Raw genomic sequence first — 57671 nt, forward strand, 5'->3', positions numbered from 1 at the left:
ACAGAAAAAAGTGCAGTGGTCTGGAATAGTTAGTGGGTTGAATTAGGGTTTGCTTATGGAAAGTCTTTTGGTAGGGGTAGGAGACAGAAGACAACCCACCCCCAACCCCTCCCAGGAGGGGAAGACAGGAGAAATGGAAATTATAGAGGAGGTAGTCGGGTATATTTGTCCCAAAATTTTTCTGCCATAATCATCCTAAAATACTATCTTTTTGACCTTTTTAGACCAAAAAAGGCAGCAAACCAATATCTGTCAGTGCTTTGATATTTAATTAGCAAGCCCGAATTAAGTCAAAAGTCTAAATTTACAAGCTAAAAGGCAGTCAAAATATATTAATCAAGTGGTAATTTCAATATTTGGTAGAAAATACTCTGGAGCTAAAATTACTTTTTTCTCTAAGCAATGTTAAATGCTTCCCTAATTGACATACTCCCCGGCGTAAACGCACGGTGATTCTCCTGGAACCAGGATTCTTGGTTTGCTGACGCAAGGCTACGCCAACAATGAGTCCACTTAAACTAAACACCTTACGGCATCTAGTCCAGAGATGGTTCTCACGCCTGCGCGTTCGCTCTATTGCCTCTTTCAGAGGAGCTGCGCTATCAAGAGCCTGTTGACCTATGCCCTACGGTACAGTTTAAACCTTAAAAAAAACTTTGGTTCTCTGGTACTTGTTGCTTAAAGCTTTTCCATACACAAGCATTCCTGTGCAAAACCCCCTAACTTTAGTTTTCAAGGTGCTAGTTTGCTACGATTAGTAGCTAGGTTTTTAGAGCGGTTAAATACCTTTGCCGCTTTTATAAGTATAACATAAAGTTGCCCTAAAAGGGCAAGGCTTTAAACCCAATTTTTCGGTAAAGTCGTATTTTTTGCCTCTCGACATCTTTTTTTGATTTTCCTTCTATTAATCTCAGGGTGTTAAAAGCTATTTTTGATAGTCAGTACTTATGTTAATTTATGAGATTATTCGGTAATTTGTGTAGAAATGTTTGTATATTTAACTGAGCATATTTCTGGAAAACTAGATAAGATTAAAATACTAGAAACTTTGTCATAGTTTAAAAAATTATTAATAAATTCCAATGAGCGATTTAAGTCATTATCAACAACTTGGTCTCACTGAAGATGCTTCTTTTGATGAAATTCAAGCAGCAAAGGAACGTTTGAAGCAGCAGCATAGTGGCGATCAAAAGGTTATAGAAAATATTGAAGCTGCTTATGATTCGATTTTGATGGACCGTTTACGGTTGCGTCAGGAAGGAAAGATTAAGGTTCCTGAGCGTATTCGGTTTCCTGAGAAGCAAACAAAGAAGGTCTCTGATAGTTTTACTCCTGGGTTGACTGAAAAAGGGCCAGTTTGGCTACAAAGGTTAATTGATACTCCTAGTCAGGCTGATATTTTGTGGCCTACTGGTATATATGTGGTTTTAGGTGCTATTAGTATTTATTCTGGGGTTAGTCAACCGTCTATTTTGCAACTTACTTTGGCTTTAGGAGTTGGTGGTTGTCTTTATTTTCTTAATCGTAAAGAGAATAAGTTTGGTCGTGCTGTGTTGTTGACTGTTGGGGGTTTAATTCTTGGGTTGATTTTAGGTGGAATATTGAGTGCTTTAGCAACTGGTTTAACAACAGAAATATTTATTACTTTGGTAACGTTTTTGGTGTTATGGATGGTTAGTTGTTTTTTACGTTGATTAAGGTAAGGAAGAGGGAAGAAGGAAGAGGGAAGAAGGAAGAAATTTGAGGGGTTGCACGTTATGGAATGATAAGGAAGAAGGAAGAAGGAAAAAAAATTTGAGGGGTTGCACATTATGAAATGATATTGCCAAAAATTAGTTTAGATTATGACTAAAAAAAACTATTAATTAATCATTCTAGTACTAGCAATTCTCAAATCCAAAATTTAATTCAATCAAAAATCTAAAATCATTCGTCACTGTGCAATGCCCGGAATAGAGTTTAATTACAGTTTGATAGTAGAGTAATACTATCAGGACTTACGCAAATTAACCTTGAAAAAACTAGATGTAGGGGCGAATGGCATTGGCTAACGCCCTCACTCTATTTATTGTCCGTGGGTAAGTCCTGACTATGAAAAATAGAAGTCAAATTTTATGTCTAGAAGAGACTTTTGCCATTATAGAAGCTATCTATCTCATACCATTTTTATATGAGGTTGCATAGAATGATGAAATTCATTAGACCAATCTATCTCTATCTACGCCTATATCTAGTAAATTATGCTTGAAATATTATTCTATGCAGCTTCATTTCAATTTGGTATCAAGCAGTTATTTCTCTTGATTTCAATTACTCTCTTACCTGCTTCTCTTATTAATAATTGAGAGCTGATAGGTGAATAGTTACGCTATGATTATTTATGAATTGTCAAGAAAGGAAATTGCTAAGTCGGTTCTAAATTTACTCCATTAATATTTTTCTGAACAAATACATAATCTTTATCTAACCAGAGCGGAATAAAAGGAAATTGCTAAGTCGGTTCTAAATTTACTCCATTAATATTTTTCTGAACAAATACATAATCTTTATCTAACCAGAGCGGAATAAAAGGAGTCAGAAGTCAGGAGTTAGAACTAATTACTAAGAGCAGAGGTTTTAAATCTACTTAATTTATGAATTACTCAATGATTTATTCTGAATTTTAGCTCCTGTACCTTGCCAATATGTCTTCTGAACTCCCTTGAAAGTTATAACTCTAACTATCTACAAGATATCCCTTATATAATGTCTCTTTAAATAACCCCAATAAAAAATTTAGGGAGTAAGGAGTAAGTAGTAGGGAGTAGGAAACAAGAGGAAATTTGTTTCCTCCCCATGACAAACGGAAAAAATATTCTCTCTCAAGAGAATAAAATTTTTATTATGGCTAATTATTGCCCTGCTGATTAAATCTAAAAGCATTGACATATAAAGACTTTAGCATTTTGGGGCCTTTAAAAAGTGCCTGGTTTTAAGCTATTCATGCTCAAAAAGTTAGTATTTTAGGCACATAGTTGAGCCGAAAAATCATTCTTACAATTGTTACTCCTAACTCCTTGCTCCCAAGCCATTTCTCCCCTCCTGGGAGGGGGAGGGGCGAGGGGTGGGTTGTCTCCTGTTTCCTGTCTCCTACCCCTACTAAAAGACTTTCCATACGCAAACCCTAATTAATGAGACTTGATATTACTCAAATTCTTTTTCGAGCAAAAATCTAATTCACTAAATCATAGTATCTAATTCTCAATCTTTACTTCCTTGTCAATTCCAGTCAGAATTTCTATGATTTATTAATTGTCCAGAAAGGAAACTGCTGAGTAGGTTCTAAATTTACTCCATTAATATTTTTCTGAGCAAATACATAATCTTTATCTAACCACAATGGAATAAAAGGAACGTCTTCTCCTAATAAGTCTTGAATTTCTCTGAAAATATCTTGGCGCTTTTCTGGGTTTTGTTCTTGACGTTGTTGTTCTATTAATTGATTGATACGATCGCTATAATAAAATGAACCTTGAAATTGGCTAGCTCCTGCTTCGCAACCTGTTTCTTCTGAGCCTTTTGTACATTCTAAAAATGGTTGGATATAGTTATCAGCGTCAACAAAATCTCCGTACCAATCTAACATAAAGGTTTGATATAGTCCTTTATCTAAATTTTTAAAGGCGGTCGCTGCTTCTACACTATTTAATTCTAATTCCATTAAACCGTCTATTTTTTCTTCTACAGATGCTTTAAGTGTACTAGCGACTAATTGTCTTTTTGTCGAATTAGAAGCATACCAAATTTCTATTTTTGCTGGATTATCTTGAGAATGTCCTGCCTGTTTTAATAACTCTTTAGCTTTGTCAAAGTTTCCATCTCCATAATTTTCTTGAAATACTGGTTTATAACCTTCAAATTTATTGGGAATTAGACTATAAATAGGTTCAGCTTGCTCTCGTAAAACTCGTTTATTTAACAAATTCCTGTCAACAATAGCTGCTAATGCTTGTCTCACTGCTTTGTTATCTAATGGTGCTGAATTAATATTTAAAACTATATAATTAACTGTCTTGCCATCTGTAGAAATTACTTGCCAACCTTGACGTTCTGATTCTTGTTCTAAATTAGAAATTTGGTCAGTATCAAGAGATAAATAAGCTACATCAATAGCACCTGTTTTAAAGGCATTAAATAAATTAGCTGAACTAGAAAATATTTGAATGTCAACTCCTTGATTTTGTGGTTTTTCTCCCCAATAATTTTCAAATATATCTAATCGTAAAACATCAGTTCCGTACTCAGCTAATTTGTATGGTCCGGTACCAATAAATGTATCGGGTTTAAATTTATTTTCATCTGTTGTATATGCTTGAGGTGAAACAGCACAAAGACCAGAAAATGCTAGTAGAGGGGTAAAAGCAGCAAAGGGTTTTTTTAACTTTATTGTTAACTGATATTCTCCCGTAGTTTCTACTGACTCTACTGTATTTGCTAATAAAGAAGAAGGTGGACCTTCATTTTCAATAAAACGTTTTAAAGAAAAGGCCATTGCTTCGCTATTGAAGGGAGTACCGTCATGAAATGTTACCCCCTGACGAATAGGAATTGTATATGTTGTGCCATCTTCACTAATTTTTGGCATTTCTGTAGCTAGTTGAGGGACAAGTTCCGTTGTTCCTAACTTGTAACCATAGAGGCGATCGCCTAAGTTATAGAGTAAGTTACCAGATATTACTTCGTAAGCATCTGCCGGGTCTACAGTACGAGGTTTAAGAGTTGTACCAATTGTAATACGATTTGTTTTGATTTCTGTAGTAGAGGTGTTATTAGGATTATTCTGTGGTTGACTACAACTAATAACTAGGAAACAGCAAAGACAAAACAAACTAATAAATTGAATAATTAGCTGTCGGGAACGGTTGACAGAACTAAATAATTGATGTTTAAACAATTTAACTATTTACCTCACTAATAATAGAGCTTCTTATTTTTTCTGAGATAAATTCTACCAAGATTTTAGTTCCTCAGAAAGTTATTTAAAATATTAGACATCTCCGGAAAAGAGGGAGTAGGTAGGGACGTTGCATGCAACGTCCCTACAGAGTAGGGGAAAATAATTGATAATTTCTGTACAATAATTGATTGAATTTTTGATTATTGGAGATGTCTATTGCTTCTAAATTATGACTTGTTTAGTGCAAGCTCAAAATATTAAAAAGCTTTTCCTAACGGAATGCTCCGCAAACAGTAATTCAGCAGCCATAATTTAGCTGAAACTGAGATAAATGCAATTTCAAAGGGTATTTCAACCCTTCTTAAATTGTCTTGCTTGTAGAATTAGAATATTTCAACCCAAGCTGATAGCTAGTTCAACAATTAATAATTAATAATTAATAATATAGGGTTTGCTGAAAAAGTTTTTTAGTAGGGGTAGGAGGCAGGAGACAGAAATTTGTGATAATTTGATTATTTGCTTATATTTATATACCCTAAAATTCTAAAATATTTCACAACTGAATTAAGATAGCTCTATTTATCAATGAACAGCATATAGCAATCTTAAATGATTTGTGAGAATTTTGATAATAGTTAAGATTGACGAAAAACCTTAAAAATTATGACTCCTGAGGACTGAATCCTAACTACCACATAAATATTACAATTGAAACAGGATTGCTATAGTTTTGCTGATGTTAATTCTTATCTAATGTAGAAAAAAATTAAGAATTATCACAGACTATGGATAAGTTTAGAGGTTCATGTTTAAAATTACGATACCATATATAGCATTTTCATTTGAGATGTCAAACAATAGTTGATTATTTACTAACAGTGAAAAGTCTGGCAGACATTCTTAATTTTTGCCTCTTAACCTTTTACCTTTTGCCTAAAAGCGACCATGTTTTTTGGCGCAACTCAAATGAAATTACTATAGTTTTTACTGGTAAATTCTATGTGTGATTCTCAAAATATCAATAAAGATTTGAGTGTAGAAGAAGTTTATACTTGTCCTGTCTGTTATCATGGCCAGATATCAGCAATGATTTTAATGGATGCTTTTGCTTGTAACTTCTGTAACCATATTTTTACTGCCGATCTGGTAAAGCAATCATTGAAAATAGCAGATAGTTCTTCTAATTTAAGTTGGCGGTGGAATGGTAGAAATTGGAAAGTCGATCATCCTAACGTAGAATTGAACTGGATAATTAAGTTATTAGCAGTTGCATTTGTAATATTACCAACAACATTAATAGGATTAACGGCTTACTTTTACCCCCCAATATCTGGTACTCCTTTGTGTTGGTTACCGAGAGTTTGGACTGTTTTAACTTTTCTATTTCATTTGCTAATTATCGTTAATATTTTCATTGATTATTATCAGTTTCCAGTCAGGTTATATTTAAAAGCAGTAGGACGGTATTTATGGTTTAGAATTTCGCCACAAAATTCTTCTACATAAATTTCAAGATGCTCAATTACCAAATCAGACACAATTAATGAGTAAGATATGAAGATCTGGAATTTCCAGATGAGTTATGAAACTGGATTATCATTTTTTACCATAGTAAAAAATCTGTAAAATTTTGCACTTTTCCCTGTTCCCTAAAGTCTTAAATTATCTTTTTATACCATTTTGAAAAAAGAATGTGTTGGAATAATAAGTGTGATTAAAAGAAATGTGCAGAATATGTCTTATTTGACAAAAAAGAGAATTTCCGACCTAAAAACTGGTATTGAAGCCATTCCCGTGTGACTCGGTCCTCCTGAGTTCCCCTCCTGGGATTGGGTTAGGGGTGGGTTGACTCCTAATAAAGAGACTAATCATTTGTAGCAAATATTTATCAAATTGCTATTATACCACTTTGAAAAAAGAATTATACAAAAAGGTAGACTTTGATCGGAATATGGTTAAGAATATCTGCTCCAGTTCATTTTAGATATTTATATCTATTGTTTTTCCCTTTTTTTCAATATTTATCCCCTCTTACTTTTTACTTCTTCCTTCTTTCTTGCTTCTACAATTTGTAGCAAAAATTTATCAAATTGCTATTACATCTTACGAGATGTAAATAAATAGTATATCAGGCTTCATACTAGATTTAAAGACATGATATTAACCAGCTTTTAAATCTTTAGAGGGGAAAATCCAAAAAGGCGATCGTTAAATTTGAATTGCTATAGTAAAGAATGGGTTGGTTATACCAATTCTCCATGAAGTTGCGCTAAATAAAAGATAACAGCTATTAGTAAAATTCAGGTTTTGGTAAGAATTATTAAGCGCATTGTTACAGAGAAATGGTATTAGGATATAGACTGATAATAAACCTTAGACAGGGAAATATTTTTCCCACTGTTCCCTGTTCCCTGCTATACAAATTATCTTATATTATGTCCGGATAAGAGTGTGATAAAAAAAACTTTCTCCTTTTATTCCGATTTTTTTCTTGCTTCTTGCTTCTTGCTTCTTGCTTCTTGATTCTTTCTTCCCTCCTGAGGACTGAGGACTGACTCCTCGGTCGTTTATTTATAACTATTCAACCTGACATTATATTAGCCAAAGATAGCATTAATAAAAACATCAGTTAAATTCATTTTTTCCAAGTCTTCAATAGTCACAGTATTGCAAATATCAAACCTGGCACCTATTGTTTGTAATTCATTATCTAATAATTGAAAAAACTGTGTTACTTCAGGCTTATTTCCTACCTGAATAAGTGAAATACCCAATTCTTCATCTTGTTGCAAATTATTAGCAGCAAAAATTATAATATCCTTGACTCTATCGGGATCTTCTATCTCACCTGCTGTAACAACTAAGATAGTTTCCCCATTTGGCTTTGCTGTCTTCAATGCACGTCGTTCAAAATAATTATCAATAGCATCCTTAAGAGCATCTGCTAAATTAGTTTTACCCGAAGGTTGATTTTCCAGAAAGATATGAACTAAGTCAGTGGATGTCACCTGGTCATATCGTTTAAAATAGTCTGAGAATAGGTAAACTGTTAGTCCATCTAAATCTAGCTTCTCACATTCAGTTGCTAATTTTATTACCGAGTCTTGCATTAACTCCCAAGGACTTTTGCCTATGACAGACTCAGATAGATACATACCTTTGCTTTGATCAATGATTAAGGTGTAATCACGCTGTTGTATAGCAGCACCACCTTCAAGTAACGGGTCCATAATATTGGTCTCCATTATCTTCTCTTACTAAATTGTTAATAGCACCAAAATTTGTTTGTGCTTACTTAATTTTCTACTGCTAAGGAAAATGTTTTTATCCATCCGTAGAAACTTTTAAGTTATGATGAGATTATAGTTAGAATTTTGATTTGTCAGTAAAAATTTAGAATTTCACTAACTCAACATTGTATCATCTTGTTGGTAGTTGCAGATATTTTCAATTAAGCAGAAAATTGAGATAAAAGCAAACTTTCATTAATATAAGCTCTTGAAAAATGTCTCTTCTCCGGAAAAACACCAAATTAAATTGAAATAAAGTAATAGTGGTTTTTAGGGCTTTTATGACGAATTATTACGGAACTAACTGACTTTTTTGTAAGTCTATTTTAGTAAAATACTGTCAATTTGTATGATCTGTTACTAATCAGATAAAATGGTACAAACTAAGTTCATTTTAGTTATGAGAGATTAATTACAGATAGACAAATTAAGTTTAGTATTAGCTAAACTTTAAAATCATGCTGTTATCTATAACCAAGTAGTAGAATCAAATTAAAACTTACACTTTTATTTAATCCTATAGTTCTAGTCATAGTTCTAAAGTGACTGATTTCCCAACTAATAATCACAAGTAAATCTAGCCATAAGAAATGCGTATTAACCATGAAATCAAACTCTAAAAATTATAAACCAAATCCAAATGAGCGAGTTGATAAGAAATCACCCCATCCTTTTTTACTAGCATTAATTTTGACTGGAATATTAGCTGCTGAAGCATATCCCAATCTTACTGAAACAGCAATTGCTGCTGTAAAAGTGCTTCAATCTCAACAATTAGAAACAAACAGCAAAATTAATTCTACAGCTAATAAATTTGCTAACCTGATTGAGTCTGCAACAGATATTAAAATTGACGACCACACAGAAATATCTCAACCCTTTTTTCTAAAAAATAAATCTATCAATCAGATACTTGCTGTGAGCGAACCTTCCATTAATCAAAATTTTGATGACCTAAAAAAAATCAGTAAACCCACTCTAGATAAAGTGGAAAAAATTGCCGATTATGATGAAATAATACCTAATAATATAGTTGATGCTGTTCGCGAAGATTTAAGTAATCAAACAGGTATTTTGCCTGAAAATATCAATGTCACTCAAGTCAGTCAAGAAACTTGGCCTAATACTTGTTTGGGACTTGCAAATAGTAATGAACTTTGTGGGCAAAGATTAGTAGAAGGTTGGTATATTATCTTATCTGATGGTAATTATACCTGGGCTTATCGTACAGATAATCAGGGTAAATTGATCAGAGTAGAAGCAAAAAATCAAATATAGTTCTCATAAGTCACCTATTAATTACCAAGTACTTTCAAAAGGAGAAATGAAGATGCCATTAATAGATTGTGTTATCTCAAGTATCATTAATTGAGACGTAATAAAAATGATATTCCCAATTATCTTGTATCTTGAGAATCTATCAAATTGCCCCCTATTCTCTACTCCCTACTCCCTACTCCCGAATCAATGTTATTTGTGGGTATTTAAGCTGAATAAAGTCTTTTTGCCGAGACAGGAGACAGGATAAATGAGACAGGAGACAGGATAAATGGCTCGGGAGCGAGGAGGTAGGAGTAACAATTGTAAGAATGATTTTTCTGCCCAACTATGAGCCTAAAATACTAGCTTTTTGAGCAAAATCAACTGAAACAGGGGCACTGCAATTCGACCATAAAAATGCTCAAACCTTTATATATAAATACTTTTATAATTAATCAGCAAGCCCTATGTAGAAAAACCAAAGGATCTAACAACTATCACAAAGCCAGGCTGAAAGTAGCCAGGATACACGCAAAAATTAAAGATTCAAGGCTTGACTATACTCACAAACTGACAACCCAACTAATAGACATCTCCAAAAATTCTCAAGCACTTACTGTAACTATCTTTTAGGGAGCGATCGCCAGAACCTCCAGATCATCATTTTTTACGGGCTTTATAGTATTACAAATAGTTATTGTTAATTATTCACCATTTTTATCTAATTTTTCATTGCTTTTTGTTAGCTCTAAATTGATGATTTATGTTAAGATTAACGCTCCTATTCTTAATCTTACTAAACCACATATTGTTAAAATTACTTTTTCATAATTAAATTCTTTTAATCTGAATCTTTCTCGTGCCACTCTCAAGATTTTTATCAGTCTTATTACGTGTTCTACAAATATTCTTTTTTGAGCTTTTTGTTGATTCTCTTTCTTGACTTCTTCTGGCATTTCAAGATTAGAGAGTGGGATTGTCCAGAGTGTGCAGCTCACCATGACCGTGATGTTAACGCTTCAATAAATATTTTGGCTGCTGGGCTAGCAGTGTCAGCGCCAGTCGCTCATGGGGGAAACCCCCAAGACCGCGCTGGCTTGTCTGTGGAGCGCGCTTTTAGATCAGAAGGGAGTAAATCCCGGAAGGCAGGTGCTACGTTAGCGCAGCTCCTCTGTCAAGAGGCAGCAGAAAACCCCTACCAGTGATGGAGCGGGAATCCTGCGCTTTCACGCAAGTGCAGCGTCGGGAGGATGTCAATGGTATTCGTTTGGTATACTGTGAACTACCCCAACTTACTCGGCTATCGCTTCGTTGAAGTTGGGGCTTCTGAACTCACAGGGGAATGCCTCAAGACAGACTTACGCCCACCTTTTGGTCTTACTCCCCCTCCTTCCCTACGGGACGCTGCGCGAAAAGCAGCAATCCTGGTTCCCAAGACCGATAATTCTCTAATGCCTTCTGCTCTAATATTTTTTGCTGCGTTGGAGTCCCTATCGTGGTGAGTGCTACAACTCGGACAAGTCCACTCTCTCAAATCTAATGGCATTTCTGACATTTGATAGAGGCAATTAGAACAAGTTTTAGAGCTAGGAAACCATCTGTCAATCTCAACTAATAAACCACCTTTTTGTTGTAGTTTATAGTCAAGGAAGTTGACAAACATTCCCCATCCGACATCAGAGATAGCTTTAGCTAAGTTGTGATTACGTTTGCGCAGCATGAGCTAGGAAACCATACCCTTGACATTCAGATTCTCAACGACTACTACTTGATTATTGTCAACAATTTTTCTTGATAATTGATGTAGAAAGTCCTGACGGGCATTACTAATACGTTCGTGAACTCTAGCTACTAGCTTCCGTGCTTTTTCTCTTGAGTTACTTCCTTTTTTCTTACGGGCTAACTTCGCCTGTTTTCTGGCTAAGTTTTTTTCATGTTTTTTAAGATGTTTGGGGTTGGCATACTTAGATGTTTTCTCCCCATCATGTGTAATACAAAAGTCTTTTAAGCCAAGATCAATCCCTGTCACCTTCCCTTTTGTCACTACTTCAAGAGTCTGTTGGTCAGTGTCAAATAACAATGAAGCATAATATTTCCCTGCTGATGTTTTCGTAATGGTTACAGTTTTTAATTGGCCATCAAACAATCTATGAATAGAGGCTTTAATTACCCCCACTTGAGGTACTTTTACTTCCTTATCTACCACTAGGCAGTTTTGAGAGTATTGACATGATTGCTTACCATGATAGGACTTGAATTTAGGATATTTAGCTCTTCGATCAAAGAAGTTCTTGAAAGCTTTAGTTAAGTTCAGAGTGGTTGATTGCAAGGCTTGAGAATAGCATTCTTTTAGCTATGCGGTTTCTTCTGATTTCTTGAGTTTTGGCAGAACTTTATCTCAACGTTGGTTGAAGACCCGCGCTCTCCCGAAGGGGAGCGTCGGGATGTTTGCGCAGCATTCCGCAGGAAAAACCAATCAATTTTGAGGTTTTGTAAATAGTATGTTAGACTTAAAACTTGGCTGCTGGGCTAGCAGTGTCAGTCTGTGGAGCGACCGTAAGACCAAAAAGAGGCTCGACCTTGGAGGCTGGTGCATTGTTAGCGCAGCTCCTCTGCAAGAGGCAGCAGAAAGACCTAATCAGCGATGGTTAGGAATCCCGCGCTTTCACGCAAGTGCAGCGTCGGGAGGATGTCAATGAGGGCAACTTGACTTAACCATTTACCTGTTTCCTTGTTAAGTTTCATTGCACAGATTTAGAGCATAGTTCCACCACCAACGAACGCACCCCATAACTTGACTGAGTTTGTGGGATTGCTCAGAAGTTGGGTAGATTCTAACTTTGATGGCTCTATACAAGGGTTTCAGGGAAACTAAGGTTGACTATAAAATAATTATAGCACAAGACTAAGACAGATACAGGAGGCTTCGCCGTTTATTTGCTGGTCGGGCATTCATCCCTAACCTGTAGAGGATAAGGGAATTCTGCCCGACATTATGTTAAACAAGAGATGGTTTGATATGCGGGAAAGGATGAGAGCCTTATCTGAACTTGATGGAGTTAAGCGGACTCGAACCGCTGGCCCCCTCAATGCCATTGAGGTGCTCTACCAACTGAGCTATAACCCCTAATCATGAGCATTTTAGCTTCTTTTAAACTAACTGCTCTTTTTGATTAGTATCCTAATTATACTATAACTTCTAGATTTTACAGATATTTTATCAAAAATACTTATTTTATCTTTGAAGTGGCCATTTGTTTTTGGAATATTTTCATTTTTATTCCAGATTGGCAGTATACTGGCAGAAGAAAATTGGTTGCTGTTACGCTATAACTTAGTTGGTCAGAGGACTACCTTTACTGGTAGGGATTACAGAATATGGACGTAACAGGACTCGAACCTGTGACCCCTACCATGTCAAGGTAGACAGTCTGTAATCTTGTATCCCCTGCCTATCAAGAGCTTACTGAGGGTTAAACAGCCCTTCTCTAGTTCCATGTACCAATACTGTACCAAATAGCGCTAAATCAAGGAATTTTTATTACTATTTTTTTCAAATAATGGCCATCGATTTGCTACTTGTAAAGTGGCCAAATTTCAGTAAACAGGTAATGCGAAAAGTAATGATTTATTGAAGGCCAAAAAAAACGCATCATCATGGCCAATAGAGACCAGGCAATATTTCTTTAAGGTTTAAGGGCATTTCAGCCTGTATATAAGTATTTTTTGCAAATATTTGTTATACAAGAAAAATTACGCCCCTCCTTGACTGGCTAAGGCTTTCGATATTTCCAGTTTGTCCCTTAAAGGGGTCTGGCTCTCCACACTTTTTACCCACTCCGTGACGAGCATATTAATTACTTCAGACTGGTTGGCTCCATATAGCGAGGAGTAGTATTTCAACTTTTCTTTAAGCTCAGGTTCTGTATAGACTTTAAAGAAAGGTTTCCTTTGTTTTGTCATTGTTTTCCTCCAAATGATGATGATTTTGACTTACTGAACTTGCCAGATTACAGGGTAGCTTTCCCCTATCTTCCTTCTAATCAATTTAATTTCATTCGTACAAAAAGTTACTATCTTCCCAGGTAAATTAGCTTTAATAACGTCTCCTACTATCTCCAAGAACTGACAATATATCCTGCCGTCTTTTAGGTCTATGTAATCCCATAGTTTAAACTCAGGCAATGGATTTTCTGGCTCTTCTATATCCCTGGTAAATTTACTATACTTACTGTTTAAGACCAAGGTAGGAGGTTTAATCTTGTGTTTACCACTGCTGAGTTTGGTAGGTTCAAATTTCTCTTCATCAGACGATAAAGCTTCATTTTTCTCACCGAAATAATCTGAATTGTACTTACCGATAAGTTTATCCCGCCTAGTATCTAGACACCGCTCTAACAGAGGCCCCATCATTATAGTCCTAGAGACACCCCCTTTCTCATCCTTTTCGTGATAACAAAGCACGTCCTCTAGTCTGTACTCTCGCTTCCTGTCATTGCCTCTTGATTGCCCAATGCTGCTAGCCTTCAATCCTACCAAGTCGAGTATATTGTTGAGATATCTGATATTACTGAGCTTTTTCTGCTTGGGCAACAGCTTGCTTTCATTAGCAATAGCAATGAACTCCATGACGGTTGGAGATTCGCCCGTGAAACTAGGGTTCTCTAATAAGTGGAAAGGAAGTTTAGACAATTCATCAACTTCAGAGTGCAGAATATCGATATCAGGCAAAAAGCAGCCATAAATAGCCCTGTTGACAGTTTTGCTGTCTCTGATAGCATCATTCAGCTCCTTGTTTTTCAATAGATAACGTCTCCACAGTTTCGTCTTTGCATCTGGGTTGTTAAATAGCACCTCTGCTATCAAATCAATTCCCCACTCGTTAGTTCCATCTATGCCTGGGAAAAACTGTTTCAGCCTGTACCTCTCTATCTCTCCTGACTGTTGTTCATTCTTAGCTTCAACTTTGTCTACTAACTCATATTCTGCTTCTGTTAAGTCTTTAGCGTCAAAAATAGATAACGAACGGTTATAGATGACTGAGGCCGACTCTTCATAAGTACTAATAGTCTCGTCGTCTATTTCAACATTCTTAGGAGTAAAAACCTTGTACCCTCTACTCTTCAAGTCGTGTACTATCAGTTCTCTAAAATTATGCTGCTCAAGCAATCTAATTTCATCAAGTTGATCTAGATACTGTGAATAAGGTGAGCTTGTGTCGTAATCCAAGACCTCACAGCAGCTATCAAACAGCGCCTTCCTAACATCCCAGTCTTTGCTCCTAGCCTTGTATTTAGTCTTGTCTTCCATTAGAGAATACATCCGTCCTAATTTGACAAGCTTCAAGTCATCAATATATTTACCCTGGTTCTTAGCTTTGTAAGTAAACAGGTGCACAGGACAATTCGTGTCTCGAAGTCTGTGCATCATCTGTACGCAGGCATCCAATCCTAAGTGAGTCCACCTGACAAATATGTGGTCGAAATAATCTCTGGTGTCAATGCTTAATCCTGATTCGGCGGTAGGACTCACTAAGACGTAATCATACAGATTGAGACAGTCGTCTGGTGATTTCAGAAACTCTCCAACTTCTTTCTGATACAGAGTCCTGGAATTTATCACTAACGTCTTGCTGTCGCTTCGTAAGCTTACTGTTTTTAAATTCCAAGACTCTGTAAACAATTGAGAGTCAGTACATATCAATGCTCTTCCGTTGCTCTCAATGTAATTAACCAGCATCTGCCGAAATAGACTTTCGTCGTCATAAACAGATATTTTCCTTTCTGGCATCTGGTGAGTATTCTTTACCTTTATCTGTTTGTCAAACCCCGTGAGGGACTCTATTAGAGTAACCTCTCTGTCAGTAAGCTGGTCTGACATGATAATCACTCCAGCACAACTTTGGAGTAACTCAGTCAATCTCTTCGTTAACTGCATCCTTTTACCTTTACAAGTACTTGAAGTTAGCAAATGCTCTATCACTAAAGGGCATTCATCAAAAACGAGTATCTTATCTCTAACAGCCTCTGGGTCTATCTTCCAAATACTATCGATACATAAAGAGATAGACTCACCTTGTGCTGCTATCTGAAGACGACTAGCAGTTTCTGTTATGTGATACAGGGACGGTATCCTTTTTCCTGTTTGTTTCAATAAGCTGTTTCTGTACCCAATGAGAATGATGCCAAGTTCATTTACTATCTTTTTCAGGGCTTCGGTCTTGCCAGTCCCCATAGGAGACTTTAGTGCCAACAGCGTTTTAATACTTTTTTTGACATCGCTAATAAATTCGTCTAAAGGGTTTTTGTTGTCACCCCAGAAATAGTCCTTTACAGGCAGATACCTAGATTCAAATCTATAATGTGGAGTGAATACCTTGCTGTCTACTATCTCTTTGAACTCTCTGTTTTTCTTCTCAAAACTGTTAAATGATATCAACTTAAAATCTCTATTCCCTGTTGCTAACTTATCATCAAAATCGCTGTGTATCTTAGTGAATTGACCGTACCAGATGATATGCACTTCCTTGTCATATTCTTTCTTTATGTAATCAACTAATTCTCTATATTTCTGAATAACCAAATCATTTTCTCCACTGCCAGCGTCAGCAGCTATAGCAAAAGTAAATCTCCCAGGATTGCCGTTAGTTACCTTAGAGATGAACTCATCTACGTCATCCCAGTTCCCTTTGAAATTACCACTAATAGCACCTATGGTCGGGTATCCAGACAGTTTATTTATAACCTGTGCTTTCAAGCAGCCTTCAGAAAAAATGATGACGTTTTTTCTACCCTTATCCCCTTTGCCTTTATTGATTGTAAACCTCACTCGCTTACTCATGTTTTGCTGACATAAAGTGTGCGGAGTCTTCTGGTTTATGTGGTGATTAATTCCACCTTTGCTCCCACCAGATAACCAGATATACTTACCATCCTTGATTTTTAATTGCCCTCCAATAACATATCCATCTTCATTGAGAACAGGACAGAAGTAAGCATTTTTAGGTACATTAAATCTAGGTTTGCCCATTCCATCCCAGTAAATACCAGGTAGCTGTTGAAATTCACTGCTCACTATGCCTTTTGGGAACGATTTACCAAGTAAACCTGTAGATTCAATACCACGTCTTTTAAGGTCAGCTAGCGCCCAGTCCTCTACTGGTTCGTTCTCTAGTAGCTTGTAAAATTCATCGTTTAACTCTTTAGGTGCTAGCGTAGTGCTTTTTGCTTGCGGTGCTGGCTTAGGTTGTGGTAACTTCCTGTATTCTGATAGCTGATTCCTGTCGGGAGCGTAGAGATAGCCTATGCCTGCTTTGTCTTGCCCCTTATTCTCCCATCCCGGCACTTGCCAGTCTTCACCACAAATAACTAATTGGCCATTCGTCTTGCATCTTTTGTGAAGACCTCCACAGATGGGACAGTTTTCACCTAGCTTATTGAATCTAACCCAACCTGCATGAGTTGACGTTTCTGTACTAGATAGATTATTATGATGAACATCACTATGATTGTTTTTATCTATTATCATTTTCTTCGCGGTTGTCAACCGTGTTTTTTTTTGCGCAATGAAAAGTTTTCAAAAACTTATTGCATTATTTTAAAAACTTTGAATATGATCTCATTCTAACGACCAATTTTGAAAATGGTTATGTGGCGAGTAAAAAAAAATAAATGCTCTAATATTAGAGCAGGACTTTTATCAGAACGGATGAGAGAGGTTGTTGCAATATTGCAACAACCTCTCTTTGACTTTTAAGTTCATTTGACTAGCGATTAACAACAATCACTATGTGGCCACTTTAGTTGACTATTTCAATCGAATCACACATCACTATCTTTAAAGTCCTCTTGCAATTGAGTTACTAAGGCTTTAATCTCAGCGAGTTTAGTTTTGCCCTCTTGATATTTTCTTCCTTTGCATCGCAACACATTTTCGATAATAAAAGTATCGGACTTACCTTCACTTACTAACCTAGCGACTTCCGTGATTAAGCTAGTTGGAAATTGTTCGTTAGTGGTAGTGGAAGTGTTATCTGGAAGTTGCTCCGGATAAATATCAATCGGCTCATCTGTAACTGGCAATTCAGGAATGCCCTGCTTTTGCTCATAGATGTAGGTAGCTATAGTATGAGTAAAAGTCTCATCATCAGCTTTCCTAAGTATGGTGAAAATAGGTGAGTACCTATTAATAGCTAGGGATAGTCCAATGGTAGATAAGCCAGACAGTAAGCTACCTGAGTAGAGTAGTGACTTAATAGCGGTATCGGATGACGCTGTAGGTGCTACAAAGAGGATAAGGGATGAGAAGGTGGCGACACTTGCTGCGGAGATTAATAAAGTTTTGAATGACTTCAACATTTCCAGTAGGAGAGATGGTCTTAGATCCATATTAGGGAACCTCCGAGTAAACATATAGCGATAACTATCGACCATATTCTCAGCTCAGGCTCTAACCATAAAAAAGCCAAGACGGCGATCGCGAATCCTGATAGCAAGATAGCTGGCAAACGCAGAGTGGGTGAATGTTTCATAGTGAGGTTAAGCAGAGATGATACGCTTAAACCTGACAGTAAACACCCCCATAAGAAGTAAAATTGTGATAAGCTATTCATAATTATTTGAGTGTTACTCCGGCTAAACCTTTAATGTAATTCGTAGGCTCGTCAGAAGGAAGTAACCTTGAGAGCAGTTATCATTTTTATATAAGCAGGTATATAAGTAAGTTATTATATAAAATTGAGAACGCTCTCAATGTTAGGTCAAAACTACTGTTTCAAGTTATTTGCTATTCGCTCAATTTGCTGCTGTGCTGAGTTTTCCGCTCTCTGTAATCCAGTATTGATACCAGCGTAGCCCGGCCTTAATGAATGCAGAGTACGTCCAACGCCAGCGAGCTGACGAGTTTGTTTCAGTCCTTCTCTAGCATTGCTCTTGGCGTACCGTGAGTGATAACTAACTACCTTAGTATCGTACTTGTCAATACGTTGTAGCTCCTGATATCCTACCCTTGATGCTTTCTTAGCTTCCGCCAGTTGTTTTCTGTGAGCTGTTAAAGCCTTGGCCTCAGCCGGAGTCATATAACGAGCTGAGGGTACAACTGGTACTGACTGGATGCCTTGCCAGTCGGGAGTATTATCGGGTGAGAACCTACTCATTACGCCACCGGAGATTATGTCATCTTTATTGATAGCGTGACTGCCAGAGCCTAAAGTTTTACTCGATGTTTTCTTGCTATCATTTCCGAAATACTGCTTTAGTAGTCCCATCGTTAATTCCTTCACTAAATGTACTTACTGATATCAAAGGGAAAGATATCAATAAAATTGCTAATGTAAACCCTGCTAAGAAGTGAGGGTTAATGAGTGTCGTTTGTTTTGTTCGCTTTGATTTTTTCATAGCCTAAGCCGATTTCTACTGATATCGATGAACAGTGTTGACTACCATCAAGAGGCAGTGGTACTGACATCGTATGAATGTAACCATCTACAGTCAAATTCAAGAGGACAGCGGAGTACAGTTTGTCATCATCCAAAGGGGCGAGATAGCTGATGCTATCGACAAGTTCGTTTTTCATCAGGAGCATCTTCTTTTTGTGTTATCAGCCTATGTGGGGAGTACCGGGGAGAGCAGAGAAAAACATAGATTCGTCTAAATCTAATGATTCCAACTGCTCATCTTTCTCTCTGAAGATTTTCTCTTGGATAATCATCCGAGCCTCTTCTTTGTAATCGGTGAGATACTTCTTGTAAGCTTGTCCCCACTCAATGGCATCTTTTCTTGCCTGGATGCGAGCGTCATCAGTATTGTCTGACTGGATAGACTGCCTAACAGACTGTTGTTGCCTCGCATTCAATTGTTGTATAATCGCTCCGTTGTTCGTTGTCATTATCCTCCAGTAAATCAATAATAGTGTTCAAGTGATACACGGCTTGAGCGCGCCCTCTAGAAGTCGCTAGGGAGCGGTAAGCTATCATAGCTTCACAACTTTTCCGGTCATAGCCCTTGTCATACTTAAAGTGGGTGAAACCTTTGATATTACACTGAGAGAGCAATTCTACATCTCTAGTAAACTGAGAACTAGATATTTTTAGTCCTGTACGGTTTAGAGCTTCTAAGAGTTGACTTCTAGTGAAAAAGTCTTTATCGCCCAACGCGATAAAAATACTGGCTCTGATTTTCTCGATCGTCTTTTCGTTGAACATCTCCTTTTAGGTAAAGGTTACTACTTACTAATAGCCTCATTAAGTAACTGTTCGCTATGGGGGATGGTCATTGGTAAAGAACCTGTTTGATATACCAGGGTCAATACTCGTAACGTCCACCGAAAAGGGAGCAGCAACTAGACAAAGCTGCTAGTAATGGGATATGGTGTATATGTCAATGAGATATGGGCTATGGAAACTACCCCGTGATTCTAGGGACGACACCCTTCTATCCAGTCGGTGTTTCCTATTTGCTCATGTTTGTATTTTATTCAATATCCCTTTGAGATGTCAAGGGAATAACAGTATAAATATTGGTTATATCGAAGGAGTTGGAAAAAGTGCCTGAGAGAAAAGCTCTGTCTGTAGCAGTCCCTGACGACTTGATGGAAGTAGTAAGAATGTTGTCAGAACATTCCGGAAAAAGTATGTCGTCATCTCTGATATATATAGCTGAAAGAGGCGCTCCCATTATCATTGATGAGCTAAACAAATTTGAAATATATAAGGAAGCTGTAGCTAAAAGGAAGGCCAAAGAAAGTAGCGATTCTATAAAAACAAACGAAGTTGAGAATGACGGTAAACAAAAAGTAAAGGAGAAAAGTGGTGATTCTAAAAGTAAAAATTAGCATCACCACGAACTAACTGCTTCAAGCATGGCCTGAAAGAATAGTCATGCTTTTTTTATACTTTTACTTCTGGTAAATTATTCAACAGGGAATTGTTGACTTAACTCCTGGACAGTTTGTTGAATCAAACTCAGTTTATCATCTATGGAAGCTAAAACTTCCTTGGGGTCAATGTCAGTAGAATCTTTTTTGACGTACTGCACCGCCTCTTTCACCCAATTACGAATACCCATAGGAGCAAATGCCCTGTAGGTATTCTTCGCTCTTTCGTGGACATCATCGAAAGCATAGTATTCAATGATTTTGGTTATGACAGAATCAGATAACTTTTCTCGACCGTCCACCCAATTAGTTATAAGGGTCTTTGTACTTCTTGGTATGGAATTCCAGACTACTTGTCCGATTTTAGATTCCGACGTAATTACAGCCTCCTTGATTGCTCGCTCCCTAACGCCAGTCAACTTTGTTACCGCCTTTATACTGAGATAACCGATACCCCTATCTTCATTGAAAACAATCTCCTTTTGAATTGCTAACGCATAAATTAATACCCGTGAATCAATACTTTCAGCTTCAGCAACTTCTTTGACTTCAGGTAAAATTTCCTTCAATATCCAACATTTAAACTCTCTTTCTCCTACGGAGTCCAACATTAAGTCATATAGTCCAAACTCAGAAGTGATAGTAACCTCTTGCTCATCTGATATCTTGTAGGTAGTTTTTTCTTCTTCGTTTAGTCTTTCAATAGGTGTTTTCAAGATTTCACAGATATCCTCTACGAAAAAGTAGGGCTTATCATCGTTAAGGATGACGACACGAACTTTATTCGAGTTAAAATTGTAGGTAAGCATAATGTCCTGATGGTTAGTTTCAACTGCTAACCATTTTTTCATATGTAAGTCCTCTTGTCTTGCGACAAGTAAAGGAGAGGATTGCTTATTCTAAAAGTAAAAAATAAGTGTTGACAAATCAAATTTGAATGTGTATATTAACAATGTGACTTAATTTAAAGCCATTTAAAATTGATATCACCACAGACGAGCATATATTTTATCTTATTATATAAATTATACAAGTAATTTATATAAGTACTGAAAATATGCTCTAGCAACATAAAATAGTAATTAATGGACATTAAACCACCGTAAATTGACGCGGTGGTTTTCTGATACTAACAAGAATAAAAGGGGCATTGACGGAGGAAATTAGGATACTACAGGAGCAGATGAAAACACTAGAAGAATTAGAAAAATCAAAGTTAGAATCAGTTCCGGAGGAAAAACAGAGCGGTAAGCAAAGAACAAAATAACCTTGCTAACAAGAAGTATAAAAACACCTAGCGAACGAAAAATGAAGATATCATCTCGCAATCAACGCCTGGAATAACCATTTGTCGTGTCACAGATACATAAGGGGGGAGTTAATATATCCCCCTAAGTTGATGTGTGACACCCAGAAGGTGGTTTAATCTTAAATTTCAGGAATCACGACATTATCATTCGCTCCCCAGTAGTGATTTAATATCATCTTCTCACTCGTTCCAGCGAGTTTAGCTACTGTGGCTAAATCTAAGTCTTTTTTTAACATCAGAGTTATCCAACTGTTCCTCAATGAATATGGGGGCAGTTTTTTTGATATCAAGCCTTCCTTGTATAGTGCCGATATCACTCTCTTGAATGCTCGCTGAGAAAAATTGTGGTGGTTCAAGTAACTTCCACTAGGAGAGGGGAAGATTAGTTTCGTTCTACCCCCACGGCTTCCTTCAATAATGTTTTTCAATTGGTCATTTACAGGAATTGCTCTTTCTCTACCTGTTTTTGTCGATAGCTTTAAATGCCCATGCGTATAAGCTTTTCGGATATTAATCACTCTAGATTCCAAGTCAACGTCATCCCAGGTTAAGGCGATCGCTTCTTCTGGCCTGCATCCTGTTAAGCTTAAGAAGGCTGTATAGGGGTAATAGAAAGAATGTCTCCCTTTCTTGTCCGAATATTTATCATACCTGAAAGCTTCTAGTATCTGGTTGATTTCACTCTCATTCCACACCTCTTTGCATCGGCTCTTTTTGACGTAGTCTTTCTTTGGTTTATCAAACCTAATCAAACGGATATCGCTCCCCTCTAGGCTTGCATTAATATCAGTTTGAATCATTCTCAAGCTTTCTCCAGAGTACATTTCTTTAGCGACTTCTATAAACCTTTCGTGGGTTCCGTTTTTACCTATTTTGCCAAAAACCCTGTTAACCATCCTCCAGGATGTCGCCTGCCTAGAATTGCTTACGCGATCGCAATTCTTTTTTTTATAATCCTCCCAGTAGTCCCATAGTGTAATTCTTTTTTCTACTGGGACATACCCTGGTCTATACTTAGCCAGTTTTGGGTCATAGGCATCTGGAAATCCCATCTTATATTTAGCCATGTCCGAATCTATCTGCTTGGCCACAAGCTCTGCTTTCTTGAGACTGTCCTCTGTGCTTACGGGACAAACAGATATGGCCTTGCGTTTACCTGTGGGGTCAGTGAATCTAAGTCTATATGACCCACCGTGTATTTCTATATTTACCTTGCCAATTTTTGCCTTGATTTTGTTTGTCTTTTGACGTACCATTCTAGTACCACTTTATTGATTGAAAATGGCGCTAGAGAAGGACGTTATAGCTCAGTCGAGCTATAGCTTAGTTGGTCAGAGGACTACCTTTACTGGTAGGGATTACAGAAGATGGACGTAACAGGACTCGAACCTGTGACCCCTACCATGTCAAGGTAGTGCTCTAACCAACTGAGCTATACGTCCAAACTGGGTTTTACTATACCCATAATTCAAGTATACCAATTCGAGACCAAAAGTCTAAATTTTATGAGTAGCGTATAAATAATACCTATATTTTTACTGAAAAATACATAGGAATATCTTATGACTATACATTTTCTTCTAGCAGGGGGAATCTGTAAGTCTGTGCTTACGTCCACTTTTTTCGTTATACGTTATACTACCTTTGTCTAAAATATCAATTTTTTTTGAAATATACAGATACAAAAAATATGAACAAAACTGTAAAAATACTGCTGAGAGATTTCAAGAAGCAAGATAATTATCATTGGAGTGGCAGTAATGCTTAGTGTCTGTGGCATCAGCAGTCTACCCTATTACTAAAAAACTTGCCAAACAATTCAATGCCAACGATCAGCTAGATATCGCAGTCAATGCAATTTTATTCAACCTGAATATGTACAAAGTTCTCACGAAACGAACAGAATATTAATTAAAAAAATTATGAGTACAAATTCATCACAAGTAAATACATCTGCTGTACAAGCAGGGGGTCAACTTAGCTTCTTTGAAAAATATCTCACTGTTTGGGTAGCGTTGTGTATCCTCACAGGTATTGCACTAGGGAAAATATTTCCTGGTGTTGCCAGTGCATTAGATGCTATGAGCATTTATCAAGTATCCATACCCATTGCCATCTGTTTATTTTTTATGATGTATCCCATCATGGTTAAAATAGACTTTACCCAAACCAGAAATGCAGCTCGCACTCCCAAACCTGTAATTTTAACATTAGTCGTCAACTGGGTAATTAAACCTTTTACCATGGTAGCGTTTGCGCAAATTTTCCTCGGTTGGTTATTCCGTCCACTATTAACAGGTACAGAAATATTGCGCGGTACAGAAGTAGCATTGGCAGACTCCTACATTGCTGGAACAATATTACTTGGTATCGCACCCTGTACGGCAATGGTATTAATGTGGGGTTATCTTTCCTACAGTAACCAGGGACATACATTAGTAATGGTGGCGATTAATTCCTTGACAATGTTGTTTTTGTATGCTCCACTAGGACGCTGGTTACTATCAGCTAATAATTTAACTGTGCCTTGGGAAACTATTGTTTTATCGGTGCTAATTTATGTGGGTTTACCTCTAGCTGCTGGAATGTATAGTCGTTACTGGATTTTCAAAAATAAAGGAAAAGCATGGTTTGAGCGTAAGTTTCTCAAGTATTTAAGTCCGGTTTCTACTGCTGCTTTGTTGATAACTTTAGTTTTATTGTTTGCTTTTAAGGGAGAATTAATTGTAGAAAATCCTTTTCATATTTTGTTAATAGCAGTACCACTATTTCTCCAGACTAATTTTATTTTTTTGATTACTTATGTAGCAGCTTTGAAAATGAAATTACATTACGAAGATGCTGCTCCTGCTGCTTTAATTGGAGCTAGTAATCATTTTGAAGTAGCGATCGCTACTTCAGTTACTCTATTTGGTTTAAATTCTGGGGCAGCTTTAGCAACAGTAGTGGGAGTATTAATAGAAGTACCGGTAATGTTGATGTTGGTAGAATTTTGCAAACGTACAGCTTTTTGGTTCCCTCGCCAACCAGAGAAGGCAACATTAATTGACCCCCGTTGTTGTGAGACTCCATTTGTTGGAGAGTAGGGGAGTAGGGGAGAACGTTTCACTGAAGTTAGAAGTCAGAATTCAGAAGTCAGAAGTTAGATTTGATCGACTAAAAACTTTGATAATACTATAGTTTGGGGCAATTATTTGACATTTGACATTTAAAGGAGCGAAACTATTTATGACATTGTGACATCCTTAAAGTGAATTGGTATAAATTTATGATATCAAATCCGTTTAATTGGACATAAAAAAATCTCCAATCGCCATAACTACGCTCATCTTTCTAATTCTTTCTCCTCCTGACTCGGTTCTTCCTCTCCCCTCCTGGGAGGGGTTAGGGGTGGGTTGGGAGGGGTTAGGGGTGGGTTGACTTCTAAACAGTTAACCTATCTATAACTGTTTAACCGGATTTGATATGAGGACTTATGCAGTACAACGTATTTTCGTCCGAAGCGACCGACAGCGTTTGCGGAGCAGTCCGGAACGGAGAGCAATCTCAAATCCTAGTTTGTCGTACCTCATGCGTAATATCATGTTCGGTTGAATACTTACACTTTGAAGGAAGTAAGGCAGAAGGGAAGAAAGGATTAAAAGGGATAAATTTTTTTGATCACTGATTATCCGAACATGATATAAGTCCTGTTTTTGAATATATTGAAACTGCCAACTTAAAATTTGTTCTTGACAACTTCAGGACTTACGCACGAGCACTAAATCAAGTGAGGGCGAATGCCATTTGCTAACGCAAAGCTCCGCTAACGCCCCTACATATGCCGTTTTCAAGGTTAATTTGTGTAAGCCCTGAACTTAAAACCTACGACCTACGACCTACGACCTAACAACCTACAACCTAAAACCTACCACCTTATAGAATTCAGAAATGACAAATTTTGACCATCCTCCAAGAATTTTATTCCTATACGGGTCTCTGCGCGAACGTTCCTACAGTCGTTTGTTGGCAGAAGAAGCTGCTCGAATAATTACAGAAATGGGGGCGGAAGTGAAATTTTTTCATCCCCATGACTTACCTTTACGAGGACGAGTGGAAGATTCTCATCCAAAAGTTCAAGAGTTGCTTGAATTGAGTCAATGGTCTGAAGGTCAGGTCTGGTCTTCTCCAGAGATGCACGGTAACATTACAGGTATTCTCAAAAATCAAATTGACTGGATTCCTTTAAGTATTGGTTCAGTGCGTCCAACTCAAGGAAAAACTTTGGCGGTTATGCAAGTGAGTGGGGGTTCTCAGTCTTTTAATGCAGTTAATTCCCTACGAATTTTGGGCAGATGGATGCGAATGTTTACTATTCCGAATCAGTCTTCTGTAGCGAAAGCTTATCAGGAATTTCATGAAGATGGGACGATGAAGGAATCAGCGTATCGCGATCGCGTTGTTGATGTTATGGAGGAATTATACAGGTTTACATTATTATTGCGAGATAAGGTTGATTATTTGACAGATCGTTATAGTGAGCGTAAAAAAAAGGAAGAAAATTAACTATGGAAGAAAAAACAATTCAACCGATAGCAGAAAATTTATGGTGGGTAATTCCAGATAAACTTGCCGGAGTCCGCAAACCATTGGCAGAAGAATTGCCAGAATTACAAACATTAGGTATTGGGTCAATAGTCTCGGTGATGGATGACCCTTCTAATCTGGAATTGTACGAACAAGCTAATTTACCTCATCTGTGGTTACCGACTAAAGGTGGCACTCCTCCAAGTCGGGAACAGGTTCAGCAATTACAGGATTTTATTGATGCTCAAAATAGTCAGGGAAATGGAGTTGCGATTCATTGCACCAGTGGTAGAAGACGAACAGGTACAGCTATTGCTGCGTATTTAATTGTTTCTGGGTTAACCTACAATGATGCCATGGAGAAAATTTTGAGTGTAAATCCAGAAATTGATTTACGAGAAGCTCAAAGTAAATTTTTGCAAGATTTTTAGCACCAACACTTATACAAAAATTTGGTTCCGGTGAGCCACCACAATCAAAAACTATTCAATTTTGGACGTTTACATTAACTGGTATTCCCGGCGCGATCGCTATTGCGTTACAATTAGGTTTACCTTCTAATTGGGTTGTTGTTAGTGGTTTGATGTTGTTTGGTGTAGTGTTTGCTTTTAATTCTGCGGTTCATTCCTACCTACCTGGTATTGGCATTTACAGATGATGACAAAGTAGCTTTAAATTTTGGCTTCTATTATATGGCTAATTCTGGTGGTCGTCTTGCTGGTACAGTTTTATCTGGATTAGTTGATCAGATATTTGGTTTAGTCTGTTGTCTGTGGGTATCAATGTTGTTTGTGTTGGGAGCAGGTTTAGTTCCCCTGAAGTTACCCGATCCTCAACCGAGTCAAGCTATTGCTTGAAAAGCTGGTGGGGGAAATTAATCAGTTATCAGTTATCAGTTATCAGCAGGACTTATGCAGTCAAGTAGGTTGGGTAGAACGATAGTGAAACCTAACCAAATTCCAATTTGAATGGTGTTGTGTTGGGTTATTATATCAAATCCGGATAACTACTATACCCAAGTAAGTCATTGCGACTGGAACGGAGTGGAAGGAAGCAATCTCGTGACACCCCTGAGATTGCTTCCTATCGTCGCAATGACCGTGGATTTGATATTACTTTTAACTGTTGATTTGATTAGCGATCGCATATTGTCAAAATTCCTTTTTCTGAACCTATTGGAGATATAAACCCATTTCCTTCTAGTGTTGTTTCCACAATAACTTGACCTGTAGCAGTTATTCGTCTGATTACTATAGGAAGAAATCTGCGAGTATTACAATCAATTTGCACTCGCATATAGACTTCTCTCATTCCATCTTCGTCTTCCTGGTCGTATTGCTTTAATATTTCTGCTCCCCACAAGTTATCGCCCAGGTATTCAATTGTGTTCATGTTTATTGAAGTTGTGGCTTTACGGTTAGCTCCTACGGGATACCATTCTACCATCCGTTGTGTTATCAGCATACTTGCAAAAAGTTCAAACATAATTAATTCCTCAATAACTAATTAAACAGAAACCAGATTTATCTACGAAATTTCCTGATTTGAAACACAATAATCAGGGGAATAGACCTGATTTCTTCATCGGTTGCTACTCAAACCCCTCATCCACAGCAATATTGTAGTTGCGTTCTTGAATTAGGGTTATATATAGATGTCAGACCAGTAAAGTTTTGACTTTCTCCGAACTGATTCTAAAGTTGTTTAGTTGTCGGTTTCTGATAAATTTCTCCTTGTTTCATTACAAACAATATTATGACTATAAATCCTGATATATATAGTAACAGTAAATCACTACTTTTGCAAACAATTATTTAGGCTAATGTTAGAGAATAAACTTATTGTCCACTTTTGTCATCTATTTACCGCATACCGCTCCAAAACAAAATCCCACAAATGATGCGCCATCTCTAATTTACTACAAGAGGGAATATCTAACTGCCGACCTTCTGCATCCAGAAAAATTCCCTGATTTGTATTACTGCCAAAACCCGCACCTTCGCGATCGATAGGGTTAGCAACAATAGCATCTAAATTTTTAACTCGTAATTTCTCCAAAGCAGGGGCAACAATATCTCCAGTCTGTGCTGCAAAACCAATTAAGTATTGATGAGACTGCTTTAATTTTCCTAACTCCGCCACAATATCCGGTACTGGTGTCAAAGGTAATGAATTTGGTAGCGATCACTTGGGCAATTTCTCACTACTATATTCAGCTTAAAACTTTTTTACTCATAATATTCCGCTATTTGACAATCTTTTCAGGATTTGAAAATTTGTACCTCTAAGTTTATGCACCCAAAGTGGCACTAAATTTCGGTTTTGCTGAACCAAGGGATGAATTTTTGTACTTCCTTTTTCTCTATAACTCCTCCCACACTCCCCACACTCCCCACACCCCCCACACCCACAAATTCATCCCGCACTCTATGTAACGCCTAAATTTCAGAACCTCTAGCTTCTTCAGCTTGAATGGTGTCAGGTGTTAAATGTCGCCATCTAAACCTTTGAGAAAATTGATGTGATTTCCCTTCCACAATATCTGCTGCTATTTCCCCTAATAAAGGTGCCATTTTAAATCCATGACCACTGCCACCGCTACTAACAGAAAGACCTTTAATTTCTGGATGGTTATCTATCCAGAAGTGTCCGTCAAGGGTATCAGTATATAAACATCTACGAGTATATACCAAAGGTGCATCTACCAGTTCGGGGAAAGTCATTTTCAGAAAAGACCGCATATTTTCCACTTCATCATCCTTAATTCGGCGATCGCTATTTTCGGGATGAAGAGGTACACCACTAGAATGTTTAGCTATCTTGACAACACCATATTTAGGCAAAAAAGGAAAACCATACCAACCAGAATTAGAAATATCGGCTGCAAAAACACTCAAATAGGGCGACGAAAAGTATTTAGGATTTTGAGGTTTTAACCAAAAAACAGGATGACCAGTGGTTTTCATGTAAGGTTGTAGTTCTGGTAAAAGATAGGGAGTATTCGCACCTGCTGCTACCAGCGCATGACCACATTGAAAAGTATTTCCCTCTCTAGTTTTGACTCCTTGTAGCTTCCCGTTTTCTACAATAAAACTTTCTGCGGTTTGCCCTTGGTAAATTTCAACACCTAAAGAACAAGCATACTCAGTTAGTTTTTCTACTACCAGTGAAGATTCTACATAACCTGCTTTCGGATTAAAATTAGCATCTATGTAAACCGAGTTATTCACCATTGGAAAACGTTCTTTAATACTTTCAGCATTCATTCTGTCTGGAGAATAACCACTTTCGATGAGATTTTGGTAACTAAATTTTTCAAAGCTGTGGCGATCGCTTTCTATTTTATCTTTACACAGCATTAAAAAACCTACTTCGTGATATAATTCTTCCCCAAAAAAATCATTCCATTCTTTCCAGCGATCGATACATATTTCTGCCATGCGGAAATATTCTTGATCGGAACCATATTCCATACGGACAACTTTAGTAATATCAGTAGAAGCTGCCAGATGATGAGGAATTGTATCTGGGTTAATAACTGCTACTTTGTGTTTTCTTTTCGCTAATTCTACAGCAGCAGTGATACCAAAGATGCCGCTACCTACAATTAGAAAATCATATTTTGTATTGGGATTTTTCATGAGTTTTTATGAATGTTAAACTGATTATGTTGAAAATATCAATTGTATAATTTTCCTATACTTAGATTAAGTCAAGTTTTGATAATTATTCTACTTCATAGTTAAATTATACTTTCAGCTTCAGAAACAAAATTAAATCTTTATAATCCTAATTTCACATATTCTTCTTCTATTTCTATACTGATAGATTTCCTTCCCAATTTTTGAGCGAATACAGATGTATTCAACAATGAATAATGAATAATGAATAATGAATAATTACCTCTCCTTGAAAGAAGAGGATTGACAAAGAGATGAAAATTTTCTTTATTATTCCCTTAAAAGGGGAGGCTTTAAACCACAATTTTTAGGTAAAAGTTCCTGCAAATAAATCTATAATTAAATCACCAGGACAACTAATTGCTCTAATAATTATTTCCAATAAAGCTTCTGGTTTTTGAGAGAGAGGAGTGGCAAATATTAGGTCAATACTACTGTCTTTATACACAATTATCTCAAACAGCGATCGCCTCTCCCCAAATAATTTTTTTTCTGCAAATTTCCAAATTTTCATTTGCTTTAGGAAGTAGGATACAGGGGTATTTTTCTAACATTATGGTTGTGACAAGATAAGAAAGAAAAAAAAGAGAAGATACAGCATTCAACCTTTGTGAGGTACACCCACGCGGGCAAGATGCCCACACTTAAATATTTAATTATTAATACCTGTACTTCCTTCCTTCTTCCTTCTTCCTTACCGAATAATTAACTAATTAATCATTAAATAATTCTGGTTTAAAGCCTCCCCTTTTAAGGGCAAAAAAAGCGGTTGAGGGATGGCGAGGTCCCCTCGCCATATCCAATCAACCAAGACAGCGGTCGTTTGCAGAGAATTCCGTAGGATGGGATGGATGGGTTTCCTAACCATATCCAATCGACCAAGAGAAAAGAAATAATATTTCCTTATATTCAATTCCGTAGCGGTTAAAACCCGGGGGTTGCACATTATGGAATGATATTGCCAAAAATTAGTTGAGAATTTGACTCGAAAAAACCTAATATAGTCATTCTAGAAATTCTTAAATCCAAAATTATGTTCATCAAAAATGTCAAATCATTCGTCACTGTGCAACACCAAAACCAGAGGTAATTATCAATTATCCATTATCAATTATCCATTAATGAATTCAAGCTTGATCACAAGGCTCAAAATCCAATAAATGGACATAAGGTTCAATTAACTCTGGACGTTGAAAGGCGATCGCTCGTAGTATAACAGAGTCTGGCTCAATTCCAATAGCATTAAATTCTTCGCGACTTACTTTGATTTCTATTTCGTAGTAATTTTGTATCTGCTCAGTAAATTGGGGGTAAATAACAGCTTGACAAAATCTATGATTATTTAGAGAAAATCATAGATTTAAGTAAGTTGGCATAAATAAACCAAACTATGTAAAGATAAGTAAATATGGATAATATATCTAATATGAGTGAGGAAATTTACATATAGGGGCTCGTTAACGCCTAGAGCAAAAGACGTAGTGCCATAGACAATTTTTTTAAAATGTTTTAATTATTCTCGACTTCCAAAATATGAGTTTGTGTACTATATTAACTTGGACTGGTTAGATAAAAATTATCCAAACAGCTTAAATTCAAGCAAAAAAATCTATGGTGAAATTCTCTTTAGAAACAATCAGGGCAAAATTTAGGAGAATATTAATATATGGTATTGGAGTTAAACTTCTTGGATATTATGAAAAGTTAATTCCTAAATATTCCTTGATTGGCGATACAGCATTTTTTGACTCTAAACAATTTGACTGGACAACTGAGATAGAAGCGAATTGGGTATTGATTCGCAAAGAATTAGATGAACTCCTCAAATACCGAGATAGTTTACCAAATTTCCAAGACATTTCTCCAGACCAAGCTGATTATACTAGCCCTGATGATTTATGGAAAACATTTTTTATGTATGGGTATGGTATTAAATCAGAAAAAAATTGTCAAAGATGCCCAGAAACAACTCGTTTAATCGAAAAAATTCCGGGGATGAAAACAGCATTCTTTTCTATTTTATTACCTGGTAAACATATTCCTGAACATCGAGGTCCCTACAAAGGAGTTGTTCGTTATTTATTAGCATTAAAAGTACCTGAACCAAAAGAAAAATGTCGCATTCGGGTAGGTAATGAAACCCGTAATTGGGAAGAAGGAAAAAGTATGATGTTTGATGATTCTTTTCCCCATGAAGCTTGGAATGAAACTGATGGTGTCCGTGCAGTTTTATTCTTAGACATAATGAGACCAATGCGTTTTCCTCTTTCAGTTTTTAATGAATTATTTATGAAACTCATCGCAATTTCTCCCTATATTCAAGATGCAAATATTAATCAGAAAAATTGGGCAGACCGTTTAGAAAAATTGTTTGCACAGGAACGTGAAAAAGAGAAAGTTTAAAGTTGAAGAAGGAAGAAGGAAGAAGGAAGAAGGAAGAAGGAAAAGTATTGTGTTGTCTGAGTTTTAGAGCTTCTCGATCTCTCCTAACTTTTCCTTCGACTGCCATAAACTAAACCAGTCATTTCAGTTATCAGTTATCAGTACCTCTAGTTAAATTCAGAAACTTGAAATATTGAACTTTATTTTTTCTTGGTTGATTAGATATGGCGAGGAAACCTTGCCATCCCACCCTTCGGGAAGCTGCACTAACGACCGCTTTTTCATCCCCTTGTAGAACGGTAGCTCGCGGCGCAGCCAAGGGAAGGCTATTGACCTTATTTTTTTGTCAAACTGAGCAAGACAAATTTGCCTAACTATTCTGTTACTACGGTAAGAATTTTTATTTTCTTCCAAACCAATAATAGGCATAATAGCTATAATTTTACTTGATTATTGATTGATGCCCTCAACTAAATTATAAACTCGATAGTATTTTTTAAAATTCAGAGGTTAAGTAAGGCGATCGCTATTTTTTTTGCTAGAGGTAAACTTTAAATTTTCAGCTATTTTATACTAATAATATTTACCGAAAAATTGTGGGTATGCGCCTCCCCTTTTAAGGGGATAAAAAATAACATATTTTTTCTGTCAAGCCTCTTTATTGCAGAGGTACTGAAGTCCGCAGTTCCTCCGGAGGAGGCTAACTGATAACTGATAACTGAAATGACTCCCATTTTTGTTCTAGATATCAAGTGTTTTGTATCTCAAATAACAAAAAAATAATTAGAAATTATTCATATATTTTAGGTAACTTATACTTAAGTTTATTTAATTAAAAACAAAACTAAAAAAATATATTTGGAGAGAGTAGTGGGTTACGATTTTGACGCAATAATTATTGGCAGTGGTGCAGGGGGAGGAACAATTGCCCATACTCTAGCAAAAGCTGGTAAACGAGTTCTCCTAGTGGAACGTGGCCCTAGATTTAGTGATGTTGAAGCCTTTCAAGATGAGCAACGAATGCTGATTAATAAAGAAGCTTTTGACGATCGCCAAATTCAAGTAAATGGACGTAGCGCCCAACTTCACATCGCAGGAATATTAGGTGGTGGAACATCCCTATATGGAGGGGTACTTATGCGCCCAAGTCCCTACGATTTCCATCCAGGTAAATTTTATGACCAATGGCTACCCCGTCATCTCTGGGATTGGCCAATCGCCTATGATGATATGGCTCCCTACTTCGACCAGGCAGAAGCTTTATTTAATGTCGCCGGGGATAAGCCACACAAAATGCTGAATATTGGTACGCCAAGTAATGGTTATCCGGCCACTGTTCCACCACTCGAACCAATTAACCAACAATTAGAAAAAGGTATAAAAGCTGCGGGACTAACTCCATTTCACCTCGCCTTCGGTATAAACTTCGATACTTGTCTACGTTGTTCTAAATGTCCTGGTTTCTACTGTCCTAATGAATCTCGTGCTTCTACAGTGATGCGTACTATTGATAAGGCAGCTCTTGATTATAACCTCAAAGTTCAAACTCTGACAGAGGCAGAATATTTAGTTACTAATACCAGTCAAAAAGTTACTGCTATTCGCCTTCGTTGTCGCAAAACTGGCACAGTTGAGGAACTCACAGCCAAAATTTATATTCTGTCTGCTGGAGCATTGGGTAGTTCAGTTATTCTGATGAAGTCTGGTTTAACAGGGCGTAGCGGACAAGTAGGGCGGAATTATATGTATCATTGTGGTGCTTTAGTGGCGGGATTATTCAAACAATCTACTGGTGGGGCGGATAAATTTATTAAACAGTTAGGGTTTACAGACCTCTATCTTGGTTCTAAAGAATTTCCACATAAATTAGGGTTAGCTCAAACTGTACCTATTCCCGGACTTCTTTCTCTACAAGAAAATTTTCCTGTGCCAATTCCTCAACCTATCGCCGAATTTCTGTTGAAGCGGATGTTGGTAATAACTGGTATTGTGGAAGATTTACCCCAAGAGGAAAATCGGATAGAAGTTGGTAAGGATGGGAAAATTCGTCTGTTCCACAAATTTCATTCTTATGATGTTTTTCGTTCTCGGTATTACATGAGTAAGTTAAAACGGGTATTTCGGTCGGCAGGAGCAGTATTATGCTTTGGGGCGATGGGACATAAAGATGATATTCATACATCCCACCAGGTAGGTACAACTCGCTTTGGTAAAGATCCAAATACATCTGTACTTGATCAAGACTGTCGTTTACATGACCATGAAAATGTCTTTGTTGTAGATGGTGGTTTTATGCCGAATGCTTTGGGTGTTAGTCCAGCTCTGACTATCTCAGCTAATGCTCTTAGGGTAGGGGATATTATGTTGCAAGAAGCGATAATTTGAGAACGGACGTTAACAAAGTCAGAAGTCAGAAGTCAGAAGTCAGAAGTTACGAGAAAGGAAGAATGAGAGTGAGAATTATCTGGGAATATTCCGGCATTTTATGTCTGCTTAAGGTGTATTTTTTGCTTTCTATTCTCCATTATTAATGAAAAAATTGCGGATAAAAATTAATTAAAACTCTTCATATTTTCCTTGCTCTAGCACAACTATAGAATTTTAAAGATTCAGTAAAGTTACGCATCAATATTTGAATTGAAGAAAAAAATTATGGTATTTAGGAGCACTTTTATGAAGATTCTGTGAAGTAATTCAGAGTTAGTAGGTACTTATTTAAAGATTCTGTGAAGTTATGATCAAACTCTTGCCATTTAGATAATGTCTGTGCCAGTATATTTACTGATAGGTTAATGACAGACTTTTTAGTTACTAAAACTCAAGCTAGTATAAATATCAGGAAGGAGAAGCATTTTGAATAATCAAGTAAACAAAAAAAATCTATTAAACTTTTTACGGTCGTAGACCGTAAAAAGTTTGGCTTTCTTAGGTGCTATTTCTGCTTTATCTACTAACTCTGTAGCTCAAGCTGCAATTCTATGGGATTGGTCATTTGGTGGTACTGAAACTGTTCGTTCTACCACCGATGGTGACATTTCCGACTTGGGTTCTGCAAATACTTTTATCTTTACTGATTTTGAAGTTCTTGCGTCTATGGAATCTTCTCTTGTAGGTGCTGATTTTATAAATGATCCCTTAACCATAATTCAGGGGCAACAAGGATTTGTCTGGGATGGTTCCCAAATTACTCAGCTGTTTAGAAATGGTAGTGCTTTTACCAATGGGACAAATTTTCATAGTGGTGACTTCAGATACACGTTTGTTGATAATTTCTCTCAATTCAGTGATAAAAGTGGTCTAAATATTTTTGCCAGTGAATCTGCTTTTACCCCAACTCCTTCTGCTCCAACAACTCCAGGTCCTAACCTGCAACCGGCTCCTGAACCTGCTACTCTTTTCGGGTTACTAACTTTTGGTGCAGTAGCTTTAGGTTCACGTTATCAACGATCTAAATAGACTTAATTTTTTTGCTGTTCAATTTCAGTATAATTAGGCTCGTAGTTGGGCTTTAGCCCCTAAAGCATTTTATTGCTCAACAAGCCCAACTACAAACAAAAACTTGATTATCATCTGCTGACATTAAATTTTCTCTGATATTTCAACTCCAACTTGCACATTCACTTCAACTGGTTGCTGTTGAGATTGTATAAATATTTTGCCAGAATTAGTATTTGAAACATCTTCTTGTTTTGAAATCCTCAAATTCAACTTCTCAGCTAATACATCCCGTTGATTAATCAAATAAATACTAACTAAAGTTAAACCAACTCCCACTGACTGTAACGAACTCAAAACTTCCCCTAAAAAGAAATTGCCAAACAATAAAGCAAAAATTGGAGTTAGAAAAGTTAAAGCACTTAAACTCGTAAGATTTCCAGAAGAAGCAAAATAAAAGAATAAACCATAAGCGATCGCGCTGCCAAAAATAGTCGCATAACCCATAGCTATCCAACCATACCCATCAATATTAACCCACTGCTGAGACTCAAAGCCTGCGGAAATAGCAAGTAATGGAACACCACCTAAAATTAAATGCCAAGCAGTTGCCATAACTGGATCGCTATATTTGCAAACCCAACGCACCAAAACTGTTCCTACTGCCATAGATAGAGACGCTAATAACATTAACCATTCTCCACTTTGAAACAGTGCACCCATTCCTAGAGATGCTTCTATTGTTTCTGGATGCAGCAAACTCCCGATCCATTCATCAGGTAAACCAATTAAACTTATACCAAAAACGCCAATACCTAACCCTAACCAACCCCAAAATCTAATTCTCTCTTGAAATAACCACAATGATAGAATAGCTACTGCCAAAGGTTGGGAGTCAATCATCACTGAACCCAAACCAGCACCAGTTCTGACTAACCCTTGAGCCAAAAACCCCTGAAACAAAGTACCATCTACTAAGGCAAATAATAAAATCCACAACCAAGCTATTTTTCCTTGTGGTTGAGGTCTTCCCTGAATCATTCCTACCAGTAACAGTAATATACCTGCTGGCAATATACGCATTGCTGCCATAAAGAATGGTGTTGTCTGAGGAATAACACCTTTCATCGCTACCATTGCTGTTCCCCAGAAGAAAAAGGGAGCAATTAGTAACAGTGGCGCAAAGGGGAGTTTTGAGTTAGTCAGTTTTAGCTGCATAGTCATTTCAGTTATCAGTTATCAGTTAGCCTTCTATCGGAGGAACTTCGTTATCAGTACCGACCGCTGTTTGCGCAGCATTCCGCAGGAAAGTCAGAGGCACCGAAATACTGAAGTTTAATTTTTTCTTCCCCTTGTAGAGCGACAGCTAGTGGCACAGCTAAGGGGAGGCTGTTGACCCTATTTTTTGGTCATTATTTTATATAATATTAAAATGTTATTTACAAATTGTAACATTTTTTCATAGAAGTATCCATTATTAAATTTATTGAATTAATAATAAAGCAAAATTTCAAAATATTCATTAAATATCATCTTGATTGACAATTTAAGTTGAATATGTTAATAATATAATTCAGATAATTTGTGCTATGATGAAATTTGACTTTTGACTGAATAAAAGTATGATTTGGCCATTTAAGCCTCGGTATCGTAAACAAATTGCCCGAATTGAAATTAATGGTGTTATCGCGAGCGACACCAGAAAAAGAGTTTTAGAAGCACTAAAAACGGTAGAAGAAAGAAAATTCCCTGGTCTGTTACTGAGAATTGATAGTCCAGGAGGTACTGTTGCTGACTCTCACGAAATTTACAATGCCCTGAAAAATTTGCAAGATAAAGTCAAAATTGTTTCTAGCTTCGGCAATATCTCAGCCTCTGGGGGTGTGTATATTGGTATGGGTTCTCAACATATTGTGTCTAATCCTGGGACAATTACAGGTAGTATAGGGGTGATTTTGCGAGGCAACAATATAGAACGTCTTTTGGAGAGAGTAGGGGTTTCTTTTAAAGTAGTAAAGTCTGGCCCATACAAAGATATATTAGCCTTCGACCGAGAAATGACAGACCCAGAAAAGCAAATTCTCCAAGACTTGATTGATAATAGTTATCAACAGTTTGTCAAAATAGTGGCTGAGGCGCGAAATTTAGCTGTAGAAACTGTAAGAAATTTTGCAGATGGCCGAATTTTCACAGGAGAACAGGCATTAGAATTAGGTGTGGTTGACCGTTTAGGTACCGAAGAAGATGCCCGTAAATGGCTTTGTGAAATGATTAAATTAGACCCAGAGAAGACTGAGAGTTGTACCCTAGAAAAACCAAAATCTTTAGTAAGTCGAGTTTTGGGTAATAATCAGGTATCATCAAAACTGTCGGCAGCTCAAAGTTTGGTAGAATTTGAAGTATCTACCAATGGTTTACCTTTGTGGCTGTATCGACCTTAAGTTAAAATAAAAAGTTGTTGATTGGGAGGATTTTGGCGTGGTGTGGCGAGTTCAAGCAATTCGTGGGGCAACTACTGTCTCAGAAAACTCAAAAGAAGCTATTCAAGAGGCAGTAACGGAACTACTAGATGAACTAGAGAACCATAATCAAATCGATCCAGGCCAAATTATTAGTACGACTTTCTCTGTAACTCGTGACTTGGATGCTATTTTTCCGGCTGCGATCGCCCGCCAACGTCCCAACTGGAATAATGTACCTTTATTAGATGTGCAGCAGATGCACGTTGAAGGTAGTTTAGAACGTTGTATCAGATTTTTGATTCATGTAAATATGCCAGAAACCCATGCCCAAAAAATTGTTCATACCTATTTGCGAGGGGCAAAAAAATTGAGACCTGACTGGCAGAAAGCTTGAAGAAGACAGAAGGCAGAAGGTAGAATTGCTTATTGATAGTCAACGACCAGTCACTCTGTATCTAAGAAGAACAAGCAATTTTAAGTATCGCAAGTGACGGTTTGGTATTAAATCCGCAAAAGAAAAAGAAATAGCAATAGTCTGGTACGGATTTTTTTCTACGCAACGCTACGAGAATGCCAACTTATTATTAATTATACCCAATATACTTAAGTGCAACTTTAGCTGCTTAGTTTCACTACACTCATTTTTTTTTGATAACCTTTTAGGAAAATAAGCTAGAGTTATTTATAATGCTCACTCTAAGTTTTTATTATATGAGGTCGCCATTTTTTTCCAATATTATTATATCTACCCTTATTGCCATAGTCGCTTGGCTCTGGAATAGCCCTGCTTTGGCCGCAATTCCAGTCCAGCTATACGACCTGGAATACAAAGAATGCCCAGCTAGCTTAGAAAAAGGAATGATTTCCAGTGGCTCTAGTATGACAGCTAACTGTTTTATTATCGGTGGTAAAGCCAAAAATGCTTCTGATAAAACTTTATATGATGCTGATGTGTATGGACGTATTTATGATGCTGATAACAATAATGTTATGCAAAATCGTACCAGACTTGGGTCAATTGAAGAAGTCCCACCAGGTGTCACTGATTTTGAAATCAGAGTTTCCATACCAGCAAATCTGCCTACTCCATTGAAACTTAAACAGTTTAAATCATCTGGCTTTTCTCATAAAGTTCGATGGCAAACCATAGAAGAATTTGATGGATTTTAATTATTGAAGGCAGGTTGAGTTTTAAGAATTAATGTCTTTTTTCAATCTGCCTCAAAGTTTTTTTTAACTCCCCCGGCGGGAAGTCCCGCGCTCTCCCGTAGGGGAGCGTCGTATGGGAAAGCCGGGCGTTATGTGTGTGGTTCGTCCTGATTTTCTATATACTTCTTTAGCACTGAAACACTGACGCCAACCGAACCCGCGCCGCCGAAAGGCGCAAGGGAACGCGGAGCAAGAAACGGACGTGGAGGCAAGTGTAACCCACCCCCATCCCCTCCCGGGAGGGGAGCAAGAGGGGTGGGTGCAGCAGCCTGTGAGATGTCAACCCGCTGAGGAGTTACGGCTCGGCAGGAATACCTGCGCCTAACAGCCGGGGAGGATGTCAATTAAGAGCAATTTTCCCACCACCAACTGGAACAACTATGAAATGAGTCTGAGAACCAGAATATTGGTTTTGTAGTACTACAGTATCAGGAATAGGAGTAGAACCCAAAGTTTCTTGGCAACCTCTACATCGAGCCATAAATGTTCCAGTGTCAGCAACTTGCAAAGCTACTTTTCCTCTGGGAAATGAGCTGTCTTGGCTTTGTGCTAATGGTGCAGTTAAAGTTAGAGGTCCAATAGCTGCGAGAGTTAATGCTAATCTAAACCACTTTTTCATTTTTGTATACTTTGTTACCAATAAATGTTGAAAAAAGAATCAACTTAATGGACGAGTAACCACGATTACTTCTATCTTATCATAATATTTCACTTTATCCTAAAATTCTATTTCGTTGAAGTATTTTTATTTTGAGCTTTCAGAAATGAAGCAATTTTTTAGACCTAATTAGGGTTTGCTGAAAAAGTCTTTTTAAGGAGTATATAAAATCTCTTGATACTAATTTATCCTGTAAAATACTAAGTAATTATTAGGAAGCTCAAAGCTGATAGCTGACCGCTGAATGCTCAAAAATATTAAAAGAATCCGCAGAGTTTCAATATCTTAATTTTAATTCTTAAAATATAGACTGTTACTTCTCTAAGTCAGGATTTGAAATTAATGGCACGTTTAGCATTACTCAGTACATCAGATAAAACAGGTCTCATTGATTTAACAAAAAGTCTAGTTACAGAATTTGACTATGAAATAATTAGTAGTGGCGGTACTGCTAAAACTCTGAAAGAAGCAGGAATTTCTGTGACAAAAGTATCTGACTATACGGGATTTCCAGAAATTCTTGGAGGTAGGGTTAAAACATTACATCCTCGGATTCATGGAGGCATATTAGCAAGAAGAGATTTAGAGCAAGATATAGAAGAATTAAATGCTAATAATATTCGACCCATTGATTTAGTTGTAGTTAATTTATACCCCTTTGAACAAACAATTTCTCAACCGGGAGTTACTCTAGCAGAAGCAATTGAAAAAATTGATATTGGCGGACCTGCAATGTTAAGAGCTTCAGCTAAAAATTTTGCTCATCTGACAGTTTTATGTAACCCTAATCAATATAATTCATACTTGGAAGAACTACGGAAAAATTATGGTGAAATATCATTAGAATTTCGTCAAAAATGTGCCTTAGCTGGATTTAAACATACAGCAACTTACGACCAGGCGATCGCTACTTATTTACAAGGGCAAGAAACAACTTCTGAACAGGAGAAAGAAACATTTTTCCTCTCTGGTAAAAATATTAAATCTCTGCGTTATGGAGAAAATCCTCATCAATCTGCAACTTGGTATCAAAGCGGAATTATTCCTAGTGGGTGGGCGGCAAGTAAAATTCTTCAAGGTAAAGAATTAAGTTATAACAATTTGGTAGATTTAGAGGCAGCAAGACGTATTATTACGGAATTTTCTGATGCTCCGACTGTGGCAATTCTTAAACATACAAATCCTTGTGGAATTGCAATTAGTGAAACTCTTTTGGAGGCTTATGAAAAAGCTTTTGCTGGAGATTCGGTTTCTGCTTTTGGGGGAATTGTTGCTTTGAATAAATCTATTGATGCTCCTACTGCGACTGCTATGACTAAGACTTTTTTAGAGTGTGTAGTTGCTCCGGGATGCGAACCAGAAGCGGAGGAAATTTTTCAGAAAAAATCTAAGTTAAGAGTGTTAATTTCACCAGATTTAAAACAGAGTCCGCCGGAAACTATAAAGGTAATTGCTGGTGGTTTTTTAGTACAAGCTGCTGATGATGCAGTAGAAAGTTCAAGTGATTGGAAAGTTGTTACTGAAAAACAACCGACTCCGGAAGAAATGGAGGAATTAATGTTTGCTTGGAAGGTGGTAAAGCACGTTAAATCTAATGCTATTGTGGTGACTAAAAATTTGGCAACTGCTGGTATTGGTGCTGGTCAAATGAATAGAGTTGGGGCAGTAAAAATTGCTTTGGAGCAAGCAGGAGAAAAGGCTATTGGAGGAGTATTAGCTAGTGATGCTTTTTTCCCTTTTGATGATTCGGTAAAAACAGCAGCAGCAGCAGGAATAACTGCTATTATTCAACCTGGAGGTAGTATGCGAGATAAAGATTCTATTGCTGCTGCAAATGAGTTAGGTTTGGTAATGATACTAACTGGAATGCGTCATTTTTTACATTAGAAAATGAATTATAAGTCTAAGCATTTCCTGCAGAATGCTGCGCAAACAGCTATTGTTCAATAATTGATAATGGATAATTGATAATTACCTCTCCCTAAAAGAAAGAGGATTGAATAAAAGGAAAATTTTTTCTCTCTTGGTCGATTGGATATGGTTAGGAAACCCATCCATCCCACCCTACGGGAAGCTGCGCTAACGACCGCTTGTTTCTCCTTTAAAGGATTTAAATCTTAATTATTCGGTAATTAATAATTGCTTTTAAGGTTTGGAAAGGGGACTTTAGCAGTAACTTTTTATTCTTTCTCAATTTCAAAGATTGCTTTTAGTCATAGCCAAAATTAATGGCTGATAGCTAATAGCTGACGGCTAAATACTTACTTATAAATAAAAGTAAGATGGGTAAGTTTTGACAATGAGCTATGAATAATTAATAATTACCTTTCCTGAAAAGCAGATGATTGACTAAAAGGATTTTTTTCTTTGTTTTTCCTTGATGCGTAGAGGTTTTATAGCAATTTAATGTATAGCAGTTGAAAGAAAGATTAGGAGATATCAAAAGCTGAAAATTCAGACAAGTAAGATTTTTCCTTATTCCTTCTTCCTTCTGTTATAAAGTTGCACAGAATAAACTTAAGTAGAGCATGGTGAATTATTACTACTTTTTTTGATTATTTATCCCTTAATTTTCAGATAGTCTACACAACTTAAATAGAACTGGTATCTGAGTAGAGTCTGTGAGAAAATTCTTGTTAATTGTTTTTCTAGGAATTTATGGCAATGATACTTTCAACAATTAATAATTAGGGTTTGCGTATGGAAAGTATGAGTGCTAGGGGTAGGAGTCAACCCACCCCTAACCCCTCCCAGGAGGGGAAGTTAGGAGTCAGGAGAAACGGGGAATTTAGAGGAGGTAGAAGTAAGAATTATCCCTCAATTTTTCTGTCCTTGATTTGCCCAAAATGCTAACTTTTTGAACGTTTTATACCAAATTGATAAATGTTTGCTACAAATATCTAGGGTATTTATTAGGAGTCAACCCACCCCTAACCCCTCCGAGGAGAGGAAGTCAGGAGTTAGGAGTCGTATAGGAATAGCTTTAATACCATTTTTTACGGCTTACATTATCTTTTTTTCTCAAAGGGACATCTCCTATCAATTATTTTTATCGCTCTTATTATTCGTAACATTCTTTCTTCAAATTGGTATTAGACCAAAACAAGCGCACTTTTTTGGAATTTCAGAAGGCTAAAACTTTTATCTGTCAATGCTTTGATAACTAATCAGTAAACCCTAATTAATAATTCACAATTACCTCTCCTTGAAAAGAAGAGAATTGACTCAAAGGAAAAATTTTTCTTGTTGATTCTTTAAAGGGAATAAAAAGCTGTCGATATTCGGAGTTTCTCGTAGGGTGAGATGGTGAGAAAATCTCGCCATATCCAATCGACCAACAGAAATAAAATTCAGTATTTAAAGCCTCCTACTTTAGTAGGAAATGCTTACGGAGATACTGTTAACTGATAACTGATAACTGATAACTGAAATGACATTTACTCCACCACAAAATTTACCTCAAGAAGTAAAAATTAACCTCTTATTAACAGGAGGACATCAATATACTATTTATCTCAAATCTGATGCACCATTACTCCAACTTTTAGCCAAAACACTATTATCTAAACATCAAAAAACAGAAAATTCTACTCTATTTCAAATTCCTATAGGAGAAGGTCATTCTGCTTTATGTTTTCCTAGCGAACATTTAGTCGGAATGGTGACGGAACCACCAATATATTTGCAGCATTTACAGTCACAAGATACTCAATCTAATATCAAAACTTCTACTCCTCCTCCTCCCTCTACAATAGACAATTTAGAATCTCGTTATTTACTCATAGAAAATTTTCTCACCCAATCAGAAAATCAACAACTATTTAATTATGTTTTGCAAAGACAATCTGATTTTGTACCAACTACAACATCAACTAAGGCAGAAAATTATCGTCGCTCTTTAGTATTGCACTCGTTCCCAAAATTCAGAGAATTAATAGTCAACAGAATTCAAGAAGTTTTACCTGATGCGTTAAAACAGTTAAATATTCCAGAATTTTCAATTGCCGAAATTGAAAGTCAGTTAACAGCTCATAACGATAATAATTTCTATAAAATTCACAATGATAATGGTTCTCCGGATACTGCTACTAGAGTTTTTACTTATGTTTATTATTTTTATCAAGAACCAAAAGCATTTACAGGTGGTAATTTAATAATTTACGATAGTCAAATTAAAGGAAAATATTATGTGAAGGCTGACACATTTAAAACTATAGAACCTAAAAATAATAGTATTATATTTTTTCTAAGTCGTTATATGCACGAAGTTTTATCAGTAAGTTGCCCCTCTAAAGCTTTTTCAGATAGTCGATTTACTATTAATGGTTGGATACGGAGAAATAATTAATAATGAATAATGAATAATGAATAATGAATAATGAATAATGAATAATGAATAATTACAGCATATTTCGGGCAAACAAAAAGTAAGCATTTCCTGCGGAATGCTGCACAAACATCACTTTTCATTGTCCTTGAATACTAATTCCTTCTTCCAAGATAATGACTTAATAACTCATAGCTGATATCTGATAGCTGACTGCTGAATGCTTGCATATTATGCTGTCTGAGTTCTCAGCTTTTGATATATCTGCGCCTTTCCCTTCGACTACTATATAATTCACCAATAAATAATCTATTAGCTGCCTTAAAATTTATTTGATATTGAGTCTTTAAATAGTAAAAGATTCTAAATTTAAATTAATCAAGGAATAAAAAATAAAACAATGACCAAGGTTAGCTGAAAGGACTATTTCATTGCTAACTTTTCATTCTCCTTGAATACTAATTCCTTCTTCCAAGATAATGACTTAATAACTAATAGCTGATAGCTGACTGCTGAATGCTTGCATATTGTGTTGTCTGAGTTCTCAGCTTTTGATATATCTGCGCCTTTAGCTTCGACTACTATATAATTCACCAATAAATAATCTATTAGCTGCCTTAAAATTTATTTGATATTGAGTCTTTAAATAGTAAAAGATTCTAAATTTAAATTAACTATGGTACTTTATTTGTAACTTTTGATGATCAAACTTGATTCTCATGACATATCTATAAATTGGTATAACTAATGATACTTAGTGACAAAAATAATCAAAATCTGATTAAATCAAAATGTGTAAAAATTGAGAATTTTTTAACAGAAGTAGAAAATCAAAAAATTCTAGCATCTGTAATTAAACTAGAAGCATATTTTGAAAAAAGTACTACTAGCATCAATGACCCTGAATTTCGCAAATCAAGAGTCTTACATTTAGCGCCTATTTCCAAAGCTAGAATTAGTCATCGAATTAAGTTAGTTTTACCTCAAGTTTTATCTAAACTGAGTCATAAAATATTTCCAATAGCTAAAATAGAAGCGCAAGTAACAGCTCATAATCATGGTCATTATTATCAAGCTCATAATGATAATGGAATGCCTGAAGTTGCGAAAAGAGAAATTACTTACATTTATTATTTTCACCAACAACCTAAAAATTTTTCTGGTGGAGAATTAGTGCTATATGATGGAAAAATAGATAATAATTATTATACTCAGGCAAATTCATTCAAAAAAATTGCACCTATAAATAATACTATTATTTTCTTTCCTAGTCGTTATTGGCATGAAGTTTTACCAGTAAATTGTCCTTCTAAAACTTTTGCAGATAGTCGCTTTACTATTAATGGTTGGATCTGGAGAAATTAAACAGTTAAAGAAGGGAGTAGGGAGTAGGGAGTAGGGAGTAGAAAAGAAGAAAAACAACTGTGCCTCAGTAACTTGATAAACGCTATATTACCTAAAAATTATGGTATAAAGCACCCTCCTTTTAAGGAGATAAAAAAATAGAATATTCGCCAAGGTCAAGCTTCCTTATTACAGGAGGTATTGATAACTGATAACTGATAACTGAAATTACCTTCTTTTATTCTCCATTTATATCTCAAATGTCAACTTTGTATATGCTAAAATGCTAGGGTGCATCTCATATTTGCAAAAATACTTTTTTCCTATATATTCCCTGTTACCTGTTCCCTGTTCCCTGTTCCCTAAAAGCGATAAATTTTTGGCTTTATTCAAAATTGAGATGCACCCAAATGCTATTTCTGAAACCAGAGAAATTATAGAATTATGGCAAGTAGATTTCCAGCAACTAAAATGTTTAATCTGTCTAGTAAACCAACTATTTCAATGCAGATGATGTGGGTGGGCTTAATCATTACAGTTTTATTTATATTAATTGCTATTTTATCTCCACTTTTAGAAAATTTAGACTTGCTCCAAGACCCCCAGGAATTTCTCAGTAACCCCATTCATCAATCACCATCTTTTGAACATTGGTTTGGCACAAATCGTCAAGGTTATGATGTATTTTCCCGAACATTATTTGGCGTACAAGTTGCTTGGCAAGTTGTAATTTTAGCCACAGCATTAAGTTTAATTATTGGCGTACCTCTAGGAATGGTAAGCGGTTATCTTGGCGGTAGAATTGATAAGATTTTAATATTTTTTATGGATACCGTTTATACTTTGCCAGGATTATTACTTTCAATAACTCTAGCTTTTGTCGTGGGAAAAGGAATATTAAATGCAGCGATCGCTCTGAGTATTGCTTATATTCCACAATATTATCGAGTAGTTCGTAACCATACAGTTAGTGTAAAAAATGAACTTTTTATTGAGGCAGCAAAAGCGATGGGTGCTAATACTTGGAGAGTATTAACTCGTTATTTATTTCTTAATGTTATTCAGAGCGTACCTGTGTTGTTTACTCTTAATGCTGCGGATGCAGTTCTAGTATTAGGAGGATTGGGATTTTTAGGATTAGGATTACCTCCTGAAACTGCTGAATGGGGAAATGATTTAAGGTTAGCTTTAGATGCTTTACCCACAGGTATTTGGTGGACTGCTTTTTTCCCTGGTTGTGCTTTAACTTTAATGGTAATTGGTTTATCTTTATTAGGGGAAGGATTGAATGAATTTGTTAATCCTAAGTTCAGAAATTAATGAAGAAGGAAGAGGGAAGAAGGAAGAAGGAAGAAGGAAGTAAAAAAGAAGGAAGAAGGAAGAAGGAAGAAGGAAGGTTGATTATTAATATTTTGTTGTTTTAGATATTTTATAAGTCAAGGGTAGTAATGGCAGTTGTTATCAAACCTAGTATTGGACTGTTTAATCTTAAATGTTGCAATCGCAAATTTTTAACAGATAACTTCTTCTATAGCGTTTTCAAAGGAGAAGGCAGAAAGAAGAAGGAAGAAGAAAGGTTGATTATTAATATAGAGTTGGTTATTTACTAACAGTAAAAAGTCTGGCAAATCTTCTTAACTGTTCCTAGATGAGCTGTTGTCCGTTGCCTAAAAGCGACCAGGTTTTTTACGCAACTCAAATGAAATTACTATAGCTATAATGACAAATCTAAAGCACTATTTTAGCTGAAACAGTTTACCGAATAATTAAGGTTTAAACCCTCTCCTTTAAAGGAAAAAAAGCGGTTGAGGGATGGATGGTTTTCCTAACTATATCCAATCAACCAAGAGAAGAAAAAATTTTCCCTACCGCGTCAATCCTCTTCTTTTTAAGGAGAGGTAATTGTTAATTATTGCTCTGCTGATTAAATCTAAAAGTATTGACATATAAAAATAAGTGCCTTTTTGGGGTCGAATTGCAGTGCAAATTTTTCAGTTCTTCATACTCATACATATTAGTATTTTAGGCAAGAGTTGGGCAGAAAAATCCCAAATTGACAATTCTTACTCCTACCTCCTCGCTAATTCCCATTTCTCCCCTCCTGGGAGGGGGAGGGGCGAGGGGTGGGTTGTCTCCTGTCTCCTACCCCTACTAAAAGACTTTTGAGGGCAAACCCTAATTATTAATTATTAATTATTAATTAATTACCATCTACCAAAAGCACCCCATACTGCCCCAGAAATTATGCCCCAAATTGACCCAATACCTGCACCAATAATTACTCCTCTAAGTAAAGTAACTTGACGAATAATTCCTAAACTTAAAAAGAAATCATCTCCCATAGTTGTAGACAAAATAGCTCCAATAATTCCCCAAGCGATCGCCGTCAAAAAACAACCCCAAATTGCACCTAAAATTGCACCTCTTATCCCAATTAATTCTAATGCTAAAGGTAAAGGAGGAGCCATAATTAATCCACCTAATATAATTCCAGATATTGCTCCACCAATAGCACCATTACCACCACCAAAAATTACTGTAGCTATTAATAATTGAGGCAAGTTACTAGAAGTAAGATCAATATTTGTTTGACTCCAAAACAGTAGACAAACTGTGGCAATTATACCTACAATCGTGCCAAAAAAAGAACCCCAAATTGCACCTAAAATTGCTCCCGACTTACCCCAAATTCTCACACCCCCCAAAAACATAGGAGGTTTAAATAGACTCCAAACAAAACCAAAAGTTGCTCCCATAAATGCTCCTGATATATATGCTCTACCAAAATTAGCATCCCGATTTAATATTGCTAACATTAATCCTCCTATAGCACCGCCCAGGAAAAACCCACCAACAATTCCAAATATTATATAATTTTTGCTAGATTCATCCTGTCTTCCCATTAATGATTTCCAAATTAAGCTAATAATTGTACACCACAAAATACCCATTAATAATGCACTGACAATAGTGACTAAATTTTGATTAATTCCTATAGATAAACCAGCTAAAGTAGCACAAAATAAAATACCCCAAATAGTACCACCAATTGTGCCCCAAATTATCTTATGAACTATATTTGTCCGATCGCTAGGTAACTCTCTCATAATTTTTATTGTTGCTACAGCATGAAGGTTTTAAATGTTAAGTTTTAGGTAGATAAACTTTTTTTACCTCATACCTAATACCTAACACTTACAACCTTATTTTCAATTTAAGCTACTACTTAAAATCTTCTCCAATAAAGTACTAGAAATCCTGAAAAATTATCTTTACTATCAGGAATTAAAGCATAACGAGACCTACTACCACAACGCCTAGTACCAATCTTCCAAGAACCTCCTCTTACAACTTTATATAAATTTTTTTCATATTCTCAAATCCTACCATTTGATGGTGCAAAATTATAATTACCATATAAGCACTCAGCTTTTAGCTGTTTCATAAATAATTAATATACACTCTCCCTCGTCAAGGTCAGTTTTTTTCCAATACTTTTAATTATCCTTAAATCTATCAGCTATTAATTTCTGCTCAAAAAGCAATAAATTAATAGCTGATAGTTGATAGCTGAGTGCTGAATTATTACTTTGTAATTGCTACTATTTCTCTAAATATTTCACTGTATAAATATTCTTTGATTAAAAACATTTTTAGACGTTGCTTTTAAGTTTTATGGTAAGCATTTCCTCCGGAATGCTGCGCAAACAGCCGTCAGCTATCAGCCAGCCTCCTAGGTCGGAACTGCGAACTTCAGCTATTGCTTCTTTTTAGTTCTAGATAAAAGCTTTACTAATTGAGTGAGAATTAAATTTTACTCCTAAAAACTGGCTTGAAAGTCTATATATTAAAACCCTCTTATAAGAGCTGAGAGCTGACAGCTAATAGCTGTTTCGGAGCATTCCGCAGGAAATACTTACGTTTTATGACCTCATATTATCAACTTTTAATGTTTGAAATTCAAAAGTATTATTTGAAGCGTTAGTAATTCTTGATTTTAGTTCACTCGCATAATTTTTATACAAAAACACACTACCACTCAAACTAAAATATATTATGCATAAGCTCAAAAAAATTATACAATCTCACCGGTCGCTCATACTGTTATTTGATTAAGTTATGGATAAGCTATTCCACATTTTAACTAAGTCAGAAGTTGTTTTTGTAACGGGAATTTGACCAAGCATCCAAAAACATTTCACCTTAAAAAGCGGGGTTTTAGACCCAATTATTTTGATAAACTGTAAATCTAAACCTAGAGTTGAAAAATAAAAAAGTGCTAATAGCTTAAAAGTTTTTCTCTATTATCGAATAATTAAGGTTTAAACCCTCTTATTAGTTGAATAAATAAAGCAAACAATCCTGTTCCTCAATCAGATCCATTTTCAGAAAAAGTAATTATTAATTCTTAATTGTTAATTATTAATTGTTGAACTGGAGTAGTTATCTGAACTATTACCAAAATCAATCTATATGAGCTTCCGCAAAATATAAACAGTTTTATATGTAAAAATTTTGATAATTATTATTGATAGATTATTATCTTTAATCACTTAACCTTTATTCATACCAAAGATGATATGGGTGCATCTCAATGCGTGAATAAAGCCAAAAATTTATCGCTTTTAGGCAACAGCTCCGGAAAGCAACAGGCAACAGGGAATAGAGAATAGGGAATAGGGAATATATAGGAAAAAAGTATTTTTGCAAATATGAGATGCACCCGATGATATGATAGTTAAAACTTATTTTTGATGATATTTTATGCACAATCAAGAACCACCCAAAATTATTAAACAACGTCTGCAATATCAAGGCAGAAAATTTAACTTTGACGTTAACTATATGCGTCTACCCAATGGAGTTGAAGGAGACTGGGAATGTATTCGTCATCCGGGAGGAGCTTTATGTATTCCTGTTACTTCAGATGGAAAATTAGTCTTAGTAAAACAATATCGATTTGCTATTAAAGATAGGATTTTAGAATTTCCAGCAGGTACAATAGAAGAAAATGAAAATCCTGCTGATACTATCAAACGAGAAATAGAAGAAGAAACAGGTTATCGCGCTCATAAATGGCAAAAATTAGGAGAATTTCCTCTCGCTCCTGGATACTCGGATGAATTTATTTATGCTTTTTTAGCAGAAGATTTAGAAAAATTGGAAAGTCCACCAGCGCAAGATATTGATGAAGATATAGAAACAGTTTTAATGACGCCTCAGGAATTAGAAAAGGCTATCTTTGATGGAGAAATTGTTGATGCTAAGTCAATTTGTAGTTTATTCTTGGCGAAACCATTTTTATCAGGAAATAAGAAGTAAGAAGGAAGAAGGGGTTTAGTTATCTAGGCGATGAGTTATCTATAGCAGAAGGAAAAAGCTTGGGTTGTCTGAATGTTAAGTTTTTGATATTTCCTAAGCTTTGCTTCGAGTGCTATCTTAACCAAGAATTTAGTATCAATGCCTGAAAATTGGTATTAAACTTAAAATTAAATTTTCATCTTTCCTTTTCCTTTGAACAAAGCAAGCAAATAACAAAAATGAAGACTGTAAAGGAGTACTGATAACTGAAATGACCTCTCCTGAAAAATAAGAGGATTAACTAAAAAGACAAAAGAATGATTTTTTTCGTGAAAATGAGAGACTTAAAGCCTGAAATAATTAATCATTAATAATTTTGTTAAATCGAGATTATAGCTGAATTGGAATTACTATAAACCTAAGCATTCGACAGGAAATGCTTACCTACAAACAAAAATTTTCTAATTAACAGTAAACTTAAAATTATAGCAATCTAAGGAGAAATCAAAAGCTTAAAATTAAGACAAGGTAAGATTTTTCCTTCTTCCTTCTTCCTTCTTCCTTCTTCCTTCTTCCTTCTGCTATAACAATAAAATTAAAATAAATGTCTAACTTAATTCTCTTTTGGCATCGACGCGATCTACGCATTTCAGATAATATCGGACTTACACAAGCATCTCAACAAAATCAAAAAGTAGTAGGTATATTTTGCCTTGACCAAAATATTCTCAAACGAGACGACATTGCCCCCGCAAGAATAACCTATATGATTGGTTGTTTACAACATCTACAAAAAAGCTACCAAGAAATAGGAAGTCAACTATTAATACTGTCAGGAAAACCTGCCGAAGCTATACCAAAATTAGCAACTTTTCTAGAGGCAAAAGCAGTATATTGGAATCAAGATGTTGAACCTTATAGTAGAGAACGCGACCGCCAAGTTACTGAAAATTTAGAAACAGTAAATATTCAAGTAAAAACATTTTGGGATCAACTCCTTCATTGCCCAGAAGAAATATTTACTTCTACTAATAAACCCTATAGTGTCTATACCCCATTCTGGAGAACTTGGAGCGGCAAAAAAAAATCTAACCCAGTCAATACTCCCCTACTCAAAGGGTTAACTGAAGAGCAACTTCAACAAACCCAAAAAGTAGGAGTTATTGACTTACCCACTGCAAAAGAATTAGGATTTAATTGGGAAAACCCACTCATTCTCGAACCCGGAGAAACTATAGCACTAGAAAAATTAGAAACATTTTGCCAAGCAGCAATATACTCATACCAACAACAACGAAATTTCCCTAGTATTGATGGTACATCCCAACTCAGTCCTGCCCTAAAATTTGGTACTATTGGTATTCGGACCGTTTGGGCAAAAACTCAAGAATTAATAGAAAATTGTTCCAGCGATGAAGCATTTGAAAATATCGAAACTTGGCAAAAAGAAATCGCATGGCGCGAATTTTATCAATATGTTATGTACCATTATCCCGAACTAGAAACAGGTCCTTATCGCCCACATTGGAAAAATTTTCCCTGGGAGAATAATGAAGCATATTTTTTGGCCTGGTGTGAAGGTAAAACTGGTTATCCTATTGTGGATGCTGCCATGCGTCAGTTAAATGAAACAGGTTGGATGCACAATCGTTGCAGAATGATAGTCGCTAGTTTTCTGACCAAAGATTTAATGATTAATTGGCAGTGGGGCGAAAAATATTTTATGCAGAAGTTGATAGATGGAGACCTTTCTGCAAATAATGGCGGTTGGCAGTGGAGTGCGTCGAGTGGAATGGACCCAAAACCTTTGAGAATATTTAATCCTGCATCTCAGACACAAAAATATGACCCAGAAGCAGAATATATTCGGGAGTGGATGCCAGAGTTACGGAATGTGGATACGAAATATTTAGTTACTGGTAAAATTCCAGCGGATGAACGAGAAGCTGTAGATTATCCTGCACCTATTGTTGACCATAAAAAACGACAACAAATATTCAAGTCACTTTATCAGGAGCAAAAAAATTGATTCAGAATATCTTTAGGTTACTTTTTCCTAAATCAACCTGATTTATTAATTAATTTGAACTATTCATCTATGGGTAGTTTCCATTGTAATGGCTATCTATTGTGATTATTTTTAGTTAAGTACAAAAAACAGTGTGAGCATCTTGCTCACTTGAAGCGCTATTGTTAATCCTCATCTACAATTACGCAAGTAGGACTACCCATTTGTGTACTTATAACTTACCTAAAAATAAATCAGGTAGTTCTCCAATATTTTTTGCTCTAGCTAGTTCAATGCGGGGGACATTTAACCAGAACTCTTCCATCACCGTCATAATAATTTCTGCTCGATTGACTGAATTGATGCCTAAATTATTGAATCTATCAGTTTTGCCTAGAGGAACTTCTTCTAATTCTGGTGCTATTTCACAATTATACTTCTTGAATTAACTGCAATATTTTTTCTTGATTCACAGTTTCGTCCTAGTCTATTAGCTTTTTATTTTAACTTTTAAATTATTTTCATGGGTGACTTTTGTTTCGCTACCTTATCAAGTATTGAGCATAACTCTTGCTGCAAGTTTTCTTGTAAATTACAGAGTTATTGGCATTAGGATAACCATTGCCAAGGTTAATTTTTTCCCAATTCCTTTCCCGATCATACTCACAAAAAAAAATAGTTCACCGCAACGCCGTCTTACCTCAGCTTTTGACCTGGATAATACCAGGTGGGTTCCTCGGCTCAAGTTTAAAGTTTCTGAGTACAAGCTCAGTTTACTGCCACTTAAACATCTAGGTCCCGATGTTTTTTGATTTGTAGGTCAAAAAAACATTTTTGGCAGTCACCAACGTCGCAGTAGAACCTAGAAACTATTATAGCGGTTATTTTTTTTCTGTCATCCCCTATGAGGAAAGTCAAAAGTCAAAATTAAAAAGTCAAAAATTAAAAGTTATAAATTGGACCCTTGACTTTTTATCAAAATCATAAGGGTCGCGCAACTCCGCCTTAAAAGGCGATCAGGTTTTTGGAGAGTTTCTCAAATCCCCTACTTCCCCTCCCAGGAGAGGAGGGGTTAGGGGTGGGTTAACTTCTGTACGGGCGAATGGCCATTTGCTAACGCAAAGCTCCGCTTTATATGTTGCGGAGCAAAACGCCCCTACTGACTTCTGACTTCTGACGCGCGTTAACTCTGCCAGATACTTTCAATTTTGTGGGCGATCGCCTCAGCTTTCTGACTGCACTTGGTCGAATTTTCCTCATGTACCAATACTGTTACATGACCCAACTTTCGTCCTGGACGAGATTCTGTTTTGCCATACCACCAAACCGAAGCATTAGGAATTTGAGCTAATTGTTGCCGTTTTGTCAAGTAGTCATTTACCGCAAATTCATAACCCAATAAATTCACCATCACTGCGCCCCTACACTTAAGAGCGGTACTACCCAGAGGTAGACCACAAACAGCTCGTAAATGTTGTTCAAATTGAGAAGTCTCACAAGCATCCAAAGTGTAATGACCAGAGTTATGAGTTCTAGGAGCAATTTCATTAATTAAAACTTTTTTATCTTTAGTAATAAATAATTCAATACCAAATACTCCCACAACTTCTAAACTATTTAGGAGAGTTTGAGCGATCGCCTGAATTTCTTTGACTAATTCTAAATTTTCATCACATACAAAAACCCGCCGACAAACCTGATTTTCTTGTTGTGTTTCTACTACTGGGTAAACTTTAATTTCACCAGTCACTGAACGAGCAGCAATAATTGCTACTTCTCGGTCAAAAGGGATAAATTCTTGAATGAAAATATTTGGATTTCTCTGAGATTTTAAACTATTAATATCGTGAATAACAGAAATACCATGACCATCATAACCATGACGACGTGCTTTAAATACTAGAGGAAATTTTATTGCTTCAGCTTCTATTTCTGACTCCCAAAATTTTGGCACAGGTAAACCTAAATCTTGTAAATAAGATAACTGTTCATATTTATCTAATAACGGCTTTAACGCAGATAAGTTAGGACGAAAAATCACATTTTTTGTACTCAGAAGCGACAATTCATCTATATTAATAAACTCATTTTCAAAAGTAATCACATCACAAGTATTTGCTAACTGAGCAGTTGCCCGAGCATCATCAATTTCTGCCAAAATAGTATCTTTTGCTATAGATACTGCCGGGTCATTTTTTTCAGGAGTTTGAATAATTAAATCTACTTCCAATTTTTTAGCAGCATCCGCCATCATCCATGCCAACTGACCCCCACCAATGACACCCACTCGCTGAATTTTATTTTGGTGTTTTTTTGCCTTTTCAGTACTATTCATTTTGATTGTAAATTCAGTTTCAACTTTTGTATTTTATAGCAGAAGAAAGAAGGAAGTAAGGAAGAAGGAAGAAGGAAAAATCTTGCGTTATCTGAGTTTTCAGCTTTTGATATGTCCGCCCTATTTGCTTCGATTGCTATAACAAAATAAAAATAGTTTTTATCAGTTTCATTAATCTATGGCAATCCTATTTCAGTTGCGGGCAAAAATATCTTTAGGAAATAGGGAGTAGGGAATAGAAAAGAAGAAAAACAACTATACCTCAGTAACTTGGGAAACGCTATATACAAAACAGGAAGCTTTAACGAAGTCAGAAGTCAGAAGTTAACCCACCCCTCACCCCTCCCAGGAGGGGAAGTAGGGGATTTGAGCTTCGCTCCAAAAACCCGATCGCCTTAAAAGGCGGGGTTTTAGACCCACATTATTTTGATAAAACATTACAAATTAATTTCGTAGGTTGAACAATAATTTTTAAGAAAGTTTTAGATGATTTTTACTCTTTTTTACCTTATTTTTTGGTAATTATTAATTATTAATTGTTGAACACCTAACATATTCTTCTGCTTTTAAATCAGCTCTTAATTTTTTTTCTGCTTCTACTTCATCTAGTTTTGATTGTTCGATAAACTCATAAAATATTGCTTTTTCAATCTTGGGAAATGTAGGGCTAATTTCAACCTCAACATATTTTTGATTTTGCAGTTGATAAATTAGTAAAACTTCTCCATCATAGCGCCAAAATTCTGATATTTCCATGCTGGCATAAAGATTAAGCTTATTAATATCGGTATGAGTAAGATCAACTTCTACTACTAAATCAGGCGGTGGATCTTTAGTTAAATCAATTTTTTTCCCTGCCACCTTTGATTGATTTTGAATGTAATAACAATTGTCAGGTTCTGCACCTCTGTCTAATTGTGGATAATTCAAAGTCGTCGAACCCAAAGTTTTGATTTTCAAACCCATTTCAAAAACTAAAATTCTGATAAATAAACCAATTATTTCTCTAGCAAATTCATGTTCTTCCAGAGGCATAGTAATTTCCAATATTCCTTGGTCATATATAATTCTGGCAGTGCGATTTTCTCCCAGAGCTTCAATAATTTTTTGGTACTTCTGCCAATTCAAGTTATAGAAAACAATTCTTTTTTCAGGAATAGTTAGAGCAACAGTATTAATCATTTTTTTTCCTATCAAACAATTTTGTCCCCATTTCAGTCATAGCTGAAAATACTAGATAAAAAATCAAAATACTTATACCGATAAGAAATGGTACTAAATCATCCGGCATTTGTTAATTCCTAGTCAATTTTATCCACCGATGATAACATGAATAACGTTTCGCTACGCGATATGTTGGCGGAGCATTCTAAAGGAAAACCCTGAACCTTGCTTCAGAAGTATCTCTATCTATATAACAATTCCCAAGAAGCGTGAGGTACAAAATTCTGGGTGCATCTTAATGCGTGAATAAAGCCAAAAATTTATCGCTTTTAGGCAACAGGCAACAGGGAATATATAGGAAAAAAGTATTTTTGCAAATATGAGATGCACCCAAAATTATTTTATTTTAGGGAGTATTGAATAATTAATAATTAATTATTAATTATTAATTATTACTTATCCTTGAAAAGAAGAGGATTGACGCGGAGCGTGAAAATTTTTTCTTGTTTCTCCTTTAAAGAAGAGGCTTTAAACCTTAATTATTCGGTAAAAAAGAAAAACAACTGTACCTTGGTAACTTGAGAAACGCTATATTTCAGGTCATAACTATGAACATTATCAACTTTATCCTGATTTTTATTGTGCCTCTAATTGCGATGAGCTTGATTATTTGGCGCTTTTATCTAGATCGGGAGTAGGGAGTAGGGAGTAGGGAATAAAAAAGAAGAAAAACAACTTTACCTCAGTAACTTGAGAAACGCTATATTTCAGGTAATAACTATGAGCATTATCAACTTTATTCTAATTTTTATTGTGCCTCTAATTGCGACTAGCTTGATTATTTGGCGCTTTTATCTTGAACCGAAAATAACTATGTTTGATGATGATAAAAGGGTGAATAATTTCCGTAATATGGATCTGGTTTTTCCCAGTAAAATTATTCATCGTTCTACTCAACCCTATAATTTTCAGGAAAATTTATATGACCTGAATACATCTTATCAATTTCAGGGTGAAACTCGGACAATCAAAGACTTTTTACAACGCACAGGCAATACAGGATTTTTAATAGTTAAAAATGATGCCATCGTTTATGAAAAATATTCTCAAGGTTATACAAAAAATGACAAAAA

General features: G+C 36.1%; 51 protein-coding genes, 2 tRNA genes, 1 other RNA gene and 2 pseudogenes (2 of these 56 only partly in view). 25 read left to right on the forward strand and 31 right to left on the reverse strand.

Annotated features, from left to right (window positions below):
• Both pgeF and F6K15_RS02370 read left to right on the forward strand, forming a co-directional pair.
• On the forward strand, positions 1-46 hold the 3' portion of the coding sequence (gene pgeF / locus F6K15_RS02365) for a peptidoglycan editing factor PgeF (protein WP_293056595.1). The gene continues 815 nt to the left of window position 1, outside the view; 46 of the gene's 861 nt are visible here — the last part of the coding sequence; its start codon lies beyond the left edge, outside the window; it ends in the stop codon at positions 44-46.
• A 1036-nt stretch (positions 47-1082) separates the two neighbouring features.
• Positions 1083-1694 carry a CPP1-like family protein gene (locus F6K15_RS02370; protein ID WP_293056597.1) on the forward strand — a complete coding sequence of 204 codons (612 nt, stop codon included), beginning with the start codon at positions 1083-1085 and terminating at the stop codon, positions 1692-1694.
• 1583 nt (positions 1695-3277) lie between these two features.
• Here F6K15_RS02370 and F6K15_RS02375 read toward each other — a convergent pair.
• Positions 3278-4933, reverse strand: coding sequence for an ABC transporter substrate-binding protein (locus F6K15_RS02375; protein WP_293056599.1), 1656 nt, complete (start codon positions 4931-4933; stop codon positions 3278-3280).
• 1002 nt (positions 4934-5935) lie between these two features.
• On the opposite strand from F6K15_RS02375, the gene F6K15_RS02380 reads away from it, so the two are divergent.
• Complete coding sequence (locus tag F6K15_RS02380) at positions 5936-6442, forward strand: hypothetical protein (RefSeq protein WP_293056601.1); 507 nt, start codon at positions 5936-5938, stop codon at positions 6440-6442.
• Positions 6443-7533: 1091 nt separating this feature from the next.
• On the opposite strand, the gene F6K15_RS02385 is transcribed toward F6K15_RS02380, so the two are convergent.
• On the reverse strand, positions 7534-8181 hold the full coding sequence (locus F6K15_RS02385; RefSeq protein WP_293056603.1) for a VWA domain-containing protein: 648 nt from the start codon (positions 8179-8181) through the stop codon (positions 7534-7536).
• A gap of 648 nt (positions 8182-8829) precedes the next feature.
• On the opposite strand from F6K15_RS02385, the gene F6K15_RS02390 reads away from it, so the two are divergent.
• Together F6K15_RS02390 and F6K15_RS38985 are read left to right on the forward strand one after the other, a co-directional pair.
• Positions 8830-9504, forward strand: coding sequence for a hypothetical protein (locus F6K15_RS02390; RefSeq protein WP_293056605.1), 675 nt, complete (start codon positions 8830-8832; stop codon positions 9502-9504).
• Positions 9505-9903: 399 nt separating this feature from the next.
• Positions 9904-10119, forward strand: a complete 216-nt coding sequence (locus tag F6K15_RS38985; protein ID WP_375341036.1) for a transposase — start codon at positions 9904-9906, stop codon at positions 10117-10119.
• Positions 10120-10247: 128 nt separating this feature from the next.
• On the opposite strand, the gene F6K15_RS02400 is transcribed toward F6K15_RS38985, so the two are convergent.
• Positions 10248-10442, reverse strand: coding sequence for a transposase family protein (locus F6K15_RS02400; RefSeq protein ID WP_293056607.1), 195 nt, complete (start codon positions 10440-10442; stop codon positions 10248-10250).
• On the opposite strand from F6K15_RS02400, the gene F6K15_RS38990 reads away from it, so the two are divergent.
• Positions 10380-10691 carry a zinc ribbon domain-containing protein gene (locus F6K15_RS38990; RefSeq protein ID WP_375341037.1) on the forward strand — a complete coding sequence of 104 codons (312 nt, stop codon included), beginning with the start codon at positions 10380-10382 and terminating at the stop codon, positions 10689-10691. The two genes, F6K15_RS02400 and F6K15_RS38990, sit on opposite strands and share 63 nt — an antisense overlap.
• A 95-nt stretch (positions 10692-10786) precedes the next feature.
• Here the strand turns inward: F6K15_RS38990 and F6K15_RS38025 are convergent, their stop codons facing one another.
• The 11 genes and pseudogenes from F6K15_RS38025 to F6K15_RS02450 form a co-directional block, all read right to left on the reverse strand.
• Complete coding sequence (locus F6K15_RS38025) at positions 10787-11206, reverse strand: zinc ribbon domain-containing protein (RefSeq protein WP_363267129.1); 420 nt, start codon at positions 11204-11206, stop codon at positions 10787-10789.
• Positions 11207-11209: 3 nt separating this feature from the next.
• Positions 11210-11827 (reverse strand): annotated as a pseudogene (locus F6K15_RS38030) (RNA-guided endonuclease InsQ/TnpB family protein); the annotation flags it as partial.
• 393 nt (positions 11828-12220) lie between these two features.
• A complete protein-coding gene (locus F6K15_RS38035; protein ID WP_363267132.1) occupies positions 12221-12343 on the reverse strand; it encodes a helix-turn-helix domain-containing protein in 123 nt (40 codons plus the stop codon).
• 197 nt (positions 12344-12540) lie between these two features.
• Positions 12541-12613 (reverse strand) — tRNA-Ala (locus tag F6K15_RS02415).
• A gap of 626 nt (positions 12614-13239) precedes the next feature.
• Positions 13240-13449, reverse strand: coding sequence for a hypothetical protein (locus tag F6K15_RS02420; RefSeq protein ID WP_293056609.1), 210 nt, complete (start codon positions 13447-13449; stop codon positions 13240-13242).
• 30 nt (positions 13450-13479) lie between these two features.
• Positions 13480-17013: a plasmid replication protein, CyRepA1 family gene (locus F6K15_RS02425; RefSeq protein WP_293056611.1), complete on the reverse strand. Its 3534-nt coding sequence runs from the start codon at positions 17011-17013 to the stop codon at positions 13480-13482.
• A 293-nt stretch (positions 17014-17306) separates the two neighbouring features.
• Positions 17307-17873, reverse strand: a complete 567-nt coding sequence (locus F6K15_RS02430; RefSeq protein ID WP_293056613.1) for a hypothetical protein — start codon at positions 17871-17873, stop codon at positions 17307-17309.
• A gap of 377 nt (positions 17874-18250) precedes the next feature.
• Positions 18251-18751 carry a hypothetical protein gene (locus F6K15_RS02435; RefSeq protein ID WP_293056616.1) on the reverse strand — a complete coding sequence of 167 codons (501 nt, stop codon included), beginning with the start codon at positions 18749-18751 and terminating at the stop codon, positions 18251-18253.
• 89 nt (positions 18752-18840) lie between these two features.
• The gene (locus F6K15_RS02440; protein WP_293056617.1) at positions 18841-19059 is read right to left on the reverse strand and encodes a hypothetical protein; all 219 of its coding nucleotides are present in this window, start codon (positions 19057-19059) and stop codon (positions 18841-18843) included.
• A gap of 24 nt (positions 19060-19083) precedes the next feature.
• A complete protein-coding gene (locus F6K15_RS02445) occupies positions 19084-19338 on the reverse strand; it encodes a hypothetical protein (RefSeq protein ID WP_293056619.1) in 255 nt (84 codons plus the stop codon).
• Positions 19310-19687 carry a hypothetical protein gene (locus F6K15_RS02450; protein WP_293056621.1) on the reverse strand — a complete coding sequence of 126 codons (378 nt, stop codon included), beginning with the start codon at positions 19685-19687 and terminating at the stop codon, positions 19310-19312. Before F6K15_RS02450 ends, F6K15_RS02445 begins: the two co-directional genes overlap by 29 nt.
• A gap of 332 nt (positions 19688-20019) precedes the next feature.
• Here F6K15_RS02450 and F6K15_RS02455 point away from each other — a divergent pair, with 332 nt between their 5' ends.
• Positions 20020-20316 (forward strand): hypothetical protein, encoded by a 297-nt coding sequence (locus F6K15_RS02455; protein WP_293056623.1) that lies wholly within the window; start codon positions 20020-20022, stop codon positions 20314-20316.
• 77 nt (positions 20317-20393) lie between these two features.
• Here the strand turns inward: F6K15_RS02455 and F6K15_RS02460 are convergent, their stop codons facing one another.
• From F6K15_RS02460 to F6K15_RS02470, 3 genes are all read right to left on the reverse strand, one after another.
• Entirely contained in the window at positions 20394-21209 is an 816-nt protein-coding gene (locus F6K15_RS02460) for a BRO family protein (RefSeq protein WP_293056625.1), read from the reverse strand.
• A 577-nt stretch (positions 21210-21786) separates the two neighbouring features.
• Entirely contained in the window at positions 21787-22923 is a 1137-nt protein-coding gene (locus tag F6K15_RS02465; protein ID WP_293056627.1) for a site-specific integrase, read from the reverse strand.
• 112 nt (positions 22924-23035) lie between these two features.
• Positions 23036-23109: transfer RNA gene (locus F6K15_RS02470), tRNA-Val, on the reverse strand.
• Between the two features lie 480 nt (positions 23110-23589).
• Here F6K15_RS02470 and arsB point away from each other — a divergent pair.
• The 4 genes from arsB to F6K15_RS02490 all read left to right on the forward strand — a co-directional run bounded on the left by arsB (position 23590) and on the right by F6K15_RS02490 (position 27090).
• Complete coding sequence (arsB, locus tag F6K15_RS02475) at positions 23590-24753, forward strand: ACR3 family arsenite efflux transporter (protein WP_293056629.1); 1164 nt, start codon at positions 23590-23592, stop codon at positions 24751-24753.
• Positions 24754-25597: 844 nt separating this feature from the next.
• Positions 25598-26212 carry an arsenical resistance protein ArsH gene (gene arsH, locus F6K15_RS02480; protein ID WP_293056632.1) on the forward strand — a complete coding sequence of 205 codons (615 nt, stop codon included), beginning with the start codon at positions 25598-25600 and terminating at the stop codon, positions 26210-26212.
• A 2-nt stretch (positions 26213-26214) separates the two neighbouring features.
• Complete coding sequence (locus F6K15_RS02485) at positions 26215-26664, forward strand: dual specificity protein phosphatase family protein (RefSeq protein WP_293056635.1); 450 nt, start codon at positions 26215-26217, stop codon at positions 26662-26664.
• Positions 26665-26874: 210 nt separating this feature from the next.
• Positions 26875-27090: a hypothetical protein gene (locus tag F6K15_RS02490; protein ID WP_293056638.1), complete on the forward strand. Its 216-nt coding sequence runs from the start codon at positions 26875-26877 to the stop codon at positions 27088-27090.
• 277 nt (positions 27091-27367) lie between these two features.
• On the opposite strand, the gene F6K15_RS02495 is transcribed toward F6K15_RS02490, so the two are convergent.
• The 5 genes and pseudogenes from F6K15_RS02495 to F6K15_RS38040 form a co-directional block, all read right to left on the reverse strand.
• Positions 27368-27718, reverse strand: a complete 351-nt coding sequence (locus tag F6K15_RS02495; RefSeq protein ID WP_293056640.1) for a hypothetical protein — start codon at positions 27716-27718, stop codon at positions 27368-27370.
• Between the two features lie 369 nt (positions 27719-28087).
• A pseudogene (locus tag F6K15_RS02500) lies at positions 28088-28447 on the reverse strand (phosphopantothenoylcysteine decarboxylase); the annotation flags it as partial.
• Between the two features lie 224 nt (positions 28448-28671).
• Complete coding sequence (locus F6K15_RS02505; RefSeq protein WP_293056642.1) at positions 28672-29874, reverse strand: FAD-binding oxidoreductase; 1203 nt, start codon at positions 29872-29874, stop codon at positions 28672-28674.
• Positions 29875-30220: 346 nt separating this feature from the next.
• The gene (locus F6K15_RS02510) at positions 30221-30427 is read right to left on the reverse strand and encodes a DNA methyltransferase (RefSeq protein WP_293056644.1); all 207 of its coding nucleotides are present in this window, start codon (positions 30425-30427) and stop codon (positions 30221-30223) included.
• 613 nt (positions 30428-31040) lie between these two features.
• The gene (locus F6K15_RS38040; RefSeq protein ID WP_363267199.1) at positions 31041-31229 is read right to left on the reverse strand and encodes a DUF2555 domain-containing protein; all 189 of its coding nucleotides are present in this window, start codon (positions 31227-31229) and stop codon (positions 31041-31043) included.
• A gap of 295 nt (positions 31230-31524) precedes the next feature.
• On the opposite strand from F6K15_RS38040, the gene F6K15_RS02520 reads away from it, so the two are divergent.
• Positions 31525-32316: an aspartyl/asparaginyl beta-hydroxylase domain-containing protein gene (locus tag F6K15_RS02520; protein WP_293056646.1), complete on the forward strand. Its 792-nt coding sequence runs from the start codon at positions 31525-31527 to the stop codon at positions 32314-32316.
• Between the two features lie 156 nt (positions 32317-32472).
• Here the strand turns inward: F6K15_RS02520 and F6K15_RS02525 are convergent, their stop codons facing one another.
• Positions 32473-32724 carry a hypothetical protein gene (locus F6K15_RS02525; RefSeq protein WP_293056648.1) on the reverse strand — a complete coding sequence of 84 codons (252 nt, stop codon included), beginning with the start codon at positions 32722-32724 and terminating at the stop codon, positions 32473-32475.
• A gap of 429 nt (positions 32725-33153) precedes the next feature.
• Here F6K15_RS02525 and F6K15_RS02530 point away from each other — a divergent pair, with 429 nt between their 5' ends.
• The gene (locus F6K15_RS02530; RefSeq protein ID WP_293056650.1) at positions 33154-34680 is read left to right on the forward strand and encodes a GMC family oxidoreductase N-terminal domain-containing protein; all 1527 of its coding nucleotides are present in this window, start codon (positions 33154-33156) and stop codon (positions 34678-34680) included.
• A gap of 531 nt (positions 34681-35211) precedes the next feature.
• Positions 35212-35751, forward strand: a complete 540-nt coding sequence (locus F6K15_RS02535; protein WP_293056653.1) for a hypothetical protein — start codon at positions 35212-35214, stop codon at positions 35749-35751.
• Between the two features lie 123 nt (positions 35752-35874).
• Here F6K15_RS02535 and F6K15_RS02540 read toward each other — a convergent pair whose 3' ends face one another.
• Complete coding sequence (locus F6K15_RS02540; RefSeq protein ID WP_293057135.1) at positions 35875-36948, reverse strand: DMT family transporter; 1074 nt, start codon at positions 36946-36948, stop codon at positions 35875-35877.
• 404 nt (positions 36949-37352) lie between these two features.
• On the opposite strand from F6K15_RS02540, the gene sppA reads away from it, so the two are divergent.
• The 3 genes from sppA (at position 37353) to F6K15_RS02555 (ending at position 39362) form a co-directional block, all read left to right on the forward strand.
• Entirely contained in the window at positions 37353-38171 is an 819-nt protein-coding gene (sppA, locus tag F6K15_RS02545; protein WP_293056655.1) for a signal peptide peptidase SppA, read from the forward strand.
• A gap of 37 nt (positions 38172-38208) precedes the next feature.
• A complete protein-coding gene (gene aroH, locus F6K15_RS02550; protein ID WP_293056657.1) occupies positions 38209-38586 on the forward strand; it encodes a chorismate mutase in 378 nt (125 codons plus the stop codon).
• Positions 38587-38903: 317 nt separating this feature from the next.
• Positions 38904-39362, forward strand: a complete 459-nt coding sequence (locus F6K15_RS02555; RefSeq protein ID WP_293057138.1) for a hypothetical protein — start codon at positions 38904-38906, stop codon at positions 39360-39362.
• 379 nt (positions 39363-39741) lie between these two features.
• Here the strand turns inward: F6K15_RS02555 and F6K15_RS02560 are convergent, their stop codons facing one another.
• Positions 39742-40020 carry a hypothetical protein gene (locus F6K15_RS02560; protein ID WP_293056659.1) on the reverse strand — a complete coding sequence of 93 codons (279 nt, stop codon included), beginning with the start codon at positions 40018-40020 and terminating at the stop codon, positions 39742-39744.
• A gap of 381 nt (positions 40021-40401) precedes the next feature.
• On the opposite strand from F6K15_RS02560, the gene purH reads away from it, so the two are divergent.
• Entirely contained in the window at positions 40402-41946 is a 1545-nt protein-coding gene (gene purH, locus F6K15_RS02565; RefSeq protein WP_293056661.1) for a bifunctional phosphoribosylaminoimidazolecarboxamide formyltransferase/IMP cyclohydrolase, read from the forward strand.
• Positions 41947-43489: 1543 nt separating this feature from the next.
• Positions 43490-44407, forward strand: coding sequence for a 2OG-Fe(II) oxygenase (locus F6K15_RS02570; RefSeq protein WP_293056663.1), 918 nt, complete (start codon positions 43490-43492; stop codon positions 44405-44407).
• Positions 44408-44809: 402 nt separating this feature from the next.
• On the opposite strand, the gene F6K15_RS02575 is transcribed toward F6K15_RS02570, so the two are convergent.
• The gene (locus F6K15_RS02575) at positions 44810-44980 is read right to left on the reverse strand and encodes a hypothetical protein (protein ID WP_293056665.1); all 171 of its coding nucleotides are present in this window, start codon (positions 44978-44980) and stop codon (positions 44810-44812) included.
• 153 nt (positions 44981-45133) lie between these two features.
• Between F6K15_RS02575 and F6K15_RS02580 the strand changes: the two genes are divergently transcribed.
• The 3 genes from F6K15_RS02580 to F6K15_RS02590 all read left to right on the forward strand — a co-directional run bounded on the left by F6K15_RS02580 (position 45134) and on the right by F6K15_RS02590 (position 47340).
• Positions 45134-45751 (forward strand): 2OG-Fe(II) oxygenase, encoded by a 618-nt coding sequence (locus tag F6K15_RS02580; protein ID WP_293056668.1) that lies wholly within the window; start codon positions 45134-45136, stop codon positions 45749-45751.
• A 423-nt stretch (positions 45752-46174) separates the two neighbouring features.
• Positions 46175-47050: an ABC transporter permease gene (locus F6K15_RS02585; protein ID WP_293056670.1), complete on the forward strand. Its 876-nt coding sequence runs from the start codon at positions 46175-46177 to the stop codon at positions 47048-47050.
• A 128-nt stretch (positions 47051-47178) separates the two neighbouring features.
• Positions 47179-47340, forward strand: coding sequence for a hypothetical protein (locus F6K15_RS02590; RefSeq protein WP_293056672.1), 162 nt, complete (start codon positions 47179-47181; stop codon positions 47338-47340).
• A gap of 594 nt (positions 47341-47934) precedes the next feature.
• Here the strand turns inward: F6K15_RS02590 and F6K15_RS02595 are convergent.
• Complete coding sequence (locus F6K15_RS02595; RefSeq protein ID WP_293056674.1) at positions 47935-48837, reverse strand: hypothetical protein; 903 nt, start codon at positions 48835-48837, stop codon at positions 47935-47937.
• 1657 nt (positions 48838-50494) lie between these two features.
• Here F6K15_RS02595 and F6K15_RS02600 point away from each other — a divergent pair.
• Both F6K15_RS02600 and F6K15_RS02605 read left to right on the forward strand, forming a co-directional pair.
• On the forward strand, positions 50495-51052 hold the full coding sequence (locus F6K15_RS02600) for an NUDIX hydrolase (RefSeq protein WP_293056677.1): 558 nt from the start codon (positions 50495-50497) through the stop codon (positions 51050-51052).
• 583 nt (positions 51053-51635) lie between these two features.
• Positions 51636-53060, forward strand: coding sequence for a deoxyribodipyrimidine photo-lyase, 8-HDF type (locus F6K15_RS02605; RefSeq protein WP_293056679.1), 1425 nt, complete (start codon positions 51636-51638; stop codon positions 53058-53060).
• Positions 53061-53271: 211 nt separating this feature from the next.
• Here F6K15_RS02605 and F6K15_RS38045 read toward each other — a convergent pair whose 3' ends face one another.
• From F6K15_RS38045 to F6K15_RS02620, 4 genes are all read right to left on the reverse strand, one after another.
• Positions 53272-53463 (reverse strand): phosphopantetheine-binding protein, encoded by a 192-nt coding sequence (locus F6K15_RS38045; RefSeq protein WP_363267201.1) that lies wholly within the window; start codon positions 53461-53463, stop codon positions 53272-53274.
• A 252-nt stretch (positions 53464-53715) separates the two neighbouring features.
• Positions 53716-53901: non-coding RNA, 6S RNA (gene ssrS, locus F6K15_RS02610), on the reverse strand.
• A 321-nt stretch (positions 53902-54222) separates the two neighbouring features.
• Positions 54223-55374, reverse strand: a complete 1152-nt coding sequence (locus tag F6K15_RS02615) for a 5-(carboxyamino)imidazole ribonucleotide synthase (RefSeq protein WP_293056681.1) — start codon at positions 55372-55374, stop codon at positions 54223-54225.
• 525 nt (positions 55375-55899) lie between these two features.
• The gene (locus F6K15_RS02620; RefSeq protein WP_293056683.1) at positions 55900-56556 is read right to left on the reverse strand and encodes a Uma2 family endonuclease; all 657 of its coding nucleotides are present in this window, start codon (positions 56554-56556) and stop codon (positions 55900-55902) included.
• A gap of 762 nt (positions 56557-57318) precedes the next feature.
• Between F6K15_RS02620 and F6K15_RS02625 the strand changes: the two genes are divergently transcribed.
• On the forward strand, positions 57319-57671 hold the start of the coding sequence (locus F6K15_RS02625; protein ID WP_293056684.1) for a serine hydrolase. 835 nt of this gene lie beyond the right edge of the window; the window shows 353 of its 1188 coding nt (coding positions 1-353); the start codon lies at positions 57319-57321; its stop codon lies off the right edge, out of view.

The organism is Okeania sp. SIO2B3 (assembly GCF_010672525.1).
In the GTDB taxonomy this organism is placed as follows: domain Bacteria; phylum Cyanobacteriota; class Cyanobacteriia; order Cyanobacteriales; family Microcoleaceae; genus Okeania.

Excerpts from the sequence above, each read along its gene's own strand:
- F6K15_RS38985 (WP_375341036.1), top strand. The coding sequence starts at position 9,904 with ATGCTCAAACCTTTATATATAAATACTTTTATAATTAATCAGCAAGCC.
- F6K15_RS02380 (WP_293056601.1), top strand. The coding sequence starts at position 5,936 with ATGTGTGATTCTCAAAATATCAATAAAGATTTGAGTGTAGAAGAAGTT.
- F6K15_RS02605 (WP_293056679.1), top strand. The coding sequence starts at position 51,636 with ATGTCTAACTTAATTCTCTTTTGGCATCGACGCGATCTACGCATTTCA.
- F6K15_RS38025 (WP_363267129.1), bottom strand. The coding sequence starts at position 11,206 with ATGCTGCGCAAACGTAATCACAACTTAGCTAAAGCTATCTCTGATGTC.
- F6K15_RS02570 (WP_293056663.1), top strand. The coding sequence starts at position 43,490 with ATGACATTTACTCCACCACAAAATTTACCTCAAGAAGTAAAAATTAAC.
- arsB (WP_293056629.1), top strand. The coding sequence starts at position 23,590 with ATGAGTACAAATTCATCACAAGTAAATACATCTGCTGTACAAGCAGGG.
- F6K15_RS02595 (WP_293056674.1), bottom strand. The coding sequence starts at position 48,837 with ATGAGAGAGTTACCTAGCGATCGGACAAATATAGTTCATAAGATAATT.
- F6K15_RS02435 (WP_293056616.1), bottom strand. The coding sequence starts at position 18,751 with ATGGGACTACTAAAGCAGTATTTCGGAAATGATAGCAAGAAAACATCG.
- F6K15_RS02420 (WP_293056609.1), bottom strand. The coding sequence starts at position 13,449 with ATGACAAAACAAAGGAAACCTTTCTTTAAAGTCTATACAGAACCTGAG.
- F6K15_RS02510 (WP_293056644.1), bottom strand. The coding sequence starts at position 30,427 with ATGAAAATTTGGAAATTTGCAGAAAAAAAATTATTTGGGGAGAGGCGA.
- F6K15_RS02555 (WP_293057138.1), top strand. The coding sequence starts at position 38,904 with ATGAGGTCGCCATTTTTTTCCAATATTATTATATCTACCCTTATTGCC.
- F6K15_RS02585 (WP_293056670.1), top strand. The coding sequence starts at position 46,175 with ATGGCAAGTAGATTTCCAGCAACTAAAATGTTTAATCTGTCTAGTAAA.
- purH (WP_293056661.1), top strand. The coding sequence starts at position 40,402 with ATGGCACGTTTAGCATTACTCAGTACATCAGATAAAACAGGTCTCATT.
- F6K15_RS02590 (WP_293056672.1), top strand. The coding sequence starts at position 47,179 with ATGGCAGTTGTTATCAAACCTAGTATTGGACTGTTTAATCTTAAATGT.
- F6K15_RS02505 (WP_293056642.1), bottom strand. The coding sequence starts at position 29,874 with ATGAAAAATCCCAATACAAAATATGATTTTCTAATTGTAGGTAGCGGC.
- F6K15_RS02615 (WP_293056681.1), bottom strand. The coding sequence starts at position 55,374 with ATGAATAGTACTGAAAAGGCAAAAAAACACCAAAATAAAATTCAGCGA.
- F6K15_RS02540 (WP_293057135.1), bottom strand. The coding sequence starts at position 36,948 with ATGCAGCTAAAACTGACTAACTCAAAACTCCCCTTTGCGCCACTGTTA.
- F6K15_RS02370 (WP_293056597.1), top strand. The coding sequence starts at position 1,083 with ATGAGCGATTTAAGTCATTATCAACAACTTGGTCTCACTGAAGATGCT.
- F6K15_RS02460 (WP_293056625.1), bottom strand. The coding sequence starts at position 21,209 with ATGAAAAAATGGTTAGCAGTTGAAACTAACCATCAGGACATTATGCTT.
- F6K15_RS02580 (WP_293056668.1), top strand. The coding sequence starts at position 45,134 with ATGATACTTAGTGACAAAAATAATCAAAATCTGATTAAATCAAAATGT.
- F6K15_RS02495 (WP_293056640.1), bottom strand. The coding sequence starts at position 27,718 with ATGTTTGAACTTTTTGCAAGTATGCTGATAACACAACGGATGGTAGAA.
- F6K15_RS02620 (WP_293056683.1), bottom strand. The coding sequence starts at position 56,556 with ATGATTAATACTGTTGCTCTAACTATTCCTGAAAAAAGAATTGTTTTC.
- F6K15_RS02430 (WP_293056613.1), bottom strand. The coding sequence starts at position 17,873 with ATGGATCTAAGACCATCTCTCCTACTGGAAATGTTGAAGTCATTCAAA.
- arsH (WP_293056632.1), top strand. The coding sequence starts at position 25,598 with ATGACAAATTTTGACCATCCTCCAAGAATTTTATTCCTATACGGGTCT.
- F6K15_RS02425 (WP_293056611.1), bottom strand. The coding sequence starts at position 17,013 with ATGATAATAGATAAAAACAATCATAGTGATGTTCATCATAATAATCTA.
- F6K15_RS02485 (WP_293056635.1), top strand. The coding sequence starts at position 26,215 with ATGGAAGAAAAAACAATTCAACCGATAGCAGAAAATTTATGGTGGGTA.
- F6K15_RS02525 (WP_293056648.1), bottom strand. The coding sequence starts at position 32,724 with ATGCCTATTATTGGTTTGGAAGAAAATAAAAATTCTTACCGTAGTAAC.
- F6K15_RS02385 (WP_293056603.1), bottom strand. The coding sequence starts at position 8,181 with ATGGAGACCAATATTATGGACCCGTTACTTGAAGGTGGTGCTGCTATA.
- F6K15_RS02450 (WP_293056621.1), bottom strand. The coding sequence starts at position 19,687 with ATGTTCAACGAAAAGACGATCGAGAAAATCAGAGCCAGTATTTTTATC.
- F6K15_RS02400 (WP_293056607.1), bottom strand. The coding sequence starts at position 10,442 with ATGCCAGAAGAAGTCAAGAAAGAGAATCAACAAAAAGCTCAAAAAAGA.
- F6K15_RS02520 (WP_293056646.1), top strand. The coding sequence starts at position 31,525 with ATGGTGAAATTCTCTTTAGAAACAATCAGGGCAAAATTTAGGAGAATA.
- F6K15_RS02600 (WP_293056677.1), top strand. The coding sequence starts at position 50,495 with ATGCACAATCAAGAACCACCCAAAATTATTAAACAACGTCTGCAATAT.
- F6K15_RS02465 (WP_293056627.1), bottom strand. The coding sequence starts at position 22,923 with ATGGTACGTCAAAAGACAAACAAAATCAAGGCAAAAATTGGCAAGGTA.
- F6K15_RS02440 (WP_293056617.1), bottom strand. The coding sequence starts at position 19,059 with ATGAAAAACGAACTTGTCGATAGCATCAGCTATCTCGCCCCTTTGGAT.
- F6K15_RS02390 (WP_293056605.1), top strand. The coding sequence starts at position 8,830 with ATGAAATCAAACTCTAAAAATTATAAACCAAATCCAAATGAGCGAGTT.
- sppA (WP_293056655.1), top strand. The coding sequence starts at position 37,353 with ATGATTTGGCCATTTAAGCCTCGGTATCGTAAACAAATTGCCCGAATT.
- F6K15_RS02560 (WP_293056659.1), bottom strand. The coding sequence starts at position 40,020 with ATGAAAAAGTGGTTTAGATTAGCATTAACTCTCGCAGCTATTGGACCT.